50 protein-coding genes, 3 tRNA genes and 1 pseudogene (1 of these 54 only partly in view) are annotated in these 56,247 nt (G+C 70.1%); 27 read left to right on the top strand and 27 right to left on the bottom strand.

Features of this window, described 5'->3' with window-relative positions; all coding sequences use genetic code 11:
- The 3 genes from ACWD04_RS03225 to era form a co-directional block, all read left to right on the top strand.
- On the top strand, positions 1-103 hold the end of the coding sequence (locus ACWD04_RS03225; RefSeq protein WP_451127549.1) for an MmcQ/YjbR family DNA-binding protein. 251 nt of this gene lie to the left of the window's left edge; the window shows 103 of its 354 coding nt (coding positions 252-354); the start codon falls outside the window, past its left edge; the stop codon is at positions 101-103.
- A gap of 78 nt (positions 104-181) precedes the next feature.
- Positions 182-535: a cytidine deaminase gene (locus ACWD04_RS03220; protein ID WP_451127547.1), complete on the top strand. Its 354-nt coding sequence runs from the start codon at positions 182-184 to the stop codon at positions 533-535.
- A 52-nt stretch (positions 536-587) separates the two neighbouring features.
- Positions 588-1,562 carry a GTPase Era gene (gene era, locus ACWD04_RS03215; protein WP_451127545.1) on the top strand — a complete coding sequence of 325 codons (975 nt, stop codon included), beginning with the start codon at positions 588-590 and terminating at the stop codon, positions 1,560-1,562.
- A gap of 302 nt (positions 1,563-1,864) precedes the next feature.
- Here the strand turns inward: era and ACWD04_RS03210 are convergent, their stop codons facing one another.
- Together ACWD04_RS03210 and ACWD04_RS03205 are read right to left on the bottom strand one after the other, a co-directional pair.
- Positions 1,865-2,131: a protealysin inhibitor emfourin gene (locus ACWD04_RS03210; RefSeq protein WP_451127543.1), complete on the bottom strand. Its 267-nt coding sequence runs from the start codon at positions 2,129-2,131 to the stop codon at positions 1,865-1,867.
- Positions 2,132-2,185: 54 nt separating this feature from the next.
- The gene (locus ACWD04_RS03205) at positions 2,186-3,262 is read right to left on the bottom strand and encodes a M4 family metallopeptidase (RefSeq protein WP_451127541.1); all 1,077 of its coding nucleotides are present in this window, start codon (positions 3,260-3,262) and stop codon (positions 2,186-2,188) included.
- A gap of 292 nt (positions 3,263-3,554) precedes the next feature.
- Here ACWD04_RS03205 and leuA point away from each other — a divergent pair, with 292 nt between their 5' ends.
- The 4 genes from leuA to ACWD04_RS03185 all read left to right on the top strand — a co-directional run bounded on the left by leuA (position 3,555) and on the right by ACWD04_RS03185 (position 7,890).
- Positions 3,555-5,339: a 2-isopropylmalate synthase gene (gene leuA, locus ACWD04_RS03200; RefSeq protein ID WP_451127538.1), complete on the top strand. Its 1,785-nt coding sequence runs from the start codon at positions 3,555-3,557 to the stop codon at positions 5,337-5,339.
- Between the two features lie 229 nt (positions 5,340-5,568).
- The gene (locus ACWD04_RS03195; protein WP_451127536.1) at positions 5,569-6,243 is read left to right on the top strand and encodes a TerB family tellurite resistance protein; all 675 of its coding nucleotides are present in this window, start codon (positions 5,569-5,571) and stop codon (positions 6,241-6,243) included.
- A gap of 65 nt (positions 6,244-6,308) precedes the next feature.
- Positions 6,309-7,055, top strand: coding sequence for a DNA repair protein RecO (recO, locus tag ACWD04_RS03190; RefSeq protein WP_014156371.1), 747 nt, complete (start codon positions 6,309-6,311; stop codon positions 7,053-7,055).
- 22 nt (positions 7,056-7,077) lie between these two features.
- Positions 7,078-7,890: an isoprenyl transferase gene (locus ACWD04_RS03185; protein WP_451127533.1), complete on the top strand. Its 813-nt coding sequence runs from the start codon at positions 7,078-7,080 to the stop codon at positions 7,888-7,890.
- Between the two features lie 62 nt (positions 7,891-7,952).
- On the opposite strand, the gene ACWD04_RS03180 is transcribed toward ACWD04_RS03185, so the two are convergent.
- From ACWD04_RS03180 to ACWD04_RS03165, 4 genes are all read right to left on the bottom strand, one after another.
- Positions 7,953-8,387, bottom strand: a complete 435-nt coding sequence (locus ACWD04_RS03180; RefSeq protein WP_451127531.1) for a Fur family transcriptional regulator — start codon at positions 8,385-8,387, stop codon at positions 7,953-7,955.
- Positions 8,388-8,452: 65 nt separating this feature from the next.
- Positions 8,453-9,352, bottom strand: a complete 900-nt coding sequence (locus ACWD04_RS03175; RefSeq protein ID WP_451128382.1) for a metal ABC transporter permease — start codon at positions 9,350-9,352, stop codon at positions 8,453-8,455.
- Positions 9,352-10,128 (bottom strand): metal ABC transporter ATP-binding protein, encoded by a 777-nt coding sequence (locus ACWD04_RS03170; RefSeq protein ID WP_451127529.1) that lies wholly within the window; start codon positions 10,126-10,128, stop codon positions 9,352-9,354. Before ACWD04_RS03170 ends, ACWD04_RS03175 begins: the two co-directional genes overlap by 1 nt.
- A gap of 43 nt (positions 10,129-10,171) precedes the next feature.
- Complete coding sequence (locus tag ACWD04_RS03165) at positions 10,172-11,173, bottom strand: metal ABC transporter substrate-binding protein (RefSeq protein ID WP_451127527.1); 1,002 nt, start codon at positions 11,171-11,173, stop codon at positions 10,172-10,174.
- 220 nt (positions 11,174-11,393) lie between these two features.
- Here ACWD04_RS03165 and ACWD04_RS03160 point away from each other — a divergent pair, with 220 nt between their 5' ends.
- From ACWD04_RS03160 to ACWD04_RS03130, 7 genes are all read left to right on the top strand, one after another.
- Positions 11,394-12,776, top strand: coding sequence for a glycine--tRNA ligase (locus ACWD04_RS03160; RefSeq protein ID WP_451127525.1), 1,383 nt, complete (start codon positions 11,394-11,396; stop codon positions 12,774-12,776).
- 93 nt (positions 12,777-12,869) lie between these two features.
- Positions 12,870-13,073 carry a hypothetical protein gene (locus ACWD04_RS03155; RefSeq protein ID WP_073747065.1) on the top strand — a complete coding sequence of 68 codons (204 nt, stop codon included), beginning with the start codon at positions 12,870-12,872 and terminating at the stop codon, positions 13,071-13,073.
- A gap of 183 nt (positions 13,074-13,256) precedes the next feature.
- Entirely contained in the window at positions 13,257-13,469 is a 213-nt protein-coding gene (locus tag ACWD04_RS03150; protein ID WP_451127523.1) for a DUF6243 family protein, read from the top strand.
- A gap of 203 nt (positions 13,470-13,672) precedes the next feature.
- On the top strand, positions 13,673-14,821 hold the full coding sequence (gene dusB, locus ACWD04_RS03145) for a tRNA dihydrouridine synthase DusB (RefSeq protein WP_451128380.1): 1,149 nt from the start codon (positions 13,673-13,675) through the stop codon (positions 14,819-14,821).
- A gap of 576 nt (positions 14,822-15,397) precedes the next feature.
- Positions 15,398-18,109 (top strand): pyruvate, phosphate dikinase, encoded by a 2,712-nt coding sequence (ppdK, locus tag ACWD04_RS03140; protein WP_451127521.1) that lies wholly within the window; start codon positions 15,398-15,400, stop codon positions 18,107-18,109.
- A gap of 474 nt (positions 18,110-18,583) precedes the next feature.
- The gene (locus ACWD04_RS03135; RefSeq protein ID WP_451127519.1) at positions 18,584-19,597 is read left to right on the top strand and encodes a helix-turn-helix domain-containing protein; all 1,014 of its coding nucleotides are present in this window, start codon (positions 18,584-18,586) and stop codon (positions 19,595-19,597) included.
- Between the two features lie 117 nt (positions 19,598-19,714).
- Positions 19,715-20,137 carry a VOC family protein gene (locus tag ACWD04_RS03130; protein WP_451127517.1) on the top strand — a complete coding sequence of 141 codons (423 nt, stop codon included), beginning with the start codon at positions 19,715-19,717 and terminating at the stop codon, positions 20,135-20,137.
- Positions 20,138-20,182: 45 nt separating this feature from the next.
- On the opposite strand, the gene ACWD04_RS03125 is transcribed toward ACWD04_RS03130, so the two are convergent.
- From ACWD04_RS03125 to ACWD04_RS03110, 4 genes are all read right to left on the bottom strand, one after another.
- Positions 20,183-21,346, bottom strand: a complete 1,164-nt coding sequence (locus ACWD04_RS03125) for an alkaline phosphatase PhoX (RefSeq protein ID WP_451127515.1) — start codon at positions 21,344-21,346, stop codon at positions 20,183-20,185.
- Between the two features lie 116 nt (positions 21,347-21,462).
- The gene (gene nirD, locus ACWD04_RS03120; protein WP_451127513.1) at positions 21,463-21,822 is read right to left on the bottom strand and encodes a nitrite reductase small subunit NirD; all 360 of its coding nucleotides are present in this window, start codon (positions 21,820-21,822) and stop codon (positions 21,463-21,465) included.
- Entirely contained in the window at positions 21,822-24,407 is a 2,586-nt protein-coding gene (gene nirB, locus ACWD04_RS03115) for a nitrite reductase large subunit NirB (protein WP_451127511.1), read from the bottom strand. The genes nirD and nirB overlap by 1 nt, the downstream gene beginning before the upstream one ends.
- On the bottom strand, positions 24,407-25,645 hold the full coding sequence (locus tag ACWD04_RS03110; protein ID WP_451127509.1) for an NAD(P)/FAD-dependent oxidoreductase: 1,239 nt from the start codon (positions 25,643-25,645) through the stop codon (positions 24,407-24,409). Before ACWD04_RS03110 ends, nirB begins: the two co-directional genes overlap by 1 nt.
- A gap of 147 nt (positions 25,646-25,792) precedes the next feature.
- On the opposite strand from ACWD04_RS03110, the gene ACWD04_RS03105 reads away from it, so the two are divergent.
- On the top strand, positions 25,793-26,584 hold the full coding sequence (locus ACWD04_RS03105) for a sulfite exporter TauE/SafE family protein (RefSeq protein WP_451127507.1): 792 nt from the start codon (positions 25,793-25,795) through the stop codon (positions 26,582-26,584).
- Here the strand turns inward: ACWD04_RS03105 and ACWD04_RS03100 are convergent, their stop codons facing one another.
- The 4 genes from ACWD04_RS03100 to ACWD04_RS03085 form a co-directional block, all read right to left on the bottom strand.
- Positions 26,585-27,151 carry a class F sortase gene (locus ACWD04_RS03100; RefSeq protein ID WP_451128378.1) on the bottom strand — a complete coding sequence of 189 codons (567 nt, stop codon included), beginning with the start codon at positions 27,149-27,151 and terminating at the stop codon, positions 26,585-26,587. It abuts the gene before it with no gap.
- 89 nt (positions 27,152-27,240) lie between these two features.
- Positions 27,241-27,972 carry a hypothetical protein gene (locus ACWD04_RS03095; RefSeq protein WP_451127505.1) on the bottom strand — a complete coding sequence of 244 codons (732 nt, stop codon included), beginning with the start codon at positions 27,970-27,972 and terminating at the stop codon, positions 27,241-27,243.
- Positions 27,973-28,322: 350 nt separating this feature from the next.
- Complete coding sequence (locus tag ACWD04_RS03090; RefSeq protein ID WP_451127503.1) at positions 28,323-28,799, bottom strand: DUF5990 family protein; 477 nt, start codon at positions 28,797-28,799, stop codon at positions 28,323-28,325.
- 28 nt (positions 28,800-28,827) lie between these two features.
- A complete protein-coding gene (locus tag ACWD04_RS03085) occupies positions 28,828-29,622 on the bottom strand; it encodes an aminotransferase class IV (RefSeq protein WP_451127501.1) in 795 nt (264 codons plus the stop codon).
- Positions 29,623-29,691: 69 nt separating this feature from the next.
- On the opposite strand from ACWD04_RS03085, the gene ACWD04_RS03080 reads away from it, so the two are divergent.
- The 3 genes and pseudogenes from ACWD04_RS03080 (at position 29,692) to ACWD04_RS03070 (ending at position 31,159) form a co-directional block, all read left to right on the top strand.
- Positions 29,692-30,273, top strand: a complete 582-nt coding sequence (locus ACWD04_RS03080) for an NADPH-dependent FMN reductase (protein ID WP_451127499.1) — start codon at positions 29,692-29,694, stop codon at positions 30,271-30,273.
- 56 nt (positions 30,274-30,329) lie between these two features.
- On the top strand, positions 30,330-30,668 hold the full coding sequence (gene cutA, locus ACWD04_RS03075) for a divalent-cation tolerance protein CutA (protein ID WP_451127497.1): 339 nt from the start codon (positions 30,330-30,332) through the stop codon (positions 30,666-30,668).
- A pseudogene (locus ACWD04_RS03070) lies at positions 30,665-31,159 on the top strand (gamma-glutamylcyclotransferase family protein). The gene cutA and the pseudogene ACWD04_RS03070 overlap by 4 nt, the downstream one beginning before the upstream one ends.
- Here the strand turns inward: ACWD04_RS03070 and ACWD04_RS03065 are convergent.
- Both ACWD04_RS03065 and ACWD04_RS03060 read right to left on the bottom strand, forming a co-directional pair.
- Complete coding sequence (locus ACWD04_RS03065) at positions 31,122-33,197, bottom strand: molybdopterin oxidoreductase family protein (RefSeq protein ID WP_451127495.1); 2,076 nt, start codon at positions 33,195-33,197, stop codon at positions 31,122-31,124. The pseudogene ACWD04_RS03070 and the gene ACWD04_RS03065 sit on opposite strands and share 38 nt — an antisense overlap.
- A 67-nt stretch (positions 33,198-33,264) precedes the next feature.
- Positions 33,265-34,020: a SanA/YdcF family protein gene (locus tag ACWD04_RS03060; RefSeq protein WP_451127493.1), complete on the bottom strand. Its 756-nt coding sequence runs from the start codon at positions 34,018-34,020 to the stop codon at positions 33,265-33,267.
- 181 nt (positions 34,021-34,201) lie between these two features.
- Here ACWD04_RS03060 and ACWD04_RS03055 point away from each other — a divergent pair, with 181 nt between their 5' ends.
- From ACWD04_RS03055 to ACWD04_RS03035, 5 genes are all read left to right on the top strand, one after another.
- Complete coding sequence (locus ACWD04_RS03055) at positions 34,202-34,993, top strand: sirohydrochlorin chelatase (RefSeq protein ID WP_451127491.1); 792 nt, start codon at positions 34,202-34,204, stop codon at positions 34,991-34,993.
- 35 nt (positions 34,994-35,028) lie between these two features.
- Positions 35,029-36,339 (top strand): deoxyguanosinetriphosphate triphosphohydrolase, encoded by a 1,311-nt coding sequence (locus ACWD04_RS03050; RefSeq protein WP_451127489.1) that lies wholly within the window; start codon positions 35,029-35,031, stop codon positions 36,337-36,339.
- Between the two features lie 117 nt (positions 36,340-36,456).
- On the top strand, positions 36,457-37,716 hold the full coding sequence (locus tag ACWD04_RS03045; RefSeq protein WP_451127487.1) for an NAD(P)/FAD-dependent oxidoreductase: 1,260 nt from the start codon (positions 36,457-36,459) through the stop codon (positions 37,714-37,716).
- Between the two features lie 95 nt (positions 37,717-37,811).
- Entirely contained in the window at positions 37,812-39,716 is a 1,905-nt protein-coding gene (gene dnaG, locus ACWD04_RS03040) for a DNA primase (RefSeq protein ID WP_451127485.1), read from the top strand.
- A gap of 177 nt (positions 39,717-39,893) precedes the next feature.
- Positions 39,894-40,970, top strand: coding sequence for an RNA polymerase sigma factor (locus tag ACWD04_RS03035; protein ID WP_451127483.1), 1,077 nt, complete (start codon positions 39,894-39,896; stop codon positions 40,968-40,970).
- A 6-nt stretch (positions 40,971-40,976) separates the two neighbouring features.
- On the opposite strand, the gene ACWD04_RS03030 is transcribed toward ACWD04_RS03035, so the two are convergent.
- From ACWD04_RS03030 to ACWD04_RS03010, 5 genes are all read right to left on the bottom strand, one after another.
- Positions 40,977-41,186: a hypothetical protein gene (locus ACWD04_RS03030; RefSeq protein WP_451127481.1), complete on the bottom strand. Its 210-nt coding sequence runs from the start codon at positions 41,184-41,186 to the stop codon at positions 40,977-40,979.
- Between the two features lie 41 nt (positions 41,187-41,227).
- The gene (locus ACWD04_RS03025) at positions 41,228-43,153 is read right to left on the bottom strand and encodes an ABC transporter ATP-binding protein (RefSeq protein WP_451127479.1); all 1,926 of its coding nucleotides are present in this window, start codon (positions 43,151-43,153) and stop codon (positions 41,228-41,230) included.
- Complete coding sequence (locus ACWD04_RS03020) at positions 43,153-44,886, bottom strand: ABC transporter ATP-binding protein (protein ID WP_451127477.1); 1,734 nt, start codon at positions 44,884-44,886, stop codon at positions 43,153-43,155. Before ACWD04_RS03020 ends, ACWD04_RS03025 begins: the two co-directional genes overlap by 1 nt.
- Positions 44,887-44,999: 113 nt before the next feature.
- Entirely contained in the window at positions 45,000-46,445 is a 1,446-nt protein-coding gene (locus ACWD04_RS03015) for an FGGY family carbohydrate kinase (RefSeq protein ID WP_451127475.1), read from the bottom strand.
- 68 nt (positions 46,446-46,513) lie between these two features.
- Complete coding sequence (locus tag ACWD04_RS03010; RefSeq protein ID WP_451127473.1) at positions 46,514-46,816, bottom strand: YtxH domain-containing protein; 303 nt, start codon at positions 46,814-46,816, stop codon at positions 46,514-46,516.
- 192 nt (positions 46,817-47,008) lie between these two features.
- On the opposite strand from ACWD04_RS03010, the gene ACWD04_RS03005 reads away from it, so the two are divergent.
- The 3 genes from ACWD04_RS03005 (at position 47,009) to ACWD04_RS02995 (ending at position 47,446) form a co-directional block, all read left to right on the top strand.
- Positions 47,009-47,081: transfer RNA gene (locus tag ACWD04_RS03005), tRNA-Asn, on the top strand.
- A 5-nt stretch (positions 47,082-47,086) separates the two neighbouring features.
- Positions 47,087-47,159: transfer RNA gene (locus tag ACWD04_RS03000), tRNA-Asn, on the top strand.
- Positions 47,160-47,369: 210 nt separating this feature from the next.
- Positions 47,370-47,446: transfer RNA gene (locus tag ACWD04_RS02995), tRNA-Ile, on the top strand.
- 720 nt (positions 47,447-48,166) lie between these two features.
- On the opposite strand, the gene ACWD04_RS02990 is transcribed toward ACWD04_RS02995, so the two are convergent.
- The 5 genes from ACWD04_RS02990 to ACWD04_RS02970 form a co-directional block, all read right to left on the bottom strand.
- Positions 48,167-49,714, bottom strand: coding sequence for an FAD/NAD(P)-binding protein (locus ACWD04_RS02990; protein ID WP_451127471.1), 1,548 nt, complete (start codon positions 49,712-49,714; stop codon positions 48,167-48,169).
- Positions 49,698-50,522, bottom strand: a complete 825-nt coding sequence (locus ACWD04_RS02985) for a methyltransferase domain-containing protein (RefSeq protein ID WP_451127469.1) — start codon at positions 50,520-50,522, stop codon at positions 49,698-49,700. Before ACWD04_RS02985 ends, ACWD04_RS02990 begins: the two co-directional genes overlap by 17 nt.
- Positions 50,519-51,604: an ATP-grasp domain-containing protein gene (locus ACWD04_RS02980; RefSeq protein ID WP_451127467.1), complete on the bottom strand. Its 1,086-nt coding sequence runs from the start codon at positions 51,602-51,604 to the stop codon at positions 50,519-50,521. The genes ACWD04_RS02985 and ACWD04_RS02980 overlap by 4 nt, the downstream gene beginning before the upstream one ends.
- Before the next feature lie 702 nt (positions 51,605-52,306).
- Complete coding sequence (locus ACWD04_RS02975) at positions 52,307-53,311, bottom strand: TauD/TfdA family dioxygenase (protein ID WP_451127465.1); 1,005 nt, start codon at positions 53,309-53,311, stop codon at positions 52,307-52,309.
- Positions 53,312-53,354: 43 nt separating this feature from the next.
- The gene (locus ACWD04_RS02970) at positions 53,355-54,365 is read right to left on the bottom strand and encodes a hypothetical protein (protein ID WP_451128376.1); all 1,011 of its coding nucleotides are present in this window, start codon (positions 54,363-54,365) and stop codon (positions 53,355-53,357) included.
- A 541-nt stretch (positions 54,366-54,906) separates the two neighbouring features.
- Between ACWD04_RS02970 and ACWD04_RS02965 the strand changes: the two genes are divergently transcribed.
- On the top strand, positions 54,907-55,134 hold the full coding sequence (locus tag ACWD04_RS02965; RefSeq protein ID WP_451127463.1) for a hypothetical protein: 228 nt from the start codon (positions 54,907-54,909) through the stop codon (positions 55,132-55,134).
- 253 nt (positions 55,135-55,387) lie between these two features.
- Here ACWD04_RS02965 and ACWD04_RS02960 read toward each other — a convergent pair whose 3' ends face one another.
- Positions 55,388-55,759 carry a hypothetical protein gene (locus ACWD04_RS02960; protein ID WP_451127461.1) on the bottom strand — a complete coding sequence of 124 codons (372 nt, stop codon included), beginning with the start codon at positions 55,757-55,759 and terminating at the stop codon, positions 55,388-55,390.
- Between the last annotated feature and the right edge of the window lie 488 nt (positions 55,760-56,247).

Here is a 56,247-nt window from a genome sequence, read left to right as displayed (position 1 = left end):
CGAGCTCCCGGACCGGATGGTCCGGGAGCTCGTGGAGGACAGCTACGACCTGGTGGTGGCCGGGCTCCCCAAGGCGGAACGGCTGCGCCTCGACCGCCCGTAGGACCCGCACCTTCGGCGCGAGGGCGAACACGGCGGCCCCGCGCCCCGGCGACGCCGGCCCCCTTCGTATGCTCGGCACATGACCGACAGCACCGACCTCGGTACCGAGGACCGCAAGATCGTCACGCTGGCGCGCAGCGTCCGCGCCCGCAACGGAGTGCCGGAGGGTGCGGCGGTACGGGACGAGACGGGACGTACGTACGCCGCCGGCACCGTGACCCTGGAGTCGCTGAAGCTCAGCGCGCTGCAGACCGCGGTCGCGATGGCGGTGGCCAGCGGCGCCACATCCCTGGAGGCGGCCGCCGTCGTCTCCGAGGCCGTGAGCGCCTCGGACGCCGACCGCGCCGCCGTCCGTGACCTGGGCGGGCCTGACACACCCGTGCTGCTCGCGGGGCCCGACGGGACGCTCCGGTCCACGGTCGCCGCGGGCTGATCCGGGGGCGGCCACGGCCTGCTGTGCAACGCCGCTGCCCGCATCGGGGAGAATGGGCGCCATGAGCGCTCGACCGAACACAGAAGCTGCTGCGCAGCAGGCTGAGAACACCGCCCCCCACCGGGCCGGCTTCGCCTGCTTCGTGGGCCGCCCCAACGCGGGAAAGTCCACCCTCACGAACGCTCTGGTCGGTCAGAAGGTGGCGATCACCTCCAACCGCCCCCAGACCACCAGGCACACGGTGCGGGGCATCGTGCACCGCGACGACGCCCAGCTGATCCTGGTGGACACTCCCGGCCTCCACAAGCCGCGCACGCTGCTCGGTGAGCGGCTGAACGACGTCGTGCGGACCACCTGGGCCGAGGTCGACGTCATCGGCTTCTGTCTGCCCGCCGACCAGAAGCTCGGCCCGGGCGACAAGTACATCATCAAGGAACTCGCCGGGATCAAAAAGACCCCGAAGATCGCGATCATCACCAAGACCGACCTGGTCGACTCCAAGGCGCTCGCCGAGCAGCTTCTGGCTGTCTCCCGCCTCGGCGAGGAACTCGGCTTCGAGTGGGCGGAGATCATCCCGGTCTCGGCCGTCAAGGACCAGCAGGTGGGTCTGCTCGCCGACCTGATCGCCCCGCTGCTGCCCGAGAGCCCCCCGCTCTACCCGGAGGGCGACCTCACCGACGAGCCCGAGATGGTCATGGTCGCGGAGCTGATCCGCGAGGCCGCACTCGAGGGCGTACGCGACGAGCTGCCGCACTCCATCGCGGTCGTCGTCGAGGAAATGCTGCCGCGCGAGGACCGTCCGGCGGACAAGCCGCTGCTGGACATCCACGCGAACGTCTACATCGAGCGGCCCAGCCAGAAGGGCATCATCATCGGCCCGAAGGGGAAGCGGCTCAAGGACGTCGGCACGAAGTCGCGCAAGCACATCGAGGCGCTGCTGGGCACGCCGGTCTTCCTGGACCTGCACGTGAAGGTCGCCAAGGACTGGCAGCGCGACCCGAAGCAGCTGCGCAAGCTGGGGTTCTGAGGCCGGGCCCGGACGGCGGCCGGAGGCGGGCGCAGCCGTGCGAAGCCGCTGAGGCCCCTGGGGCCGAGGGGTGCGAGTGTGGCGTGGGGAAGTGGTTCCCGAAGCAGCTGCGCAAGCTGGGGTTCTGAGGCCGGGCCCGGACCGGCGGCCGGAGGCGGGCGCAGCCGTGCGAAGCCGCTGAGGCCCCTGGGGCCGAGGGGCGCGAGTGTGGCGTGGGGAAGTGGTTCCCGAAGCAGCTGCGCAAGCTGGGGTTCTGAGGCCGGTCTCCCGGGCCCAGTGATCGCCCGACCGGCGGGGAGGGCCTACGCGCCCTCTTTGAGGACCCGGGAGATCAGCGTCCGCTGTGTCTCGGTCAGACGGGGGTCCGCGCACTCGACCGTCCGGTCGCCCACCGTGATCCGGTAGCGGAAGCCGTCCGGCACCACCGCGTGCGAGCCGCCCCGGCCGGCGGTGAGCGCCGCCTCGGCCAGGGCCTCCCACTCCGCGGCGTCGGGCCGCCCCGAGGTCTCGACCTCGCCATGCCGTGCGATGCCGGCGAACCCGCCGGTCCGGCTCACCTGAATGCGCATGCGTACTGGCTCCTGCCTGACCCCGCCCGGACGGACTCGCGTTCATCTACCCGGTCAGCGGGTCGGCACGCCCACCTCCGACCATGCCTTGAGCACCGCCTCGGCCTCGTCGCCCTCACCGAACCTGTGCTGTGCCGCCGCGACGGTGAGTTTGGCGAAGTCCGTGAAGGACGCGTCCTGGGTCAGCTCACCACTCGTCAGCACGTCGACCCAGATCCGGCCGGGCCGCTCCCAGGCGTTACCGCCGAGGGCCGTGGCCAGCAGGTAGAAGGCGCGGTTGGGGATGCCGGAGTTGATGTGGACCCCGCCGTCGTCCTCGTCCGTCTCGACGTAGTCGTCCATCGATGCGGGCTGCGGGTCCTTGCCGAGCACATCGTCGTCGTACGCCGTGCCAGGGGCCTTCATCGAGCGCAGCGCGACGCCGCTGACCCGGGGGGCGAGCAGCCCCGCGCCGATCAGCCAGTCGCCCTGGTCGGCGCTCTGGCCCAGCGAGTACTGCTTGACCAGGGAGCCGAAGACGTCCGACACGGACTCGTTGAGCGCGCCCGACTGGCCCTCGTACGTCAGGTTGGCCGTGTACTGGGTGAGGCCGTGCGCCAGTTCGTGGGCGATCACGTCGATGGCGACGGTGAAGTCGAGGAAGATCTCGCCGTCACCGTCACCGAAGACCATCTGCTCGCCGTCGAAGAACGCGTTGTTGTACTTCTCGTCGTAGTGCACGGAGCCGATGAGAGGCAGTCCCTTGCCGTCGATCGAGCTGCGACCGTACTCCGTGAGCAGCAGGTCGAAGGTGGCGCCGAGTCCCGCGTACGCGCGGTTGACACTGGCGTCCTGGGTGGCTTCGTCGCCCTCGTCACGGACCTTGACGCCCGGCAGATCCGTGCCGTGCCGGCAGTCGTACAGGGTGCGGTGGGGCTTGGTGGGGACCGGGGCGGAGGTGCGGGCGGTCGTCGGGGTCCGGGCCAGCGCGGTCACCCGCCGATGGTGGCGCCGGGCACCGTCGGACTCCAGGGTGCGCCGTGCGGGGTCGGCCAGGCGTGGGTCGTCGGCCTGGGACAGTTTGTCGAGGACGTGGGGCGGCACGATGGTGCAGAAGACGGGCTGGAACCCGTTGTTCGGTCGAGGCTGCATGCAAATGACTGTGGCACTCCGTCATCGCGCTGTCACTGAATGCGTTCGTTATTGACGAAATAGAGTGATGTATCACCGTTCCGCCTTCGCCAGGGCCTGATCCCGCATACTGATACGGGCCGACGCACCAGGCGCCCCTCGGTTAGTGTTGCCGAATCATGCGTTTCGGGCTGCTCCTTCTTAGCTGCCGCGGCGAGGGCCTGTAGTCGTAGGCCGGCTCCCTCCCCGCGGAGTTCGCTGTTGCAGCGACACAGTCGGCCGCCCCTGCTGGACCTCAGAGGAGCCGTACGCCATGACTGCCGTGAATCACGCCGAGAACACCCCTTCCCCCGTCGGTGGCCCCACCCCGGTGACCAACGCGAAGCAGCTGCAGAAGCCGTCCGGGATGCCCGTCCACAAATACCGCGGTTACGAGGCCGTGGACATCTCGGACCGCACGTGGCCGGACAACCGCATCACCCGGGCGCCCCGCTGGCTGTCCACCGACCTGCGCGACGGCAACCAGGCCCTGATCGACCCCATGTCGCCGGCCCGTAAGCGCGAGATGTTCGACCTGCTCGTACGCATGGGCTACAAGGAGATCGAGGTCGGCTTCCCGTCCTCCGGCGATACCGACTTCGCGTTCGTACGCTCCATCATCGAAGAGGGCGCGATCCCCGAGGACGTGACGATCTCCGTCCTGACGCAGGCCCGCGAGGAACTGATCGAGCGGACTGTCGAATCACTGGTCGGTGCCCACCGCGCCACCGTCCACCTGTACAACGCCACCGCCCCCACCTTCCGCCGCGTGGTCTTCCGCGGATCGAAGGAAGAGGTCAAGCAGATCGCGGTGGACGGCACCCGCCTGGTCATGGAGTACGCGGACAAGATCCTGGGTGACGAGACGGTCTTCGGCTACCAGTACAGCCCGGAGATCTTCACGGACACCGAGCTGGACTTCGCCCTGGAGGTGTGCGAGGCCGTCTGCGACGTCTGGCAGCCGGAGGAGGGCCGCGAGATCATCCTCAACCTGCCCGCCACCGTGGAGCGCTCGACGCCGTCCACGCACGCGGACCGGTTCGAGTGGATGTCGCGCAACCTGTCCCGCCGTGACCACGTCTGCCTGTCGGTCCACCCGCACAACGACCGCGGCACGGCCGTCGCCGCCGCCGAGCTGGCGATCATGGCCGGCGCGGACCGTATCGAGGGCTGCCTGTTCGGCCAGGGGGAGCGCACCGGCAACGTCGACCTGGTCACCCTGGGCATGAACCTCTTCTCGCAGGGCGTCGACCCGCAGATCGACTTCTCGCAGATCGACGAGATCCGCCGCACCAGCGAGTACTGCAACCAGATGGAGGTCCACCCGCGCCACCCCTACGCGGGGGACCTGGTCTACACCGCCTTCTCCGGCTCCCACCAGGACGCCATCAAGAAGGGCTTCGACGCCATGGAGGCCGACGCCGCCGCCCAGGGGAAGACCGTCGACGAGATCGAGTGGGCGGTACCGTACCTGCCGATCGACCCGAAGGACGTCGGCCGCTCCTACGAGGCCGTCATCCGGGTCAACTCGCAGTCCGGCAAGGGCGGAATCGCCTATGTCCTGAAGAACGACCACAAGCTGGACCTGCCGCGCCGGATGCAGATCGAGTTCTCCCGGATCATTCAGGCCAAGACCGATGCCGAGGGCGGTGAAGTCACGCCCACCCAGATCTGGTCGACCTTCCGGGACGAGTACCTGCCGAGCCCGGAGAACGCCTGGGGGCGCGTCCAGATCCGTTCCGGTCAGACGACGACCGGTTCCGACGGGCAGGACACGATCACCGTCGAGGCCACCGTCGACGGCACGGACACGGTGCTGACCGGCACGGGCAACGGCCCGATCTCCGCGTTCTTCCAAGCGCTGCAGGCCATCGGCATCGACGCCCGCCTGCTGGACTACACCGAGCACACGATGAGCGAGGGCGCGAGCGCGCAGGCCGCCTCCTACATCGAGTGCGCGATCGACGGAAAGGTGCTGTGGGGCATCGGTATCGACGCCAACACCACGCGCGCCTCGCTCAAGGCGGTCGTCTCCGCGGTCAACCGCGCGACCCGCTGACACCATCGGAAGGCATTCCGGGCAAACATCCGATACGACGCAGAACCGCCCGGACCGAGAGCCCCGTCCGCCCGTCGAGGGTGGGCGGGGTTCGGCCATATCCCGGGGTTGTGACGTCCGAGATGCTGACGTCACATCACACATGTGGCTAACATCACGTGCAACGCGGCAATGTCGCCGTGGCGTTACGGAGGTGTGCGACGTGCGGACAGCCAAAGGACAACGCGCCATGAGGCTGCGCATCTACGGCATCCGTACCGTCTGGGACACCGTCGGAGACGGTGAGTTCTTCTGCCCGTGCTGCGGGGGCGACCGCAACTACCGCCGCCTCACCGGCCGCAACCGCCTCACCGTCCTCGGACTGCCGCTGCTCGCCCGGGGCAGCGCGGGGCCCGTCGTCGAATGCGCCGCCTGCGGGACACACTTCGCACCGGACACCCTCGACCACCCCACCACCACCCGCTTCTCCGCCATGCTGCGGGAGGCAGTGCACACCGTCACGCTGGCCGTGCTCGCCGCGGGCGGCACCACCTCCCGTACGGTCCTGGAGACCGCCGTGGCCACCGTCCGCGACGTGGGACTCGACGACTGCTCCCAGGAGCAGCTCTTCACCATCGTCGAGGTGCTCGCCGCCGAGACGGGGGCCGGTGACGGGACCGACCCCGCGGCCGAGGCCTGCGGCGCCGCCCTCGCCATCGAGCTCCATGAGGTCCTGGAGCCGCTCGCGCCGCACCTGGCCGAGGCCGGCCGTGAGGCGGTCCTGCTGCGGGGCGCCAGGATCGCGCTCGCCGACGGCCCGTACAGCCAGGCGGAGCGCCAGGTGCTGACCACGGTGGGCAGTGCGCTCCAGCTCTGCCCCGCCGACACCGCGAAGCTGCTCGAGGCGGCACGTACGCCCTCGTAGATCCTCCGTACGCCCTCGTAGGCCTCGTAGGACCTCCCGGTGCCCCGGTGGGCGACAATGGGCGTATGAGCTTGTTCCGGGACGACGGCGTCGTGCTGCGTACGCAGAAGCTGGGCGAGGCCGACCGGATCATCACGATCCTGACCCGCGGCCACGGGCGGGTGCGTGCCGTGGCCCGCGGGGTGCGCCGCACCAAGTCGAAATTCGGGGCGCGGCTCGAACCCTTCTCGCACGTGGACGTGCAGTTCTTCGCACGTGGCAGCGAACTGATCGGCCGTGGCCTCCCCCTGTGCACCCAGAGCGAGACGATCGCTCCGTACGGCGGCGGCATCGTCTCCGACTACGCCCGCTACACCGCGGGCACCGCGATGCTGGAGACCGCCGAGCGGTTCACCGACCACGAGGGCGAGCCCGCGGTCCAGCAGTACCTGCTGCTCGTCGGCGGGCTGCGCACCCTGGCGCGCGCCGAACACGCGCCGAACCTCATCCTGGACGCGTTCTTGCTGCGTTCCCTCGCCGTCAACGGCTACGCCCCGAGCTTCGTCGACTGCGCCAAGTGCGGAATGCCCGGACCGAACCGGTTCTTCTCCGTCGCGGCGGGCGGTGTCATCTGCGGCGACTGCCGGGTGCCCGGCAGCGTCGTACCCTCGGCGGAGGCCGTCGAACTGCTGAGCGCGTTGCTCACCGGTGACTGGGAGACGGCGGACGCGTCCGAGGCGCGTCATGTCAGGGAGGGCAGCGGACTCGTGTCCGCCTATCTGCACTGGCATCTGGAGCGCGGTCTGCGCTCGCTGCGGTACGTAGAGAAGTGACACAGGGAGACGAGAGAAGCCCATGGCAGTACGCGGGATGCTCGGCGGCCGTAACCGGCGTGAGTACAAGACCCCCGAGCCGCACCCCTCCGGCGCCACCCCGCCGAAGATCCCCGGCGAGCTCGTGCCCAAGCACGTCGCCGTCGTGATGGACGGTAACGGCCGATGGGCCAAGGAGCGGGGACTTCCACGCACGGAGGGCCACAAGGTCGGTGAGGGTGTCGTCATGGACGTCCTCAAGGGCTGCATCGAGATGGGCGTCAAGAACCTCTCGCTGTACGCGTTCTCCACGGAGAACTGGAAGCGCTCGCCGGACGAGGTGAAGTTCCTCATGGACTTCAACCGCGACGTCATCCGCCGCCGCCGTGACGAGATGGACGAGCTCGGCATCCGTATCCGCTGGGTCGGGCGCATGCCGAAGCTGTGGAAGTCCGTCGTCCAGGAGCTCCAGGTCGCCCAGGAGCAGACGAAGGACAACGACAAGATGACGCTGTACTTCTGCGTCAACTACGGCGGCCGGGCCGAGATCGCCGACGCCGCGCAGCGCATCGCGCAGGACGTCGCGGCAGGGAAGCTCGACCCCTCGAAGGTCAACGAGAAGACGTTCGCGAAGTACATCTACTACCCGGACATGCCGGACGTGGATCTCTTCGTGCGCCCCAGCGGGGAGCAGCGCACGTCCAACTACCTGATCTGGCAGAGCGCGTACGCCGAGATGGTTTTCCAGGACGTCCTGTGGCCGGACTTCGACCGCCGCGACCTGTGGAACGCCTGCCTGGAATTCGCCCGGCGCGACCGGCGCTTCGGCGGCGCCGAGGACATCACCAAGGGCTGACAGGCGCGGAGGGGGCCCCGGTGCCGGGGCCCCCTCCGGGGACGGTCGTCCTGCGCCCGCGATCAGCCCTCGGTGCCCGCGCACTCCGCACAGGTGCCGAAGATCTCGACGGTGTGGGCCACGTTCACATATCCGTGCTGCGCCGCGATGGTCTCGGCCCACTGCTCCACGGCCGGACCCTCCACCTCGACGGCCTTGCCACAGACGCGGCATACCAGGTGGTGATGGTGGTCACCCGTCGAGCAACGCCGGTAGACGGCCTCACCGTCCGTCGTGCGCAGGACGTCGACCTCGCCGGCGTCGGCGAGTGACTGGAGCGTGCGGTAGACCGTGGTCAGCCCGACCGAGTCGCCACGGTGTTTGAGTACATCGTGCAGATCCTGGGCGCTGCGGAACTCGTCGACCTCGTCGAGCGCCGCCGCGACCGCCGCCCGCTGCCGGGTGGACCGGCCGCGCACCGGAGCCGCGTTCGTGCCACTGATCGGCGCCGTCGCCACAGCTGCCTCCTCGTGTCGCCCGTACGTGTGTCGGGCCATTGTGCCAGCCCGTAACGGCGGCACGGTCACACCCGTGCGTCGTCCGGGGCCGGGCGGGCCCCCGGTACCTCAAGGGTGCACCGGTCCGCCTCACTCCCGTGGTTCTTGGCACGCCTGCGCGCCAGCGGCGTGGCGAGCGCGGTCAGCACGACGAACGCGGCGATGGCCAGCAGCACGATCGTCGCGCCGGGCGGCACGTCCTGGTAGTACGAGGTCACGGTGCCGGCCACGGTGACGGCCGTACCGATGACCACGGCCAGGACGAACGTGACCTTGAAGGACTTCGAGATCTGCTGGGCGGCGGCGACCGGCACCACCATCAGCGCGCTGACCAGCAACAGGCCCACGACCCGCATGGCCACGGTGACGGTGACCGCAGCCGTCACGGCGACCAGCAGGTTCAGTACGCGCACCGGCAGCCCGGTGACCCGGGCGAACTCCTCGTCCTGGCTGACCGCGAACAGCTGCCGCCGTAGCCCCACCGTGACCAGGACCACGAAGGCCGCCAGCACGACGATCGCGGTGACGTCCTCCTCGGAGACCGTCGACAGGGAGCCGAAGAGGTACGAGGTCAGATTGGCGTTGGAGCCGGTGTCCGAGAGGTTGATCAGCATCACCCCGCCTGCCATACCGCCGTAGAACAGCATGGCCAGGGCGATGTCGCCGCGGGTGCGCCCGTACCAGCGGATGAGTTCCATCACGACCGATCCGGCCACGGCGACGAGCGTCGCCATCCAGACCGGGTTGGTGGACAGCAGGAAGCCGAGGCCGACACCCGTCATCGCGACATGGCCGATGCCGTCGCCCATCAAAGCCTGGCGGCGCTGGACCAGATAGATGCCGATGGCCGGGGCGGTGATCCCGACGAGGACGGCAGCGATCAGGGCCCGCTGCATGAAGGGAGGGTTCAGGAATTCCAGCATGATCAGCTCAGCAGTCCCGTCCGGACGGGCTCGGAGGCCGCGTGGGGGTGTACGTGGTCGTGGCCGGGCAGGGCGTGCTGGCCCACGGCCTCGGGGGGCGGTCCGTCATGCAGGACGCAGCCGTCGCGCAGGACGATCGCCCGGTCGATCAGTGGCTCCAGCGCGCCGAGTTCGTGCAGGACGAGCAGCACCGACGCCCCGCCGCCGACCTGTTCGCGGAGTGTCGAGGCGAGGATCTCCTGGCTGGCCAGGTCGACGCCGGCCATCGGCTCGTCCATGATCAGAACCTCGGGCTCGGCGGCGAGCGCGCGGGCTATCAGGACCCGCTGGTGCTGGCCGCCGGAGAGGGCGTTCACGGAGTCCTCGGCGCGGTCGGTGAGGCCGACGAGCTCGACGGCCCGGTCCACTGCCGCCCGGTCGGCCTTGCCGAGCGGCCTGAACTTCGTGCGCGACAGCCGCCCGGAGGCCACGACCTCGCGGATCGTGGCGGGGACGCCGCCGGCCGCCGTGGTGCGCTGCGGTACGTACCCGACGCGGGCCCACTGCCGGAAGCGGCGCAGCGGAGTGCCGAACAGCTCGACGGCCCCGCCGTCGAGCGGCACCTGGCCGATGACCGAGCGCACGGCGGTGGACTTACCGGAGCCGTTTGCCCCGAGCAGGGCCACGACCTCGCCACGGTGGACGGCGAGGTCGACACCGCGCAGTACCGGTCGCGCGCCGAGCGTCGCCGTGGCTCCGCGCATGCTGATCACGGGTTCTGGCGTACTGGGCTCAGGCATGATCGCCTCCGGGTGCTGCGGCTGGGTCGGGGTGCTGCTCGGGTCACTTCGCGCCGAGGGCCTTCTGCAGCGCGGCCAGGTTGGACTCCATGACCTCGATGTAGTCAGCGCCTGCGGACTTGTCGGTAATTCCCTCCAGCGGGTCCAGGACGTCGGTCTTCAGGCTGAGGTCCTTCGCCAAGGTCTTGGCGGTCTTGTCGCTGGCGAGCGTCTCGAAGAATACGGTGGTGGCCTTGTTCTTCTCGGCGACGGTGTGGATCTCGTCGATCCGGGCCGGGCTGGGCTCGGTCTCGGGGTCGAGGCCGGCGATGCCCTCCTGGGCGAGGCCGTAGCGCTCGGCGAGGTACCCGAAAGCGGAGTGCGTGGTGATGAACGTCTTGGTCGCGGTGTTCTTCAGCCCGGCCTCGAAGGCCTTGTCCAGCTTGTTCAGCTCGGCGACCAAAGTCTCGGTGTTCTTGCGGTAGTCCGCGGCGTTGTCGGGGTCGGCCTTCTCGAGAGACTTCCCGACGCCCTCGGCGACCTCGGCGTACTTCACAGGGTCCAGCCAGATGTGCGGGTCGAGGGCGGCCTCCTCCTCGGCGTGCTCCTCGCCCTCGTGCGCCTCGTGCTCCGCGCCGTCCTCGGCGCCGTGGTCGTGACCGTGGTCGTGGCCGTCGACCTCGGAGCCATGGCTCTCGAGGGTGGTGAGGGTGGCCGCGTCCACGGTGTTCTTGACACCGGCCTGGGTGACGGCGTCGTCGACGGCGGGCTGGACGTTCTTGAGGAACAGAATGTAGTCGGCGTCGCTCAGACCGCCGATCTGCTGGGGGGAGAGCTCGAGGTCGTGCGGCTCCACGCCCGGTTTCGTCAGCGAGGTGACCGAGACGTGGGACCCGCCGATCTCCTCGGCCAGGAACTGCATCGGGTAGAAGGACGCCACCACGTTCAGCTTGCCGTCGCTCCCTCCCTCGGCCGCGTCGGAGGAGGAGCAGGCGGAAAGCGCGGTGAAGCCGAGGGCGACTGCTCCCGCGACGGCGGCGGTGGGTATGAGGCGACGTACGTTCATGACAGTCATTTTCAACAAATGTGGAAACGATTGTCAACAAGGCTGATGAGATGCCCGGAACCGAGCCCCATGACCGCGATGCGCCCCACCGATTTGATACAGGGGGTGCGCCCGCCGGTAATCTGGTGCATTCGCCCGCACGTCTGTTGAGCATCACCCCCCACCCAGGCGCTTCGCGCCGCCCCCTGTCCCATTTCGTCGTCGTAATGAAGAGAGCACCGTGGCCGCCGACAAGATCGACACCATCGTCAGCCTGAGCAAGCGCCGTGGCTTCGTCTACCCCTGTAGTGAGATCTACGGTGGCCAGAGGGCCGCCTGGGACTACGGGCCGCTGGGCGTCGAGCTGAAGGAGAACCTCAAGCGCCAGTGGTGGCGCTACATGGTCACCTCGCGCGAGGACGTGGTCGGTCTCGACTCGTCGGTCATCCTGGCCCCCGAGGTCTGGGTCGCCTCCGGTCACGTCGCCACGTTCTCCGACCCGCTCACCGAGTGCACCTCCTGTCACAAGCGCTACCGCGCCGACCACCTGGAGGAGGCGTACGAGGAGAAGCACGGCAAGCCGCCCGTGAACGGCCTGGCCGACCTCAACTGCCCCAACTGCGGTAACAAGGGCACCTTCACCGAGCCCAAGCAGTTCTCGGGCCTCCTCTCCACCCACCTCGGCCCGACGCAGGACTCCGGCTCGGTCGCCTACCTGCGACCCGAGACCGCGCAGGGCATCTTCACCAACTTCGGCCAGGTGCAGCAGACCTCGCGCAAGAAGCCGCCGTTCGGCATCGCGCAGATGGGCAAGTCCTTCCGGAACGAGATCACTCCGGGCAACTTCATCTTCCGCACGCGTGAGTTCGAGCAGATGGAGATGGAGTTCTTCGTCAAGCCGGGCGAGGACGAGGAGTGGCAGGAGTACTGGATGGAGCAGCGCTGGAACTGGTACACCGGCCTGGGCCTGCGCGAGGAGAACATGCGGTGGTTCGAGCACCCGAAGGAGAAGCTCTCCCACTACTCCAAGCGCACCGCTGACATCGAGTACCGCTTCCGCTTCGGCGGCAGCGAGTGGGGCGAGCTCGAGGGCGTCGCCAACCGCACCGACTACGACCTCAACGCGCACTCCAAGGCCTCCGGTACGGACCTCTCCTACTACGACCAGGAGAAGAGCGAGCGTTACACGCCGTACGTCATCGAGCCCGCGGCCGGTGTCGGCCGCTCGCTGCTGGCCTTCCTCCTCGACGCCTACAACGAGGACGAGGCGCCCAACGCCAAGGGCGTCATGGAGAAGCGCGCCGTGATGCGCCTCGACCCGCGCCTGGCGCCGGTCAAGGTCGCCGTCCTGCCGCTGTCCCGCAACCCGCAGCTGTCGCCGAAGGCCAAGGGCCTCGCCGCCGACCTGCGGCAGAACTGGAACATCGAGTTCGACGACGCGGGCGCCATCGGCCGCCGCTACCGCCGTCAGGACGAGATCGGTACGCCGTTCTGCGTCACCGTGGACTTCGACACCCTCGACGACAATGCGGTGACCGTGCGTGAGCGCGACACGATGAAGCAGGAGCGCGTCTCTCTGGACCAGATCCAGAGCTACCTCGGCTCCCGCCTCCTGGGCTGCTGACCGCACCCTTTCCTCACCACGAAGCCCCCGGTTCCGCCGCACGGAACCGGGGGCTTCGTGCAGACTGGGCGCACTCGTCCACAGGAGGCCACGATGCCGTCCATGACCACGAGCAAGGTCAGCAGATGGGATCAACACGGCCGTGAACACGTCGTGCACGTAAGGAAGTCGGGGATGCAGCGGCAGCTGACCTGCGACACCTGCGGATGGCGCAAGGGGGCGCAGTTCCTTCCCTGGCTGAAGGCCGAGGAGCACCTGACCGAGGCGCACCAGGCCACCGTCGACCCGACTGCCTGAGACGGCACCGGGGGTGGCCGCAAAAAGCGGATGAGGTGCCCCCTGCGGCCGGGGTACCTTTTCGCTATGTCTTCGTTCTTCCAGATCTACGAGTGAGCGCGCGACGGGCCCGGCTGCCCGTCGCCCATCGGATCGATACACCACACGTCATCCTCATTTCCTCACCACGAATGGGAGAACCCCGTGGCCAAGAGCCGCAACAGCCTTCTCGGCGTGGGCGGACAGCGCAAGAAGCTGTCCCGCGCCGAACAGCAGGGCGCGGACCCCGCACGCAACAAGGACCGCAAGGCCGCCGAGGACAAGAAGCAGGAGCTGGTGCGCAAGATGCGTGAGCGCGCCGCCGAGGCCGCACCGGCGCAGGACGCACCGGCGCAGGACGCGCCGGCCGGGAGCTGACCTCCTCGCACCACCCGTACGACCACGGGCCCGTTTCACTTCGGTGATCCGGGCCCGTGTCCTGCCGTGACGCCCGGGCGGGGCCGCTCCGCCTCGACCACACCGATCTGTGGCGGGGCCCCTGGGCCGGGCCGCGCCAGGTGACGTACGTCCCCCGCACGGGCCGCATCCGCGCCGTCGCCCGGGTGCGGGACAATGGGGCCATGACCACGCTCGCCCCTGCCCTCCCGCTGCTCCGGATCGGCCCGCACACCGTGCAGCCGCCGGTCGTGCTCGCCCCCATGGCCGGCATCACCAACGCGCCCTTCCGCACCCTGTGTCGTGAGTTCTCCGGCGGCAAGGGGCTGTTCGTCAGCGAGATGATCACCACGCGGGCGCTGGTCGAGCGCAACGAGAAAACCATGCAGCTCATCCACTTCGACGCGAGCGAGACCCCGCGCTCCATCCAGCTGTACGGTGTGGACCCGGTCACCGTCGGCAAGGCGGTCCGCATGATCGTCGACGAGAACTTCGCCGACCACATCGACCTGAACTTCGGCTGCCCGGTCCCCAAGGTCACTCGCAAGGGCGGCGGCTCCGCGCTCCCGTACAAGCGGCCCCTGCTCCGCGCGATCCTGCGTGAGGCCGTGGCACAGGCGGGCGAGCTCCCGGTCACCATCAAGATGCGCAAGGGCATCGACGACGACCACACCACCTACCTCGACGCCGGTCGCATCGCCGTCGAGGAGGGCGTCACAGCCGTCGCCCTGCACGGCAGGACCACTGCCCAGCACTACGGCGGCACCGCGGACTGGGACGCCATCGCGCGCCTCAAGGAGCACGTCCCGGAGATCCCCGTCCTCGGCAACGGGGACATCTGGAGCGCTGACGACGCCCTGCGGATGATGCGCGAGACGGGCTGCGACGGAGTCGTCGTGGGCCGCGGCTGCCTCGGGCGCCCCTGGCTCTTCGGCGACCTGGTCAGCGCCTTCGAAGGCACGGGGACGAGGCAGGCGCCCGCCCTGCGTCAGGTCGCGGACGTCATGCTGCGCCACGCGACGCTGCTGGGGGAGTGGATCGGCGACGAGAGCCGTGGCGTGATCGACTTCCGCAAGCACGTCGCCTGGTACCTCAAGGGCTTCGCCGTCGGCTCGGACATGCGCAGGAAGCTCGCGGTCACCTCGTCGCTGGAGGAGCTGGGCGGGCAGCTCCAGGAGCTCGACCTGGACCAGCCCTGGCCGGACGGCGCGGACGGCCCCCGGGGCCGTACCTCCGGCAACAACCGGGTGGCGCTGCCGGACGGCTGGCTCAAGGACCCGTACGACTGCGCGGGTGTGAGCGCCGACGCGGAGCTGGACACGTCGGGCGGCTGAGCGTCGGCCTGGCATCAGGGGGCACCGGGTGCCCCAAAGAGAAGCTCGCTCAGATGAGCGGGCTTTTCTCATGGAATCCGGTGCGTTCCCTGGCGTTTTCCTCGGTCGACGCGCGCAACCGCCGTCTCCTCGAGTCACGTCATCACGTTCCGTCAGTGTGTGGTGGCTGCGAGGTGATTCATTGCAGACGTGCAGGCGTCCGGATGGTGACATCTGAGCGCGGGTATGGGCGTGATTCTCGCCACCCCTGAGGGGTGCATGGCTCAGATGAGCGTCCTTGTGGATGCTGTACTTCTCAAATGGTGGCACTGGGTGCCAGGCGAGTTTACTTTGATCGATCAAACCATCCCTTACTCAGCGTGTGCGAGCTGCATGTTTCTGCCTACCTTTCGTGATAATGGCTTCAAGGGGTGAATGATCCCTCTCGTCATGGAGTGCCGGCGCGTTACTTTCGATCTGCTGGCGGATGGGTGGTTGAGGCCTCACGACGCGCAGGTGGCCGTACCCAGACACCTTCGATCTGGGTATGTTCCTCGCCGTCAGGGCAGCCACCGCGTCCTCGAGGAGTCGAGACCCGTGTCGGAAAACAAAGATCCCCAGAAGTTCGTCTACGACTTCACCGAGGGCAACAAGGATCTGAAAGATCTTCTGGGCGGCAAGGGTGCCAACCTCGCCGAGATGACCAACCTCGGGCTGCCCGTCCCTCCGGGCTTCACCATCACCACCGAGGCCTGCAAGGTCTACCTCGACAGCGGTGACGAACCGGCCGAGCTGCGCGAAGAGGTCGGTGCACACCTCGAGGCGCTCGAGAAGCGGATGGGCAAGAACCTCGGCCAGGCCGACGACCCGCTGCTGGTCTCGGTCCGGTCCGGTGCGAAGTTCTCGATGCCCGGCATGATGGACACGGTCCTCAACATCGGCCTCTCCGACGCCTCGGTCGTGGGCCTCGCCGCCCAGGCCGGGGACGAGCGCTTCGCCTGGGACTCGTACCGCCGCCTCATCCAGATGTTCGGCAAGACCGTGCTCGGGGTCGACGGTGACCTCTTCGAGGAGGCGCTGGAGGCCGCGAAGCAGGCCAAGGGCGTCACGGTCGACGTGGATCTCGACGCGGCCGACCTGAAAAAGCTGGTCAAGCGGTTCAAGGAGATCGTCACCCGGGACGCCGGGCGGGACTTCCCGCAGGACCCGCGCGACCAGATGGACCTGGCCATAAAGGCGGTCTTCGACTCGTGGAACACCGACCGGGCCAAGCTCTACCGCCGTCAGGAGCGCATCCCCGGCGACCTCGGCACGGCCGTCAACATCTGTTCGATGGTCTTCGGCAACCTCGGCCCCGACTCCGGTACGGGCGTCGCCTTCACCCGTGACCCGGCCAGTGGCCACCAGGGCGTCTACGGCGACTACCTGCAGAACGCGCAGGGCGAGGATGTCGTCGCGGGTATCCGCAACACGGTGCCGCTCGCCGAGCTCGAGTCGATCGACAAGGCGTCGTACGACCAGCTGATGAAGATCATGGAGACGCTGGAGACCCACTACAAGGATCTCTGTGACATCGAGTTCACGATCGAGCGCGGTCAGCTCTGGATGCTCCAGACCCGGGTCGGCAAACGCACCGCCGGTGCCGCCTTCAGGATCGCCACCCAGCTCGTCGACCAGGGCCTCATCGGCGAGGCCGAGGCGCTCCAGCGGGTCAACGGGGCCCAGCTCGCCCAGCTGATGTTCCCCCGCTTCGACGACGAGGCCAGGACGGTGCTCCTGGGCCGCGGCATCGCCGCGTCGCCGGGGGCGGCGGTCGGCAAGGCCGTCTTCGACTCGTACACAGCCGTCAAGTGGTCGCGGTCGGGCGAGAAGGTCATCCTCATCCGCCGCGAGACCAACCCCGACGACCTCGACGGGATGATCGCCGCCGAGGGCATCCTGACCTCACGCGGAGGCAAGACCTCTCACGCCGCCGTCGTCGCCCGCGGCATGGGCAAGACCTGTGTCTGCGGCGCGGAGGAGATCGAGGTCGACACCAAGCGCCGCCGGCTCACGGTCGGGGACACCGTCGTGGAGGAGGGCGACCTCGTCTCCGTCGACGGTTCCACCGGCAAGGTGTACCTCGGTGAGGTGCCCGTCGTGCCGTCCCCGGTCGTCGAGTACTTCGAGGGCCGCATGCACGCGGGTGCCGACGACGCCGACGAGCTGGTCGCCGCCGTGCACCGGATCATGGCGTACGCCGACCGGGTGCGCCGTCTCCGGGTACGGGCGAACGCGGACAACGCCGAGGACGCCGCACGGGCCCGCCGCTTCGGCGCCCAGGGCATCGGCCTGTGCCGCACCGAGCACATGTTCCTCGGCGAGCGCCGCGAGATGGTCGAGAAACTGATCCTCGCGGACACCGACGACGAGCGTGAGGCCGCGCTGGCCGCGCTCCTGCCGCTCCAGAAGGCCGACTTCATCGAGCTGTTCGAGTCGATGGACGGGCTGCCCGTCACCGTCCGGCTGCTCGACCCGCCGCTGCACGAGTTCCTGCCCGACATCACCGAGCTCTCCGTACGGGTCGCGCTCGCCGAGTCCCGCAAGGACGCCAACGAGAACGATCTGCGCCTGCTGCAGGCCGTGCACAAGCTGCACGAGCAGAACCCGATGCTGGGCCTGCGCGGTGTCCGTCTGGGGCTGGTCATCCCGGGGCTGTTCGCGATGCAGGTCCGTGCGATCGCGGAAGCGGCCGCCCACCGCAAGAACGCCAAGGGCGACCCGCGCCCCGAGATCATGATCCCGCTCGTCGGCACGGTCCAGGAGCTGGAGATCGTCCGCGAGGAGGCCGACCGGGTCATCGCGGAGGTCGAGGCGTCCACCGGTACCCAGCTGAAGCTGACCATCGGCACGATGATCGAGCTGCCCCGCGCCGCGCTGACCGCCGGTCAGATCGCCGAGGCCGCGCAGTTCTTCTCCTTCGGCACGAACGACCTCACCCAGACGGTGTGGGGCTTCTCCCGCGACGACGTGGAGGCCTCGTTCTTCACCGCGTACCTGGAGAAGGGCATCTTCGGGGTGTCGCCGTTCGAGACGATCGACAAGGACGGCGTCGGCTCACTCGTACGCAGCGCCGTGGAAGCCGGCCGGGCCACCCGCCCGGACCTCAAGCTCGGCATCTGCGGTGAGCACGGCGGGGACCCCGAGTCGGTCCACTTCTTCCACGAAGTGGGTCTGGACTACGTCTCCTGCTCACCGTTCCGCATTCCGGTCGCCCGGCTGGAAGCGGGCCGGGCCGCCGCCGGATCGCGGGGCAGCGACAGCCGCTGAACGAGGGCGGCCGGCGCCCGGCACGACTCCGGATACCGCCGGCGGATCACAAGGACCCTCATCGGTCCGACGGCGGAACCGGATTACCCGGAAGCGGCGGCACCCTGTGCGGGGGTGTCGTCGCTTCGTCAATTGCAGGGCGAACCCGCGGGTGGTTGGCTTTTCACCGTCCGCTGAGTAAATCGGGTACGGCCCGGGTGCGGCCCGGGGATCCCCACCCCGGGCCGCACCCGCTTACCGCTGCCGGGTACGGAGCCGCACCGTCGCTCACCGCCGCCGAACGGGTAAAGCCCCCCACGGCCCTCACCCGCTCTTCCGGTGTCGCCGGATGCGTACCCGACGTCGTACAGCTTTTCGGGTGGCGGGGATACGGGCGAGACATTTCAACTGTGGCCGAAACCCCCTGGTGACCTCCTGTGACGCTGTGTATACCCTTCGGCGGGGGGAATTGCGGGTGTAACAGGTGGGGGATCGGTGCTGCGTATCCATGTGTCCGGAGTGGACCTTTCGCGTGTGCGGATGGCCACGAGGCCTGACGCGATGTGGGAGACCATTCTCAGTTTTCACCGGTTGAGAGACCGGCGGGGTTCCACGGTGTTCGGGAAATGGCGGAAGGAATCCCGCGCCCGGTTGAATGGCGAAGCACGTCTGCTGTCCGCGGTCGTTCCGCAACGCGGCTATTTCCCCGACTTCCTGACGCCGTCCGGGGGAGGCGCCGAGTCATTCGGACTCGATGCCGGAATGGAGGTGCTGCGCGACACACCCGTGGACCGTATCCGCGAGGAACTCGGACTGCTGGCAGGGAGCGCCCCCCTCGCGCGGCAGCCGTCCGGCGGACACACGCCCGATGCCCTGCCGGAGGCGCTGGCGGAGGGGCGTACGGAGCCGTTGGGGCGGCTCATCTCCTCCCTGCGGGCCTATCACCGCGCCGCGGTCGAGCCGTACTGGCCGCACATCCGGGCGAGCGTCGAGGCCGACCGGGCCGTCCGGGGCCGCGCGCTGCTGGACGGCGGCACGGACGAGCTCCTGGCCACCCTGCCGCCGATGATCCGCTGGCGGGCTCCCGTGCTGGAGGCGGATTACCCCGTCGACAGGGAACTGCGCCTCGGCGGGCGAGGGCTGGTCCTTCAGCCGTCATACTTCTGCCGGGGCACCCCCGTCGTCTACCGCGACCCTGGCCTCCCGCCGGTCCTCGTCTACCCGGTCACCCACCCCGGAGCCCCGGCCGTCACCGCCCCCGGCCCCTGGCTCGGCCGGCTCGTGGGGCACACCCGCTCCGCGGTCCTGCGGGCCATCGGCAACGGCTGTACGACGAGTGAGCTGGCCCGCAGGACCGGGGTCTCCCTGGCGTCGGCGAGTCAGCACGCCTGTGTGCTCCGCGAGGCCGGCCTGGTCCGCACCCTGCGCCACGGCGGCTCGGTCCTGCACACCCTCACCCCGCTCGGCGCCGCCCTGATCAGGGGCGGAGCCCCGCTCGCGGTGCCCTGAGGAACTGCTCGCGTCCGGAGCGATGAGTTCTGCCCGCCGGCGTCGTCTACCTCTCGTAAGCGCGCGGACAGAGCGCGCGGGAGCACCGCAGAGTGCCGACGGAAGAGTGGAACGATCATGTCTCAGCCTCAGATGATCTTTGTGAACCTGCCGGTCAAGGACCTCGAGACGACGAAGAACTTCTTCTCGAAGCTCGGCTTCGGCTTCAACCCGCAGTTCAGCGACGAGACGACGGCGTGTCTGGTCATCAGCGACACGATCTTCTCGATGCTCATCAGCGAGCCGCGCTTCAAGGAGTTCACCAAGAAGGAGATCGCCGACGCCTCGAAGACGACCGAGGTCCTCCTCGCCCTCAGCGCGGACAGCCGCGAGAAGGTCGACGAGATGGCCGACGCGGCGCTGGCCAACGGTGGGTCGCCCGCCAACGACCCGATGGACGAGGGCTTCATGTACGGCCGTTCGTTCCAGGACCCGGACGGCCACATCTGGGAGGTCGTATGGATGTCCCCCGAGGCCGTGGCCGACGGTGGTCAGGCCTGAGGGCGGTACGGGGCAGCGGCGTCGCCGCCGCCCCGGGACGCGGGCTCAGCCGCGGAACGGCCCCGTGACCTCGTAGGTGACGCCGCCGGACGAGCTCCCGCTCGTCCCGCGCTGCGAGGAGAAGTAGAGCCGCCTGCCGTCCGGCGAGAAGGCCGGACCGGTGATCTCCGAACCCGACTGACCGGCGATCCGCAGGAACGGGGCGACGGTGTCGTCCGGGGTGATCAGGCAGATCTCCATGTTCCCGCCGTCCTCCGCGACGTACAGGTCACCGGAGGCGGCGCGGGTGACGTTGTCGACGCCGCTCAGCGGCGCGCCGCCGCCCGTGACGAGCGAGTCGTCGTAGACGAGTGAGAGGGACGAGGCGTTCGCGTCGTACGCCCACACGCGGTTGTCGCCCTTGGTGGTGAACCAGCAGGTGCCCGCCGCGTAGAAGCAGCCCTCGCCGCCCTTGAACACCTTGGCGCCGGAGACCTGGTAGCGGGTCTGGGTGGGTGATCCGTCCGGGTCGGGAACCGTCGTCCAGGTCACCGGGCCCGAGGTGCCGGTGCCCGCCACCAGCACCTGGAGCGTGCCGGACGACAGCGTGCCCCAGGTGGTGGGCCGGAAGCGGTAGAAGCGGCCGTCCGTCTCGTCCTCGGTCAGATAGACGTAGCCGTGGTCGGGGTCGGCGGCCGCCGCCTCGTGCTTGAACCGGCCCATCGCGGGGCGCTGCACGGCGGCGTTCACGCCCCACGGGTCGGTCTCGTACACGAAGCCGCGGGTGACCTCCTCACAGGAGAGCCACGTGTTCCAGGGGGTGCGGCCGCCCGCGCAGTTGGTGTTCGTACCGGACAGGATCCGGTAGGCGGAGGTGACGGCCCCCGAGGAGTTGAAGCGCACCGCGCTCGCCCCGCCGCCGCTGCTCGCGGACACCTCCGCGTTGGAGACGTAGATCCAGCCGTCGCCGTCGGTGAAGGTGGCACCGCCGTCCGGTGCGCTGTGCCAGGTGTACGAGGTACCGGGGACGGTCTGCCCCGAGCGGGCGATGATCCTGCTGGTGAAACCACTCGGCAGCTGGATGCCGTTGCTGTTGGCCGCCTGCAGCGCACCGTAGGGGCCCGCGGCCGGCTGGGCCGGGTCCGCGAAGGCGGCACCCCGCCACAGGGTGCCGCCGAAAGCCGCCGAGCTGCCGATCACCGCTGTGCGCAAGAAGGTCCGACGTTCCACGATCACTCCACGGGTGACGGGCTGGCCCGCCGGGCCGGTCGGCCCGGCGGGTCGAACGTCAGGACAGTAGAGGTACGCAGTTGACGGAGCGTCAACGATCGATGAACGGAGCGGAGTCAGTCCGTGCGGACCGGGAAGACCGGCACGGTGACGTCGTCGTCGTCCAGGCAGGCGCCCGTCTCCAGGTCGAAGCGCTGCTTCAGCAGCGGCGAGGCGACGAACGGCCGCCCTTCCGCGGAGCCGACCAGGCCACGGGAGAGGACGTACGCACCGGTGAACGGGTCGCGGTTGTCGATCGCGTACGCCCGGCCCGCCCGGTCCACGAACAACGCGACCTGCCGGCCGTCCGGGAGGAGCGCCGCCACACCACGCCCCGGGGTCAGCAGCTCACGGTCGCAGACGGTGAGCCAGCCGTCCCCGTCCCCGAGCTGGATCGTCCGGGTGTCCTGCGCCGTTTCCATCGTCTGGGTCGTCATCAGGAGGAAGTCCCTTCAAGAGTGCGGATGGCGAGCACCGGGCCCGCGAGGATGTCCAGGTCCGGCTTGACCTGGTCGCGTTCCGGGACGAACTTGACCGAGGGGTCGGGGGAGTCGGGGGCGTTCACGAAGGTGACGAAGCGCCGCAGCCGCTCCGGGTCGTTGATGGTCTCGGCCCACTCGTCGCGGTAGCCGGTGACGTGGTCGGCCATCAGCCGCTCCAGCTCGTCGCAGAGGCCCAGCGAGTCGTGGACGACGACGTCGCGGACGTGGTCCAGGCCGCCCTCGATCCGGTCCAGCCAGGTCGAGGTGCGCTCCAGACGGTCCGCCGTGCGGATGTAGAACATCAGGAACCGGTCGATGAGCCGGACCAGTTCGGCATCGGAGAGGTCCTGCGCCAGCAGGTCCGCGTGGCGCGGGGTCGCGCCGCCGTTGCCGCCCACATAGAGATTCCAGCCCTGCGCCGTGGCGATGATCCCGAAGTCCTTGCCACGGGCCTCCGCGCACTCCCGGGCGCAGCCGGACACCGCCGACTTCAGCTTGTGCGGGGAACGCAGCCCCCGGTAGCGCAGCTCCAGGTCGATGGCCATCTTCACGGAGTCCTGCACGCCGTAGCGGCACCACGTCTGCCCCACGCAGGACTTGACCGTGCGCAGCGACTTCCCGTACGCGTGCCCGGACTCGAAGCCGGCGTCCACCAGACGGGTCCAGATCAGCGGCAGCTGGTCGACGCGGGCGCCGAACAGGTCGATGCGCTGGCCACCCGTGATCTTCGTGTAGAGGCCGAAGTCCCGGGCCACCTCGCCGATCACGATCAGCTTCTCCGGGGTGATCTCCCCACCGGGGATGCGTGGCACGATCGAGTACGAGCCGTTGCGCTGGAGGTTGGCCAGGAAGTGGTCGTTGGTGTCCTGCAGGGCCGCCTGCTCGCCGTCCAGGACATAGCCGCTCGCACCCACCGTCGGCGCCAGCGACGCGATGACCGAGCCGACCGTGGGCTTGCAGACCTCGCAGCCGTCACCGCCCCGGGCGGCCTCCCGGCCGTGCGAGTCGAGGAGGTCGGCGTACGTCGTGATACCCAGGGTGCGGACGATCTCGTACAGCTCGCTGCGGGTGTACGCGAAGCAGCCGCACAGCCCCTGGTCCTCGGGCTGCGGCAGCAGCTGTCCGATGACCTTGAGGCAACTGCCGCAGCCCGTACCCGCCTTGGTGCACTTCTTCACCTCGGGGAGCGTGGTGTGCTCGCAGATCGCGCCCTTGGTGACGTTGTGGCAGGAGCAGATCACTGCCTCGTCCGGAAGTGAGGACGGGCCGAGCGTGACCGGGCCGCCGGCACCGGCCGGCAGCACCAGCTGCTCCGGGGCGACGGGCAGGACCGTGCCTGTCATCGGGCGCAGCGTGCCGTACTGGTCGGCGTCACCGACCAGGACTCCGCCGAGCAGCGTGCCGTCCTGGCCTATCACCAGTTTCTTGTAGACACCCGAGCGGGAGTCCGAGTACACGACGTCGAGGCAGCCCTCGGCCGCGCCGTGCGCGTCACCGAAGGAGGCGACGTCCACACCGAGCAGCTTCAGCTTCGTCGAGAGGTCGGCGCCGGTGAAGGAGGCCGCGTTGCCCGCGATCACCTCGGCGACCGCCTGCGCCATCTCGTAACCGGGTGCCACCAGTCCGTACACCCGGCCGTCCGAGGCCAGCGCGCACTCGCCGATCGCGAAGACGTCGCGGTCGGAGGTGCGGCACTCCTCGTCGACGACGATGCCACCGCGCGGGCCGACCTCCAGGCCGCAGTCCCGGGCCAGCTGGTCCCGGGGACGTACGCCGGCGGAGAAGACGACGAGGTCCGTCTCGAGCGAGGAACCGTCCGACAGCGCCATGCCGTCGACCCGGCCGTCCTCGCCCGCGGTGACTTCCTGGGTGCCGACACCCGTGTGGACGGAGAGGCCCATGTTCGCGATGGTTCGCAGCAGCGCGGCGCCGCCGCCGTCGTCGACCTGGACCGGCATCAGGCGGGGCGCGAACTCCACGACGTGCGTGTCGAGCCCGAGACCCTTCAGCGCGCCCGCGGCCTCCAGGCCGAGGAGCCCGCCGCCGACGACCGCGCCGGTCTTCGCGGTCTTCGCGTACTCCTCGATCGCGAGGAGGTCCTCGATGGTGCGGTAGACGAAGCAGCCCTCGGCGTCCTTGCCGGGAACGGGCGGGACGAAGGGGTACGAGCCGGTGGCCAGCACCAGCGTGTCGTAGGAGAAGGTCTCCCCGGAGCGCGCGGTGACGGTGCGCGCCTCACGGTCGACGCTCTCCGCCGGGTTGCCGACGTACAGCTCGATGCGGTGCCGCTCCATGAAGTCCGGCTCGACGAGCGAGAGGTCCTCGGGCGTCTTCCCGGAGAAGTACGAGGTCAGCTGCACCCGGTCGTATGCGGGACGGGGCTCCTCACAGAGCACGACGACCCTGGCGGTGCCCGCGGCGGCGGTCAGGCCGCGGTCGGCGAGCGCTTCCAGGAACCGCTGTCCGACCATGCCGTGCCCGACGACCACGATGGTCGGCACGCCCGCGGTGGGGGAGGTCGGGGGAGTGGACACCGGCATCAGAAGCCTCCGTCGTTGGTGAGCAGGTGGAGCAGGGACATGTCGGCGGGGAGGGGGTCGTCGTCCTGCCAGGTCCGGGCCAGGGTGCCGACCGCGGCGAGGTCGCCGAACAGCACCCCGCCGGCCAGTCGGTCACCCCGGACGACGACCGTGCGATAGGCACCCCGGGTGGCGTCGGCGAGCCGGATCACGTCGTCGCCGGGCATCGGGCGGGAGTCGCCGAAGGCCGCCAGGTCGAGTCCGCCGGGGGCCCCGGCGGCGACGGGAGCGGCGGAGGGGGAGCGCAGGGTCAGCCGGGTGAGGGCCCGGGTGCCCCCGTAGCGGGCGGGGCGTCCGGCCAGCACCTCGGCCAGTACGTCGGCCTGTTCGAGCGCGGCTCCCGCCAGCCCGTAGACCGTCCCGTCGTGTTCGGCGCAATCGCCGACGGCGTGGATGTACGGGTCCGAGGTGCGCAGCTCGTCGTCCACGACGACGCCCTTGCGGACCTCGAGCCCGGCCGCCTGGGCCAGGCCCGCCCTGGGACGGACCCCGCAGGCCAGGACCGTGATCGCGGCCTCCAGCTCGTAGCCGTCGGCCAGTTCCACGGCCCGCACCGCAGGCGTGTTGCCGTCGGTGCAGCGCAGCCCGCGCACCCGGCACTCGGTGTGCACCTCGACGCCGAGGGCCTCCAGGTGACGGCGCAGAAGCCCGGCCGCCTCGGGGTCCAGCTGCCGTTCCATGAGGTGCTCGCCCTGCTGGGCCAGCACCACCTGGGCGCCGCCCTCGGCCAGAGCGCGTGCGGCCGACACCCCGAGGAGGCCGCCGCCGATGACGACGGCGCGCACGCCGGGGCGTACCGCGCCGCGCAGGGCCAGGCAGTCGTCGAGGGTGCGGAAGGGATGCACCCCGTCCGGCAGCAGGTGGCCGAGCCCGCGCAGCGGCGGCAGCACCGGGTTGGAGCCGGTGGCCAGCACCAGGCGCTCGTACCCGACGGCGCTGCCGTCGTCGCAGTGCACCAGCCGGTCCGCCCGGTCGATCCGCACGACCCGCACCCCGCGCCGCACCTCGGCGGGCGGCAGGGCGATCACGTCCGGCTCGTACCGGCCGGCGAGCACCTCGGCCAGCAGCACCCTGTTGTACGGTGCGTGCGCCTCCTCGCCGATGACGGTGACACCGGGGATCCGGGCGGCGAGCCGCGCGCCCGCCATCCCGGCGCCGATCACCACCACCCGTGCCGCGTTCTCCGTCTGTGTCCTCATGTCCAAGAGAGTGCGCGGCGGGTGTTACCCGACCGCATCTCCCCTGTTTCCCGGGAGGAACCTTGCGCTCAGCGCGTCATATCGCCCTCTGTGAGGCCGGGGCAACCGGATGGACGGTGGCCCCACCCCCTGCTTAGGGTCGTGCTCATGCCCGATATAACGCTCACCACCCTGATCTTCCTCTGTCTGGCCGCAGCGGCGGCCGGCTGGATCGACGCGGTGGTGGGCGGCGGCGGGCTGCTTCTTCTGCCCGCCCTGCTGCTGGGCCTGCCCAACGTCCCGGCCGCCCACATCCTCGGCACCAACAAGGCCGTCGCCATCGTCGGCACCTCGGGCGCCGCCGTCACCTACGTGCGCAAAGCGCCCGTCCAGGTGGGGACCGCCGTACGCATCGGCCTCATGGCGCTCGTGGGATCGATGACCGGCGCCTTCTTCGCCGCGGGCATCAGCAGCGACGTGCTGCGCCCGGTGATCATGGTGGTGCTGCTCGCCGTCGCGGCCTTCGTGATGCTGCGGCCGTCCTTCGGCACGGCGGTGGCAGGTGACGGCACGGACAAGAAGGTCACCCGGGCGCGTGCGGTCACCGCGATCGTGCTGGTCGGCGGCGGTATCGGCTTCTACGACGGACTGTTCGGGCCCGGCACGGGCACGTTCCTGGTGCTGGCGCTGACCGCTGTGCTCCACCTCGACCTGGTCACCGCGTCCGCCACCGCCAAGATCGTGAACGTCTGCACCAACGGCGGTGCGCTGGCGATGTTCGCCTACCAGGGCACCGTCCTGTGGCAGCTGGCCGCGCTGATGGCCGTATTCAATCTGGCGGGCGGCATGCTCGGGGCGCGGATGGCTCTGAGGAAGGGCAGCGACTTCGTCCGCGGGGTCCTGCTCGTCGTGGTGTTCTCGCTGGTCGCCAAGCTCGGCTACGACCAGTGGACCTCCTGATCACCGCACTTCGGTGAGGTGGGCGTACGCCACCACGTTGCCCAGGTAGCCCGTCTCACGGGTGAAACCGCCGCCGCAGGTGATCAGCCGTAGCGAGGCCCGCGCCGTGGTGCCGTAGACCCGCTGGTCCGGGAACCGGTCCTTCTCGTACACCTCGACGGCGTCGACCGAGAAGACGGCGGTGCGGCCGTCCCCGCGGTCGATCTCGACCCCGGCCCCCTTCTTCAGGGATCCGAGGGCGTAGAAGACGGCCGGCCCCTTCACGTTGTCGACATGACCGGCGACGATCGCGGTGCCCTTGGCGCCGGGCGGCGTGCCGTCCTCGAACCAGCCCGCGAGGTTGCGGTTCTCAGCAGGCGGTGCGTCGAGGCTGCCGTCCGCGCCCAGCCCGAGCCCCGTCATGGGCGCGTCCACACCGATGGCCGGGATGCGGATCCTGACCGGTTCGGAGGGACGCAGCGGTGCGGCGACCCGTGTACCGGGCCGTGGCGCGGAGCCCGCGGCGAAGGCCTCGGCGGCGGACGGCTGGGGGGCGACGGTCCAGGTGGCCGCACCGTTGTGGACCATCCATATGCCGCACAGCGCGGCGATGGCCGCCAGCCAGGCCCTTGCTTCCAGTGCCGTCCTGTCCACGTCTCGTCCCCTGCCGGTCGCCCTCAGCGATACATTCCGCGCGTGCGGCGGCGGCGCAGGAGCAGGGCACCCGCGACGGCCGCCGCCCCGACGAGGCCGGCGCCCGCGGCGATCTGGGCGGTGTCGGGGGCGGCGCTGCCGCCGACACCCGTCCCGACGTGCCCGGAGGGCCGGCTGGGGCTGGGTGCGGTGGTGGGCCGGTGCCTCGGGGGCACGGGTGGCTTCGCGGATCCGGGGTCGGTCCCGGGAGGGGGCTCCGGGTGGGTCCCCGGCTTCGTACCGGGGGCTCTGCCCGCGCCGGACTCGTCCCCGGTCCCCGCGTCGCCCTCCTCCGTGTCCGGCCGGGAGGGCCCGGAAGCCGCTGCGGGATCCTCGGCCGGGTCCAGGCCGTCGGCCGGGGCCAGGTCGTCAACCGGATCCAAGGCGGTGGCCGGGTCCGAGGCGTTGGCCGGAGCCAGGTCGTCAACCGGGTCCGGGCCCTCGGCCGGCTCCCAGCCCTCGACCGCGGCCAGGCCCTCCTCCTGAGCTGCCGCCTCGCCGCTGTAGCAGAAGGCCGCCGGGTCCACGGCGGCCGTGCCCTCGGGCCCGCAGTCCGCCGTCCCGGGTGCGGCCGTCGCGGCGGTGAGCTCCGGTCTGCCGATGCCGTGCGAAAGCGCGGACGAAAACGCTGACGCGGACGGGGCGACGAGGCCGAGTGCGGCGGCGGTGAGGGCCGCGGCGGCGGTACCGGTCACGAGACGGGCGGGGCTGCGCATGAAAATCCTCCGGGCAGACGGATGTGTCCTGCCTTCGAGGTAAAGGGCCGGGCCCCTCGGCCGCATGCTGACGCATGGTCAGCTTTCATCCGTACGGACCTGTGTAGTGCGCCCGTACGTCCGGCCCGGTGCAGGTCGCGGCGCTGACGCAGGTCGCAGGGCCCGTCCGGTGCCGATCGGGTGACCGCCCCTCCACGTGGGCGTGATGCAGGTCACCTGAATGGGATCGCGTCGGCCGGGCACACGGTCTGTACCCCCCATGGGACGGCAGCCCCCCGCCGGCCCCCGGCAACCGCCCTCACCGGCCCACCCCCCGGGACCGCTGAGGGCGGTGTCATGCCTTCTGCGCCTCAGGCCCCGCGAGGGTCGCTCCCCTCCGTCGCGGACCAGGCGATGTCCGGCGGGCGTACGCGGGCGCACCGCGGACGGCCCCTGTCGTCGCTGAGACGCAGTCGCGCGGTGAGGTGTCCCGTCCGCGAGGCGGCCTCCAGGACCTCCGGGGCGATGTCGCTCATCATCAGTTTGGCCCGGCGGAACATGGTGAAGGCGCCGGTGCCGTCCACGGTGCCCCAGGACAGGTAGACGAAGCGCCCTCCCAGCCGGTCCTGGACGTACGGTCCCGAGACCTCGATGCCCTCCGCGGTGGATACGGCGGTGCAGTCCAGGTCCCAGGAGGCGCGTGCCGCGTCGCCGGGATGCAGGCCGAGCAGCTCGCCGGGCCGGTCCTTGCGCTGCACGCCGACGTGGATGTTGTCGAAACCGGCGAAGTCGGTGTCAGGACCGCAGGTGCGGCCCGGGAGTTCTGAGGCTTCGATATGGATCTGCATGGCCCCATGGTCCCGCATGCCGAGGAGGTCAGACGGCCTCGCGAGGGACGTCCTCGTACACCTGTCCGAGTAGCTTCATCAGGTCCCCGTCGACGGCGAAGGGTGTGTCGTCGATCCGGCGGACCGACGCGATGCCCTGTGAATTGGTGACGAACGCCGCCCTGTACGCGCCCAGTCCGTCCAGGGTCACTCCGCGCCGCACGGAGGGCCGGTCCGTCCGTGCGAGCCCGGTCTCCAGCAGCGCCATGGTGATGCCGGTCAGTGCCGGTGCGTCCGGCCAGACCACCGAAGTGCCGTCCCAGAAACCGATGTTGGTGAACGCCCCCTCGGTCACCATCCCGCCGGGCGAGGTCAGCAGCGCCTCGTCGAAGCCCGCCCGCCGGGCCTGCTGCCCGTAGTAGGTCTGGCCGAAGTCCCCGGGGCGCTTGATGTGCGGCACGGAGCGCGCGAACGGGACCGACATCAGGCTCCGCGGCGCACCGTCCGCCCGGGCCGGCTCCCGCACCGTCACCATCGGTACCGTCGCCGCGCTGTCCGGCGGCAGGAAACCGTGCACCCGGACGGACGCGTCCCGGGCCCCGGCGCCGTCGAGCGCGTGCCCGATCAGTTCCCGCACGCGTGCCCCGTCCAGGGGCAGTCCGAAGAGTTCCCGGTTCGCGGAGTCCAGCCGGTCCAGATGCAGGGCGAGTCCGCGCACCGTACGATCCCTGACCTGCATCGCGGTGAAATGGCCGTAACCGGCGAAGGCGGGAATCCGCAGGTCCTCCGCGGTCGCGGGGCGACCGTCGAACTCGACGTGGAGGTCCGTCGCGGAAGTGGTCATGGCTTCCAGCGTAGACGTCCGGAAGCGGAGCTTGACCTCAACCATGATTGAGGGGTGAGGCTGCGGCGCATGGAACTCGACACACCCGATCCCACCCTGTCGGACGCCGCCCCGCTGAAGGTGGCCGTCATCCTCGGCAGCAACCGCGAGGGCCGCTTCGGGCCCGTCGTCGCCGCATGGTTCCTCGGGCGGACGGCCGGCCACCCGGACGTCGAGGCAGAGCTGATCGATGTCGCCGATACCGAACCGCCCGCCACCGGAGCCGCGGACGCGACCCCGCGGCTGGCAGGCGCCGACGCCTTCGTCGTACTGACTCCCGAGTACAACCACTCCTACCCGGCTCCGCTGAAGAGCCTCATCGACCGGCACTTCGCCGAATGGCAGGCCAAGCCCGTCGCGTTCGTGTCCTACGGCGGAGTTTCCGGCGGTTTGAGGGCCGTCGAGCACCTGCGCCAGGTCTTCGCCGAACTGCACGCCGTCTCCGTACGCGACACCGTCTCCTTCCACAACGCGGGCGCCCTCTTCGACGACCGGGGTGTGCCCAAGGACCCGGCCCAGGCCGACGGGGCGGCCGAGCGGATGCTCGATCAGCTGGTCTGGTGGGGCCGCGCCCTGCGCGAGGCCAGGACCCGGCACCCGTACGGCGTCTGATGCCGCGGGGGCGACAATCGAGGGGCCACGGACGCCGAGAACGAGGAGAACCGGGGATGACCGAGCCCGCATGGCTGGCCGTACTGACCACGACGGACAGCGAGGAGAAGGCCCACGCCCTGGCCCGGGGCGCCGTGGACGCGCGGCTCGCCGCGTGCGCACAGATCCCGGGCCCCGTCACCTCCGTCTACCGGTGGCAGGACGCTGTCGAGACCGGCGAGGAGTGGCAGGTGCTGTTCAAGACCACGGCCGAGCGGTACGACGAGCTGGAGGCCCACCTCGCCGCGGCCCACGACTACGAGACGCCGGAGATCATCGCGATGCCCGTCGTACGCGGCAGCGACCGCTACCTCGCCTGGGTGTCCACGGAAACGGCGCCTGTCGCCTCGCTGTGACGGACCTCCGGCTGCCCTTCTTCGTGCCGGCACGCTGCTCCCCGGAGAGCCCGAGCACGACCGGTTCCTCCGGGGCCGCACCCACGAGGAACGGCCGGCCGTCCTCCTCTGCGAGGGCCCCGGGCCGCCCGTACGTGATCGGGGGCCACGGCACCGTCCACGGCGCGCTGGTCACCGCCCTGCCCGGGGCGTACGCGGAACTGCCCGGGGTGTACGCGGAAACCGCCCGGGCTCCTGGACGACCTGGAGCAGTACCTGGGGCCGGACACCCGCGCGAGCTGTACGAGCGGGTGACCCGCCGGGCGGTACCCGGGCCGTTGCCGGACACACCCGGCGGCGGTTCCGGCGAGCCCGGGTCCGGTGAGCCCGTCCGCGCCTGGGTCCACCTCGCCGCCACCGCCGTGACCCGATCCCTGCGCACCGGCGGCACACCCGTGCCGGGCGGTGACCGGCTCAGCCGGCGGCCTCCACCCGCACGGCGCACACCTTGAACTCCGGCATGCGCGACACGGGGTCCAGCGCCGGGTTCGTCAGGGAGTTGGCCCGGCCCTCGCCCGGCCAGTGGAACGGCATGAACACGGTGTCCTGTCGGATCGCCATGGTGATCCGGGCCGGTGCCACCGCCCGCCCACGCCGCGAGGTGACCGCGACGCTCTCGCCCTCGGCCACCCCGATCCGCTCGGCGAGCCGCGGATGCAGCTCCACGAACGGGCCCGGCGCGGCGGCGTTCAGCTCGGCCACCCGGCGGGTCTGCGCCCCCGACTGGTACTGGGACACGACCCGTCCGGTCGTCAGCACCACCGGGTACTCCGCGTCCGTCTCCTCCGCGGCGGGCCGGTGCGTGACCGGGACGAACCGGGCCCGTCCGTCGTCCGTCGCGAACCGTTCCAGGAACAGCCGCGGCGTTCCCGCGTGCTCCTCGTCCGGGCAGGGCCAGAACACCCCGTCCTCCGCGGCGATCCGGGCGTAGGTGATGCCCGCGTAGTCGGCCGGACCGCCCGCCGACGCACGCCGCAGCTCGTCGAAGACCTTCTCCGGGTCGGCCGGGAAGCCCTCGCCGTGCCCCAGGAGCCCGGCCAGCCCGTGCAGCACCTCCAGGTCGCTGCGCACCCCCTCCGGCGGTGTGACCGCACGCTGCCGCAGCAGCACCCGGCCCTCCAGGCTGGTTGTCGTCCCGCTCTCCTCCGCCCACTGCGTCACCGGCAGCACCACATCGGCCAGCGCCGCCGTCTCCGACAGCACCACATCCGCGACCGCCAGGAAGTCCAGCGACCGCAGCCGCTCCTCGACGTGTCCCGCGTGCGGCGCCGACACGACCGGATTCGACCCCATGACCAGCAGCGACCGCACATCCCGCCCCAGCGCGTCCAGCAGCTCGTAGGCGCTGCGGCCCGGCCCCGGCAGCGAGTCCGGGTCCACGCCCCAGACCCCGGCCACATGGCGACGGGCCGCCGGGTCCGTGAGCTTGCGGTAGCCGGGCAGCTGGTCGGCCTTCTGGCCGTGCTCCCGGCCGCCCTGGCCGTTGCCCTGACCGGTCAGGCAGCCGTACCCGGACAGCGGGCGGCCCGCCCGGCCGGTGGCCAGGCAGAAGTTGATCCACGCTCCCACCGTGTCCGTGCCCTTGGCCTGCTGCTCGGGCCCCCGTGCGGTCAGCACCATCCCGCTCTCCGCTCCGCAGAACATTTCCACCGCCTCGCGCAACTGCGGCACGGACACCCCGGTGAGGCGCTCCACCAGCTCCGGCCAGTGCGCCATCGCACCCGCCCTGGCCTCGTCCCAGCCGTTCGTCCGGGTGCGGACGAAGTCCTCGTCGACCCGTCCGTCGGCCACGACCAGATGCAGCATGCCGAGCGCGAGGGCCAGATCCGTGCCCGGCCGGGGTGCCAGGTGCAGATCCGCCTGCTCGGCGGTCCTGGTCCGGCGCGGATCGATGACGATCAGCCGGCCGCCGTTCTCCCTCAGCTCGGTCAGGTAGCGCAGTGCGGGCGGCATCGTCTCCGCGAGATTCGAGCCGACCAGGATCACGCATCCCGTCCGGGGGATGTCCTCCAGCGGGAACGGCAGCCCCCGGTCGAGTCCGAACGCACGCTGGTGCGCGGCGGCCGCCGACGACATGCAGAAGCGGCCGTTGTAGTCGATCTGCGAGGTGCCGAGCACCACCCGGGCGAACTTCCCGAGTGCGTACGCCTTCTCGTTCGTGAGCCCGCCCCCGCCGAACACACCCACGGCGTCCGCGCCGTGCTCCGCCCGTGTCCCGCGCAGCCCGCCCGCGATGCGCTCCAGCGCCTCGTCCCAGCTCGCCGGCGCCAGCTCACCACCCGCGTCGCGCACGAGGGGCCCCGTCAGCCGCACACCGGCGGCGAGCACGGCGGGCGCGGTGCGTCCCTTGCCGCACAGGGCTCCCCGGTTGACAGGGAACTCGGTACGCTCCACGACCTCGACCACCCCGCCGTCGGTGACCGGTCGCAGCTTCATCCCGCACTGGAGCGCGCAGTACGGGCAGTGGGTGGACGTTTCGGTGCGGGCCATACACCCAGCGTGCGAGGCCGGTATTACGAGCACCGGTGCCTCCGGTTACGCCCCCGGTACGCGCACCTCAGCCCGCCCCGTCGGCCGCCGTGAGGTCACCCGTGAGCGCCTCCGCCACCCCTGGCTCCGGCGGCCCAAGGAAATGCGGGTCCGGCTCGAAGACCACGTCCAGGAGCGCCTTGCCCGCCGCGAACACCTCCCGCGTTCCGCCGTAGTACCAGGTGACATCGTGTACGTCGTCGGCTCCCACCCCGTACGCGTCGATCCCGGCGGAGCGGCACAGGGCGATCGCCCGCCGTATGTGGAAGCCCTGGCTCACCAGGACGGCCCGGTCGACCCCGAATATCCTCTTGGCCCGGACGCAGGAGTCCCAGGTGTCGAACCCCGCGTAGTCGCTGACGATCCGCCCGTCCGGCACCCCCCGCGCCGTGAGATACGTGCGCATGGCATCCGGTTCGTCGTACTCCACCCGGCTGTTGTCCCCGGTGACCAGCACGACCCGGACCTTGCCGGCCCTGTACAGCTCGGCCGCCGCGTCCAGCCGGTGCGCGAGATACGGCGACGGCCGGCCTTCCCACAGCCCTGCCCCGAACACCACCGCGACCTGCTGCGCAGGGGCGTCGGCCGTCGTTCGCACCCGGGCGTCGGCTGTGGTGTGCAGCCAGGCCGCGGGCGCCAGCGCGACCGCACAGGCCACCATCAGCGCCTGCACCAGCCGCCGCTGCCCCCGCCGGGTCCGCGGCAGCCGCGGCCGCGTGGCGGCGAGCCGTCTCAGGGCCCCGCGCCCCACATGGCGGAACCCCCTCTGTGTCCTCAGCCGCATGCGGCGCCCCCCGCCCTCGTACCCGATCCCTCGGAGAAGGGGACGAACGACGCACACGAAAGGTTCGCGGGCCCGGTGTGAACAGGTACTGACACCGCACGCCCCTCTCCGGTGAGACAGAGGCAAACGCCCGTCACCGGTGCGAAACGGCCCGGCAACGTGCGCCCGGCACCATCGGTTCATGACCCGCAGGCCTGTGCAGCGCATCCGGAGATCCGCCCCCACTCTCGTCGCCGTCGCGCACGGCAGCCGGGACCCGCGAGCCCTGCGCACCGTGCTGGAGCTCCTGGACCGGGTACGGGAGCTGCGGCCCGCCCTCGACGTCCGGCTCGGCCACATCGAGCTGAACGAGCCCCTGCTGCCGGACACCCTGGACGGCATCGGGCAGCAGGACGAGGCCGTGCTCGTGCCGCTGCTGCTCGGCCGCGGTCACCACGTCCGGCACGACCTGCCCCTCGCCGCTGCGGCCGCGACCCGCCTCCGGACCCGTGTGGCGGCCCCGCTCGGACCGCACCCGCTGCTCGTCGAGGCCCTGTACGAGCGTCTCCTCGAGGCCGGCTGGCGGGACGAGGACGGTGCGAGCCGCGACGCAGCCGTCGTACTCGCCGCCGCCGGGTCACGGGACCCCGACTCGGACGTCGACGCCCGCCGCACCGCCGCCATGCTCAGCGACCGCCTCGGCGGCGTGCCTGTCGTCCCCGCCTACGCCTCGGCGGCCACGCCCGACGTCCCGGCCGCCCTGCGCGCACTCGCCGCCCGGGGCCGCCACCGCGTGGCCCTCGCCTCGTACTTCACGGCCCCCGGCCGCTTCGCGACCGTCTCGGCCGCCGCCGCACCGGGCGTCGCCGCCGCACCGCTCGGCGCCCACCCGGCGATGGCACGCCTCCTGCTGCACCGCTACGACCAGGCCCTGACCGGGGCCGTGCCCGTCTTCGGCGCCCTGACGCACCCGCCCCTCCTGGCCTCAGCCTGACCCTTCCCGTCGGCCCCCGGTCTACTGTCGGGGACATGGACGGTACGCACGACCCCAGGGACACGCCCTACGGCACCGCTGACACCGAGCGCTGGGACACCGAGCCCGACAAGCGGCCCGGCCGCACCGCGTTCCAGCGCGACCGCGCACGCGTGCTGCACTCCGCCGCCCTGCGCAGGCTCGCCGGCAAGACCCAGGTCGTCACGCCCGGAACCCGCGGCCGGGTCTGGGACGCCAGCCCCCGCACCCGCCTCACCCACTCCCTGGAGTGCGCCCAGGTCGGGCGGGAGCTCGGCGCCGCGCTCGGCTGTGATCCCGACCTCGTGGAGGCGGCCTGCCTCTCCCACGACATGGGGCACCCGCCCTTCGGCCACAACGGTGAACAGGCGCTCGACGACTTCGCGTCGGACTGCGGGGGCTTCGAGGGCAACGCTCAGTCACTGCGCCTGCTGACCCGCCTCGAACCCAAGCGTTTCGTCCGCGACCCCCGCAGCGGTGAGCTCGTCAGCGTCGGGCTCAACCTGACCCGGGCCGCCCTGGACGCCGCCACCAAATACCCCTGGCCCCGGGGCGCGCACCCCGCCGACCCCGGCTCACCCAAATTCGGGGTGTACGAGGACGACCTGCCGGTCTTCGCCTGGGTCCGCGAAGGCGCGCCGCAGGACGGCAGATGTTTCGAGGCCCAGGTCATGGACTGGTCCGACGACGTCGCCTACTCCGTGCACGACTTCGAGGACGGACTGCACGCCGGACACATCGACCCCGGCTGCCTCTTCGCCGAGCCGGAGCGCGCGGATATCTGGGACGTCGCCATCGGCCGGTACGTCCCCGCGGACACCGATCCCCAGGAGCTCGCCGACGCCCTCGACCGGCTCACCGCCCAGGAGTGGTGGCCGCACGGTTACGACGGCACCGCGGTCGCCCAGGCCCGGCTGAAGGACGCGACGAGTCAGCTCATCGGCAGGTTCTGCCTGGCCGCCGAAACCGCGACCCACGCCGCGTACGGGCCGGGACGGCTCGGCAGATACGGCGCCGAGCTCATCGTCCCCCGAGAGGCACGCAACGAGTGCGCCGTCCTCAAGGCCGTCGCGGACCGTTACGTCATGCAGCGCGCCGAGCAGGAGGTGATCCGCGCCCGGCAGCGGATCGTCATCGCCGAGCTCGCAGCCGCCCTGACCGCCCGCGCACCCGAAGGACTGGAGCCCCAGTTCCGCGCCCTGTACACGACGGCACCCGACGACAGGGCCCGCAAGAGGGTTCTCGTCGACCAGATCGCCGCATTGACGGACGCCTCCGCGCGGTCCCTTCACGGAACACTCACGGGCACTGGGCAGACTGGACCTTGACGGGGCCACATGCCAGTGGCCGTGACCTGATCGGGGCACACCTCTTTCGTCATCACGCTGCGTGCGGGACGCTCGCAGATAACGGCGCCGCGCAGCCAAGCTTTGAGGAGGCATCAAGTGGTCGACGCACATCGGACGTTCGTCATCATCGGCGGAGGGCTCGCCGGAGCGAAGGCCGCCGAGACACTCCGGACGGAGGGCTTCAGCGGCCGGGTGATCCTCATCGGCGACGAGCGCGACCATCCGTACGAGCGGCCTCCCCTGTCCAAGGGCTATCTGCTGGGCAAGGACGAACGGGACTCCGTCTTCGTCCATGAGACCGCGTGGTACGCGGGCGCCGACATCGAGCTCCACCTCGGCCAGGTGGTCACCTCCATCGACCGGGCCGGCCGGTCCGTGCAGCTCGGCGACAACACGGTCGTCCACTACGACAAGCTGCTGCTCGCCACCGGCGCCGAGCCCCGTCGGCTCGACGTCCCGGGCACCGGCCTGGTCGGCGTCCACCATCTGCGCCGTCTCGCCCATTCCGACCGGCTGCGCAACGTCCTCGCCGCCCTCGGCCGGGACAACGGCCACCTGGTGATCGCCGGAGCCGGATGGATCGGCCTGGAGGTCGCCGCGGCGGCCCGCGAGTACGGCGCCGAGGTCACCGTCGTCGCCTCCTCGGCGACCCCGCTGCACCACGTCGTCGGCCCGGAGGTAGGCCAGATCTTCACGGATCTGCACGCCGGGCACGGTGTCCGTTTCCACTTCGGCGCCCGACTCACGGAGATCACCGGACAGGACGGCCTGGTCCTCGCCGTCCTGACCGACGACGGCGAGGAGCACCCCGCCCACGACGTGCTGGCAGCGATCGGCGCGGCCCCGCGTACCTCACTCGCCGAAGCCGCCGGGCTCGACATCGCGAGCAGGGCCCAGGGCGGCGGTGTGGTCGTCGACGCCTCCCTGCGCACCTCCGACCCGCACATCTTCGCCGCCGGGGACATCGCGTCCGTCGACCATCCGCTCTTCGGCGTCCGGCTGCGGGTGGAGCACTGGGCGAACGCCCTGAACAGCGGACCCGCCGCCGCGAAGGCCATGCTCGGCCAGGACGTGACGTACGACCGGGTGCCGTACTTCTTCTCCGACCAGTACGACGTCGGACTGGAGTACTCCGGCTGGGCTCCGCCCGGCTCGTACGACCAGGTCGTCATCCGGGGAGACGCCGGCAAGCGCGAGTTCATCGCCTTCTGGCTGAAGGACCGCCGGGTCCTCGCCGGGATGAACGTCAATGTGTGGGACGTCACCGAGAGCATCCAGAAGCTGATCAAGGCCGCCCGGCCGGTGGACCCGGACGCCCTCGGCGACCCGTCCGTGCCCCTGGAATCCGTGCTCTGACCGGTGGCCGGGCATTCGGGACCAGCCGGCGCCCGGGGCGGGACCCCCGCTGCCGGCCGGTCCCGGATGCCCGGCCCCACCCGTAGACTTCACGCGTGGCAGGCAGGATCAATGACGACGACGTGAAGGCGGTCCGGGACGCGGTCCCGATCGACGCCGTCGTGTCCGAATACCTCCAGCTGCGCAACGCGGGCGGCGGAAACCTCAAGGGCCTCTGCCCCTTCCACGACGAGAAGTCCCCCTCCTTCCAGGTGAGCCCGGGCAAGGGCCTTTTCCACTGCTTCGGCTGCCAGGAGGGCGGCGACACGATCGCCTTCGTGATGAAGATCGATCACCTCACCTTCTCCGAGACGGTCGAGCGCCTGGCCGCCAAGGCGGGCATCACCCTGCGCTACGAGGAGGGTGGCTACAACCCCTCCCACCAGCGCGGCGAGCGCATCCGGCTGGTCGAGGCGCACAAGATCGCCGCCGATTTCTACCGCGAGCAGCTGAACGGCCCCGAAGCGGAGATCGGCCGGAAGTTCCTCGCCGCACGCGGCTTCGACCAGGACGCCGCAGCCCACTTCGGCGTCGGCTACAGCCCCGCCGGCTGGGACCACCTCACCCGCTATCTGCGCGGCAAGGGCTTCAGCGACAAGGAGCTCATCAGCTCCGGTCTCTCCCAGGACGGCCGCCGGGGCCCCATCGACCGTTTCCGCGGCAGGCTGATGTGGCCGATCAGCGACACCTCGGGCGAGATCGTCGGCTTCGGCGCCCGCAGACTACGCGACGACGACAACGGCCCGAAGTACCTCAACACCCCCGAGACCTCGATCTACAAGAAGTCCCAGGTGCTGTACGGCATCGACCTGGCGAAGAAGGACATCGCGAAGTCCAGCCGGGCCGTCGTGGTCGAGGGCTACACCGATGTGATGGCTTGCCACCTCGCGGGGATCACCACTGCCATCGCCACCTGCGGGACGGCGTTCGGCAGTGACCACATCAAGATCCTCCGCAGGCTCCTGATGGACAACGGCAGCGCACGGGTGATCTTCACTTTCGACGGTGACGCGGCCGGCCAGAAGGCCGCTCTGCGCGCCTTCGAGGACGACCAGAAGTTCGCCGCCGAGACCTACATCGCGATCGCCCCGGACAACATGGACCCGTGCGACCTGCGGCTCGCCAAGGGCGACGACGCCGTCCGCGATCTGGTCGAACCCCGCACCCCGCTCTTCGAATTCGCGCTCCGTCAGATCGTCGGACGGTACGACCTGGAGACCCCGGCCGGCCGCGCCGCCGCCCTGGACGAGGCCGCGCCCGTCGTCGCCAAGATCAAGACCAGCAGCGTGCAGCGCGAGGTGGCCGTGCAGCTCGCCGGCTTCGTCGGCATCCTCGACCAGGAATTCGTCGTCCACCGGGTCAACCAGCTCGCCCAGTGGGCCCGCGGGCGGGGAGAGCAGCGAGGACCCGCGCCGGCCTCACGTACCGGCGCGCAGCACCAGCAGGCCCAGGCTCCCGCCGCCCCGTCCGGCCCCGCGCTCAACCTCCGCAGCCCCGCCCACCGCACGGAGCGAGAGCTGCTCAAGCTCGCTCTGCAGAAGCCCGCCCTGGTCTCCCCGGCTTTCGACGCCTACGGCATCGACGAGTTCACCGCCCCGCCGTACGCGGCGGTGCGCCAGTGCATCGCGGAGGCGGGCGGCGCGGAGCTGGGCGTCGCGGAGACCCGCGAGTACCTGGTCCAGGTGCTCGACGCGACCCCCAACGACACGGTGCGCAAGCTCGTCACGGAGCTCGCGGTCGAGGTCTTCCACGGCAAGTCCATCGACGAGTCGTACGCCGGCGAACATCTGGTCAAGGTCCGCCTCCGCGCCGTCGACCGCAGGATCGACGACGTCCAGGGCAGCCTCGCCCGCCTCGGCAGCAATGTCGCCCCGGACCATCTGGCCGCCGCGCAGAACGAGGTCTGGGTCCTCCAGCAGTACGCCCAGTCGTTGCGGAACCACGGCGCCGCCGCCCTCTGAGCCGTATCAGCACCCCGTCACGCTCCGGGCGCAAAAAGTCACCGCACGCCCCTCGTGGCAGCGATGTGTCGTACCCCACACTGGGTGGCGGTGCCTGAGTCATCGGAGCGCGGCGGTCCGCCCGGGGGCGGACCTCCATCCCCGCGATCCGGCAGCGATCACCTGGAGGTCGCCCCCGTGCAGACCCGGACCGTGCCGACCACGACCGAGCATGTCCCGGCGATTCCCGCGCAGAGCCGGGGCACACGTCACCCGGAGACGGCGGGCACGCCCGAGCCGGTGCTGGAGGAGCCGGCGGAGCCCCCGGTGTCCCAGGTGCCACGGCGCCGGCCGGAGGCAGGCGGCCCGACGTCCGACCTCTTCCGCCAGTACTTACGGGAGATCGGGCGGATCCCGCTGCTCAGCGCCGCCGAAGAGGTGGACCTCGCCCGCCGCGTCGAGGCGGGACTCTTCGCCGAGGAACGGCTCGCCGGCACGCCCGACCCCGACTCCCGGCTCGCCGTCGACCTGGACCGGCTCGTGGTCATGGGGCGGATGGCGAAACGCCGGCTCATCGAGGCCAATCTCCGTCTCGTGGTCTCCGTGGCCAAGCGCTACGTGGGCAGGGGTCTGACCATGCTGGACCTGGTCCAGGAGGGGAACCTCGGACTGATCAGGGCGGTCGAGAAGTTCGACTACGCCCGGGGCTACAAATTCTCCACGTACGCCACCTGGTGGATCCGCCAGGCGATGTCCCGCGCACTCGCCGATCAGGCCAGAACCATAAGAGTTCCGGTCCATGTCGTCGAGCTGATCAACCGGGTCGTACGCGTCCAGCGCCGCATGCTCCAGGAGCGCGGCTACGAGCCCACCGCCGCAGAGGTCGCGGCCCAGCTCGACCTGACGCCCGAGCGTGTCGTCGAGGTCCGGCGCCTCGCCCAGGAACCCGTCTCCCTGCACGCGCCCGTCGGGGAGGAGGACGACGTCGCCTTCGGTGACCTCATCGAGGACGGCGACGCCGCCTCACCCGTGGAGTCCGCGGCCTTCCTGCTGCTGCGCGAACACCTGGAGGCGGTGCTCTCCACCCTTGGGGAGCGGGAGCGGAAGGTCGTCCAGCTGCGCTACGGGCTGGACGACGGGCGGCCCCGCACGCTCGAGGAGATCGGACGGATCTTCGGCGTGACACGCGAACGCATCCGCCAGATCGAGGCCAAGACTCTCGCCAAGCTGCGGGACCACGCCTTCGCCGACCAGCTCCGCGGCTACCTGGACTGAGCGGCCCTAAGGCCTTGCGCCCCGTCTCTCCCCGGAAGCGGACCCCAGCACGGCACCGACGGCCACGCCCAGGGCCATCCCGACGCCGACGCCCAGCGCCAGATCGCCGGTCAGCGCACCGAACGCGGACCCGAGACCCGCACCCACCCCGATGCCGAGCGCCACACCTGTTCCGGCCTTGCGGCCGGCCTGCTGTTCCTCGCCGCTCTCCGCCATCACGCGCCCCGTTCTTCGTGTTCCGCCGTCGGCCGAGGCCGTCAGTCGACCTCGGCCGGCGCCTGCGCGAACTGCGCCGCGTACAGCCGGGCGTAGGCCCCCTCGGCCGACAACAGGTCGTCGTGCGTTCCCTGTTCGACGATCGAGCCGTTCTCCATCACCAGGATCACGTCCGCGTCCCGGATGGTGGAGAGCCGGTGCGCGATCACGAAGCTCGTACGACCGTGGGCCAGCCGCGCCATCGCCTTCTGGATCAGCACCTCGGTCCGGGTGTCCACCGAGCTGGTGGCCTCGTCGAGTACCAGGATCACCGGGTCGGACAGGAACGCCCGCGCGATCGTGATCAGTTGCTTCTCGCCCGCACTGACTCCGGCCCCGTCGTCGTCGATCACCGTGTCGTAACCCTCGGGCAGCGTACGGACGAATCGGTCGGCGTGAGCCGCCCGCGCCGCCTCCTCGATCTCCTCCCGGGTCACCTCGCGCGAGGAACCGTAGGCGATGTTCTCCGCGATCGTCCCGCCGAACAGCCAGGTGTCCTGGAGCACCATCCCTATGCCCGACCGGAGTTCGTCACGTGACATCTTCGCCGCGTCGACCCCGTCGAGGGTGACCCGGCCGCCCGTCACCTCGTAGAACCGCATCAGCAGGTTGACCAGCGTCGTCTTGCCGGCACCCGTCGGGCCGACGATCGCGACCGTGTGGCCGGGCTCCACGCTCAGCGAGAGATCCTCGATGAGTGGCTTCTCCGGGTCGTACCGGAAGGACACGTTCTCCAGCGAGACGCTGCCGCGCAGCTCCTCCGGCCGTTCGGCCGGATCGGGGTCGGGCGCCTGCTCCTCGGCGTCCAGCAGGCCGAAGACCCGCTCGGCCGACGCGATGCCCGACTGCACCAGGTTGGCCATCGAGGCGACCTGCGTCAGCGGCATCGAGAACTGCCGCGAGTACTGGATGAACGCCTGCACATCACCGATCGACAGTGCACCCGAAGCGACCCGCAGCCCACCGACGACCGCGACCAGCACATAGTTCAGGTTCGACACGAACATCATCAGCGGCTGCATGATCCCGCTGTTGAACTGGGCCTTGAAGCCCGCCTCGTACAGCGCGTCGTTCTGCTCCGCGAAGTCCCGCGCGGACTCCTCCTGACGCCCGAAGACCTTCACCAGCGTGTGGCCGGTGTACATCTCCTCGATGTGGGCGTTGAGCTTGCCCGTCACCTTCCACTGCGCCACGAAGTGCGGCTGCGACCGCTTGCCCACCCTCGCCGCGACGAGAACCGACAGCGGGATCGTGATCAGCGCGACCAGGGCGAGCAGCGGCGAGATCCAGAACATCATGATCAGCACACCGACGATGGTCAGAGCTGAGTTGATGAGCTGGCCCATCGTCTGCTGCATCGTCTGCGAGATGTTGTCGATGTCGTTCGTCGCCCGGCTCAGGACCTCGCCGCGCTGCTGCCGGTCGAAGTAGGACAGCGGGAGCCGCGACAGCTTCGTCTGCAGGTCCTCGCGCAGCTGGAAGACGACCCGGTTGATCACGCGGATCGACAGCCGGGTCGACACCAGCATCAGCAGCCCCGCGCCGACGTACACCACCAGCGCCGCCAGCAGGACCTGGCCCACCGCACCGAAGTCGATGCCGACACCGGGGACGAAGTCCACGCCGGTCAGCATGTCGGCGAGCCCGCCGTCGCCCTGCTCGCGCAGGCCGTCGACGGCCTGCTCCTTCGTTGTGCCGTCCGGCATCTGCCGTCCGACGACACCCGCGAAAATCAGGTCCGTGGCCCCGCCGAGGATCTTGGGCCCCGCCACGGAGAGCGCCACGCTCAGCGTTCCGGCGCCCAGCATCAGCCACAGCGAGGACTTCTCCTCGCTGAACCTTCCCAGCAGCCGCTTCCCGGACCCCTTGAAGTCCATGGACCGCTCGGTGGGCCCTCCGGCCATCATCCGTCCGCCCGGTCCTGCCATCAGGCGGCCTCCGCTTCCGTCAGCTGGGAGAGCACGATCTCCCGGTAGGTTTCGTTGCCGTCCATCAGCTCGTGGTGGCTGCCCGTCCCGACGACCCGGCCCTCGTCCAGGACCAGGATCCGGTCGGCGTCACGGATCGTGGACACCCTCTGCGCCACGATCACCACGGTCGCCCCCGCGGTCTCGCGGGACAGCGCACCGCGCAGTGCGGCGTCCGTCGCGTAGTCCAGGGCTGAGAACGAGTCGTCGAAGAGATAGATCTCCGGCTGCTGCACCAGCGTCCGCGCGATCGCGAGCCGCTGCCGCTGACCACCGGAGACATTGGTGCCGCCCTGCGCGATCGGCGCGTCGAGACCGTGCTCCAGCCCTTGAACGAAGCCCTTCGCCTGCGCCACGTCCAGCGCGTGCCACAGCTCCTCGTCGGTCGCCTCCGGATTGCCGTAGCGCAGATTCGTCGCGACCGTCCCCGAGAACAGATACGGCTTCTGGGGGACCAGGCTCACGGTCTTGGCCAGCAGGACCGGATCCAGCGTGCGCACGTCCGTACCGTCGACGAGCACCTCGCCGTCCGTCGCGTCGAAGAGCCGCGGCACGAGACCGAGCAGCGTCGACTTCCCGCTGCCCGTCGACCCGATGATCGCGGTCGTCTCCCCGGGCCGCGCGACGAGATCGACCGAGCGCAGCACCGGCTCCTCGGCCCCCGGGTAACGGAACTCCGCGCCCCGTACCTCCAGATGGCCGTGCTTGAGCAGCTTCGTGACCGGAGCGAGGGGCGGCACCACGCTCGAGTCGGTCTCCAGCACCTCCTGGATGCGCTCCGCACAGACCTCGGCGCGGGGCACCATGATGAACATGAAGGTCGCCATCATCACCGACATGACGATCTGCATCAGATACGCGAGGAACGCGGTCAGTGCCCCGATCTGCATCCCGCCGCTGTCGATACGGTGTGCTCCGAACCAGACCACGGCGATCGACGACAGGTTCACCACCGTCATCACCGTCGGGAACATGAGGGCCATCAGCCGGCCCGTCGACACCGCCACGCCCGTCAGCTCCCTGTTGGCACCGCGGAAGCGCTCCTCCTCGTAGCTGTCACGGGTGAAGGCGCGGATGACGCGGTTGCCGGTGATCTGCTCGCGCAGCACACGGTTCACCGTGTCCAGCCGCTCCTGCATCGTGCGGAACAGCGGCCGCATCCTCCGGACGATGAGGCTCACCGAGATGCCGAGCACGGGCAGCACGGCCAGCAGCACCGCCGACAGCGGGACGTCCTGGCCGAGCGCCATGACGACGCCGCCGACACACATGATGGGCGCCGAAACCATCAGGGTGAACGCCATCAGGACGAGCATCTGGACCTGTTGCACGTCATTGGTCGTACGGGTGATGAGGGAAGGAGCCCCGAACCGTCCCACCTCGCGGGCGGAGAACGACTGCACCCGGCCGAAGACCGAGGCCCGCACATCGCGTCCGAGAGCGGAGGCCGTGCGGGCGCCGTAGTAGACCGCCCCGATGTTGCAGACGATCTGGATGATGCTGACGACGATCATGACGCCGCCGAATTCCAGGATGTACCCCGTGTCACCCCGTACGACACCGTTGTCGATGATGTCCGCGTTGAGGCTGGGCAGATAGAGGCTGGCGCAGGTCTGCAGAAGCTGGAGCAGCACCAGCAGCACGATCGGGCGTCTGTACGGACCGAGGTGGGTCCGCAGGAGTTTTATGAGCACACGAGTCTCTCGGAGTCGGCGGAGGGCAGAGGCCGGTCCATACTCCGGTACTCCGAACCGCTCCTGCCAACGCTTTTCCTCAAGCCTCGGTCAAAACTCCCGGAGCGCGCTTCTCAGTCGGTTCCGCCGAACGCCCCGGGGTGGATCTGGTCCCGGGTCGCTCCGTACTGCTGGCGCACCGCGCGGCCCACCGCGAGCTCCTCACCGGGCTCCAGCACCTGCGCCTCCGCACCCTGCCAGGCCGGGGGAGTACGCGCAACGAGCGTCCCCTGCGAGACCCCGAGGGCCCACGCCGCCTGCCGGGCCGCACCCAGCGCCGCGTACTCGGCGGGCTGCGGCACGACGACCTGGGTGCCGAACACCGCGGGCGCCAGCGCCTGTACGGCGGGCAGCTCTGCGGCCGCGCCCAGCAGGAAGACCCGCCGCACCTCCACGCCACGGTCCCGCAGCACGTCCAGCGCGTCGGCCAGCGAACACAGCATCCCCTCGAAGGCGGCCCGCGCCAGATGCTCGGGCTTCATCGACTCACGCCGCAGTCCGCTGAGGGTGCCTGCGGTGTGCGGCAGCCGGGGGGTGCGCTCGCCCTCCAGATAAGGAAGCAGGACGAGCCCCGAGGCCCCGGGTGTCGACTTCAGCGCCAGCGCGGACAGTTCGTCCAGACCTTCCAGCCCCAGCATCTCGGCCGTGCCACGCAGCGCGCGTACGGCATTCGAGGTGTGGACCACCGGCAGATGCATCCCCGTCGCGTCGGCGAAGGAGGTGATCATCCCCGACGGGTCGGCCAGCGCCTCGTGGTGCACGGCCATCACCGAGCCCGAGGCCCCCAGCGACACGACGGCGTCCCCGACGGCGACACCCAGCCCGAAGGCCGCAGCCATCGTCTCGCCGGTGCCCGCCGAGATCAGCAGCCCCTCCGGCGTCATCCCGGCGGAATCGGCCGGGCCGAGAACCTCGGGCAACGTGGCCTGATGGCCGAGCGCGAGCTCCACGAGATCGGGCCGGTAGGACTCGGAGCCCGCCGACCAGTAACCGGTGCCGGACGCGGCACCGCGGTCCGTCGTCCGTCGGGCGGGCCGACCGAGGAGCTGCCACACCAGCCAGTCGTGCGGCTGCAGGACGGCGGCGACCCGCTGCGCGTTCTCCGGCTCGCTCCGCACCAGCCAGCGCAGCTTCGCCACGGGCTGCGCGGCCTGCGGAACGGCGCCGACGGCCTCGGCCCAGGCTTGCCGCCCTCCGAGCCCGTCGACCAGATCGGCCGCGGCGGCCTGCGCCCGCCGGTCGTTGCCGAGCAGCGCCGGCCGTACGAGGTTGCCCTGGTGGTCCAGCGGCACCAGCCCGTGCTGCTGCGCGGACACGCCGATGGCCTGCACGCCTTCGAGCAGCCCTCCGGAGGCCGCCTCACCGAGTGAGAGCAGCCACGCCTGCGGATCCGCCTCGGAGGCCTTGGCCTCGATGGGATGCGCGGCGTACCCCTGCCGCAGCACCGCACCGGTGTCCGTGTCGCAGACGACGATGTGCGTGAAGGCGGATGAACTGTCCAAGCCGGCCACTATGCCCATGGCCTAGATTCTGCCGCACCCACGGACCGTTCCCGTACCGGGCGGTGAGCCCGGTACGGGAACGGGCCTCAGGTGTTCGTCGTACCCCAGTCGTCACTGCCGTTGTGGCCGCTACGCTCCCGCAGCGAGCGCACCCGGTCGGAAACGGACATGGGGACCTTGTCCCCGACTTTCTCGCTCACCGAGTGGTACGCCTTGCCGGCGAAGTCCCGGCTGCCGTGCGCCGCGGACTCCGCCGCGTTCCGTACAGCGGGATTCTCGGCCAGCGTCTGCGCGGCCTTCTTCAGCTGCTCGTAACGCTCGCGCCCGGCTCGCGTGCCGAGCACGTAACCGAGGGCCACTCCGGCGATGAACGTGAGCCGGTACCGCATGGCTTCCACCCTTCCTTCGCTCCGTGCGACGTGTGCTGAACCTGCGCTGCCCGCCTACCCGCACACGCCCGAGATCACCCCGGGAGATACCGATTGGCGAAGCACCCCCCTGCTTGCGCTAATGTATGTGTCGCAGCGAACGCGCGCCGCTCGGCAGTAGCCAGGCAGGTACGATTCGAGGCAACGGAACAATCCCCTGTAGCTCAATTGGCAGAGCAGCCGGCTGTTAACCGGCAGGTTACTGGTTCGAGTCCAGTCGGGGGAGCGCGATCCCCTGTAGCTCAATTGGCAGAGCATTCGGCTGTTAACCGGAGGGTTACTGGTTCGAGTCCAGTCGGGGGAGCGATACGGAAGAGGGCCCTTCGGGGTCCTTTTTCGTGTGCCCGTACAGGGGCGGCGCGACTCTTTCGGGGTGATTCCGCCCGGCCTGGAACCGGGCAGCACGCAGCGCGGTCTTCATGGTCATGCGAAGCCGACCATCCGAAGCAGGAGATCGTATGACCGGCTATGCTGCGGCAGACGGCGCGCACACTTGTACGCGCCACGCCGAGACGGGGCGGTAGCTCAGCCGGTTAGAGCAGCGGACTCATAATCCGTCGGCCGTGGGTTCGAGTCCCACCCGCCCCACCAGTCTTGCCCTGCGGAAACGTTCTGACCTGCGGAAACGTGAATTCCGCGGCGGTTTTCCGTGCGGTACTAACCGCGCGCCGTGCGGTACAGACCCGCTGTCGCAGCGTGTCAGTGCACTTCAGATGCGTCTGACCTGGCCTTTTACGGGCGGTTGCCTGAGGGAGCGTCGTGGCGCGGTCCCACGGCTGCCGACGGAGGCGCCGCGCTCTGCCGACCTCACCGCACCCGACGCGAAGTTGCCCCCTGCGCGTGCGATCCACCTCGTGCGCAAGTTGTCGTGGTGGTGACGGCCATCAGCGACCGGCCGTCGAAGGGATCGAGGTCGAGGGCGGACCCACTCGAAGATGTGGTCGAGATATCTGGTCTCGGAGGGAACGCGCGACCGGTCGCGAGTCGGGGAGTTCCCGGCTCAGGTTCGTAGCGTGCGGATTCCCGCCACCGCGGCCAGCCGGCGCGGTGGCGGGAACCGCTGGGGAGCCGGGTTGCTCACCGCACGGCGGGGTTGCCTGCGGGATCTCCCCTGGTGCCGTTCAGGGCTGCCCTTTGAGAGATCCGGCCCCGATGGCGGCGGTAGCGGCCCTGCCGCGCCGCGTCCTACCTGAGCGGGCGCCAAGGACGCTCGACCTGAAGGCTCAGGACTGGACCGTGCACCCGGCCGGGATTGCCGCGGTGTGTCGGACAGTTGCGGTGGCTGGCTCGGGCTGTGTCCGGTCGGTGTGGTCAGGGGGCGAGCAGGTTGGGTGATGCCGGTGTCGCGCTGGCTGGCGAGGTGGCGGCGAGGGCCGTGGCGATGGCTTCGCTGCGCCATACGAGCATCGGTATGCCGGAGATGTAGTAGTGGGTGCCGCTCGTGAGGTAGCCCAGGGCGAGGAGTGATTGCTGGGGTCTGCCGACCCGGTCGAGGAGCCGTCCCGTTTCCGGCTCCACTCGCAGTCCACCGTCGGGGTGGCGCTGTGCGCACCCGTTGCCGGTCAGTGAGTCCATGAGCTCATGCGCGCCTGCGGGCGCGGCCGGACGGGCCGCCGGTGCTGCCGTCGCAGCACAGACCACGACGTCGGCTTCCATCGTGCGGTGGTGTGCCGTGACGGTGAATCCTTGGCTCGCGGGCGTGACGTCCTCCAGTCCACGCAGGATGTGCAGCTGGCCGCTGTCGGCCATCTCCAGGAGCGTGCCGCCGGTCGAGGCGGGCATGGGAGAAGTGAAGCTGGCCCACAGCCGGTGGTAGCGGTGGAAGAACTCCCTTCGGTCGCCGGGGGACAGAGCGGGCCACCAGTCGTGCACGGTGGTGATCAGGGCCCAAGTGGTGACCTGGAGCCAGTCGATGTCTTGTACGTGTTCCCGGTCGGCGAGTTGCCGGCGCAGCCGTCCCACACCCCAGTCCGCCATGGACAACTCAGCGGTGATCTGACCCGCGGTGGCCCCGGCGAGAAATGCTTCTTCCCGTGCCAGAGCGGCCACCATCGACCAGCTCAGGGGCGGGGACGAGCGCTCAAGCCGCTTTCGGACAGCCTGAGGGGTCAGCACCAAGGGCCGCCCGGTCTGAAGCGGACGGCGCACGGCGGCCAGTATGCCGTCCCGGGAAAGCAGCGTGATGCGCCCCTGGTGTCCTTGGGCCCGCAATCCCAGAACGGCGTCGACGGCGGTGAGCCCGCAGCCGATGACGGCCACGGACGCCGAGGGGTGAACGCTGCCCAGAGCTGCACCTACGGGATAGGGGCGGGAAATGCAGGACGGGTGGCCGGCGAGATCATAGGGGTCGTAGCCGGAGGGGTTTCCGACGCACAGCACCGCGTAGTCGCACCGGATGCTGCCCCCGTCGTCCAGCCCCACCACCGCCTTGTCACCGTCGGACACGGCACTCACCGCCCGCCGGCGTACCCATGACACGCGCCAGCCGGCGGCCGTCAGACCGTCCAGGGTCTGGGAGAGGCTCTCCTCGAGATAGCGCCCGTAAGCGTGCCGCGGTGGGAAGACCTCCTGCGTCCACGCGCGGGGAGCACCACTGCCGTCCTCGCGGGCCAGCCACCGCTGCGCGTGCCCGGGATCGTCGGGGACCAGCGTCATCATGCCGGCCGGGGCGTTCACCACGATGTCGTCACGGTCCATCCGGTAGGCACTGCCCCGCCAGAGCCGGTCCGAGGGCTCCACGATCACGAGGTCGACGTCGCGTGAGCCGAGTGCGCGGGCGAGGGCCATGACGAGACAGGCCGCAGCCGTGCCCCCGCCCACCAGGCAGATACGCATCACAGCCCTACGCCCGTAGCGCATTGCGGGCCGATGGGTGCTTGCGGGCCAGCGCGAAGCGGTAGGTGATGCTGCCCACGAAGCCCTCCTCGTGTGCTCTGCGACGTGCCTCGTCCTTCAGCGAGCGGGCGAGGTCCTTGCCGATCGTCCCGCTGTTGAGCATGGTGTCCACGCCGCGGTCGATGATGGTGTACCCGTAGGCCGAGTGCGCGGCGGTGTAGGTGTGGGCACCGGACTGCGTGAGGTGGAATCCTTCCGCCTGCAGCAGCCGCGGCAGGGACCGCAGTGCGTGAGTGTTGAGGACGTAGTGCGCGCGCCAGGCGGCCACGCAGGCGTTCAGCGGATCGTTCTCGCCCAGCGAGAAGTCCGCCGATGCGTAGTCGCCGTCCAGTACGGCGACCTGCCCTCCCTGGCGGCACACCCGGTGAGCCTCGCGGAGCACCGACGGTATGTCCGGCGTGTGGCTGAGCAACGTGTACATGAGGACCGTCTGGAACGTCTCGCCGTCGAACGGCAGCCGATGTGCGTCGGCCGCCAGGAGTCTGAGGTTCCCCGATGCCGGCTGGGCCTGGCGGGCTGTCTTCAACAGGTCGAGGCTGTGGTCGATGCCGACGACTGCGGCGGTGAGCGCCCGGTCGCAGAGGTCAGCGAGGAGTTCACCGGAACCACAGCCGATCTCCAGCAGCGGTCCGCCGGTGACATCGAGGGCCTGGAGGAAACGCTGCAGCATCCGGTGCTGCTCCGGGTCCTGCTTGCGGGAGTGCAGCACCGACGCGATCTGCTGCGTGGTCTCGCGGCCGCTCGTGGCCAGTGAGGAGAACACGTCACTCATGGGCGGCCGCTTCCCGTGGCTGGTGCAGCAGCGACACGGAAGAGGGCCCCTTGGTCCTCAAGCCTGTTGAGTTCCTTCAAGGACTCCTGGACCACGGCCTCCAGGGGGTGGACGAAGTAGACGATCCCCGTCCTGCCTTTGGTCAGGGTGTTCTTGCGGACTGGTTGTCCGACGTGCGGCAGTCCCCGCACGCTGTGGAAGCCCGGGAGTCGGCGCACCGACGCAAGGCCGGGCACCGCGGTGAGGACACCGGAATCCCAGCAGCGCACGAATGCCTTGCCCATCACCTGCGGCGGGGCATAGGGCTCACGGACGCGGGCGGCGAACGCCGCGGGGTCGTCGAGGCTCTCCGCCAGTACGTGCTGCTGGCTGTCGCCGAACGCGGCGAAGTACGGATCGGGGTGGAGCACCGGCCCCAGGATGCGCGCATTGACCTCGATGAGGCGCGGGCCTTCACCGGTGAGGCGTACATCCGCGTTGGCCGCGCCGTGACGCACCCCCAGAGCGTTCAGGCAGTCCAGGGTGTAGGACACCACTTCTTGCTCGGCTGCTCCAAGGCTCGGGCAGCTGACGTTGTACCGGCGCACCGGAAGGCCGTCGAGCTCCTCGATGACCGTTCGCGCCACTTCGCACACCACATGCCGGCCCTCCAGGCTCACCGTCGTCACGACGTACTGCTCACCGTGGAGGTACTCCTGCACGTAAATCTCGTCGTTCGGCAGGCCCACAAGGTTCATCTGCCGGTGAATGTCCACAAAGTGATTGACCGCCGCCGCTTCCGACCAACAGACCCTGCAGCCGTCACTGCCGGAGCTCTGGCCGGGCTTCACGACGACCGGAAGCCCAAGACGCCGCACCGCCCTGGTCAGCTCCTCCACCGTTGCCACCGAAGCCTGCCCCGCACAGGGCACACCAGCATTCCGCAGGACTTCCCCCATCAGCGCCTTGTCCCGTCGGGCGGCCGCCGTCTCGTCCTCATTACGCGCCAGGCCCAGGGCCGCTGCAAGCTCATGGGCCAACGCGACCCCGAACTCGCTGCCGGGAACCACGTGCCGGACCCTCCTTCGGCGCAGCGCGGCCACCGTCTCCGCCGTATCGCCGCTGACGATCAGCACAGGCGCACTCGCGTCACTCCTGGCCGCACCCGAGAAGCGTTCCTCGTACACATGGAGACGGTCCTGGCCGCATTCCCTGAGGGCGGAGGAGAGGAACACGCCACTGGAAAGAGGGTCGACCAAAGCGATCATGATGGTCCTCCAGCTCACAAGGGCAATGGAAGCTCCGTCTTGCACTTGCCCAGACGGGGTGCGCGGATACGCCGTGAGGAGTCGGTCGGCAGCGCGGATACGGGACCTCAGCCCCCCGGTGGAAATCGCGAAGCGCACCGGGCACCCACCACACGCCCGACGCCAGATCCCGCCCCATCCGCTCTCACCAGTTCAGTGCAGCCACCCCGACCTTCCCCGACTATAACGCTCCGTGACCGATCGACATCAGATGGCCACAGGCTAGGCGCGGGTGAAGCAGGAAATTCGGCAAAGCTTCCAACAGGCCATGGAGAAGCTGAAAATGCTGCCTTGACTTCCGAGCCTGGTCCTGGCGGCACAGGCCCCAACCGGGAGGCAGCCGGACGGCTAGTGACAAGTGCGCTGCAAGGCAGCCAGCCGGGGGTGACGATCTCGCACCTGCCCGCCAGGCCTGCTGGATGTTCCGTGCGAGCCGTGGGAGGGGAAGAAGGAGGCCCTGAGACCGCGGCAGCGGATCCAGCTCTTCTCGCGGGTTGGTCAGCGGGTCAGTATGTGGCCGTCGTGGGGGCGGTGGTCGCGGGAGCGGCGCAGGTCGGTGGTGACGTAGGTGCGTTGGAGCCAGCGGTCCGCTCCGTCGTATCGGGGGTGGAAGGCGGTGCGGCCGTGGACGGTGACGCGGTTGTCGATGATGACGAGGTCGCCGGGTGTCAGGCGCAGGGTGCGGGCACTCGCCTCGCAGGCGCGGCCGAATTCGGCAAGGGCGGTGGTGGCCCGGGGGGTGAGCGGGGTGGTGACGAGCTGGGCCATGCGTATGTCGGGATCCTCGACCGCGCCGGACAGCACCGGCCGGGGCTCGATGTCCGGCTGGCTCACGTCGGCCTTGGAGGCGAAGGAGGGGGGTGGTGTGGTGATGAACTCCGGCGCGAACAGGGCCTGGCGGCTCTCCGGGGCGAGGTGGGGCAGTGCTTGGCGGAGGCCGGCGACGCGCATGCCGGCGCGTCGGTCGTGGTCGGCGCGCAGGCACAGGAAGACGACGTAGTCGGGCGGGTGGGGGTGGAAGCCGTTCTCGGTGTGGAAGGACAGCCGTACTGATCCTGCGTTGCCGTGGAAGGTCTCCTGCCCGGGTACGGGCACGACGTCCTGCACGAGGGCGCCGGATTTCTCCGCCAGGTAGGCGAGCGGCTCCCCGAGCCCGCAGGCCACCATAGTGAGCACCGCGGCCGGGATGGTGGCCTGGCGCTGGACCGAGCCGGGGACGGCCGGCGTCCGGGGCAGGGCCGCCCGGTCGACTGGCAGTCCGCCGATCACCAACGAGCCGTGCGGGCCGGAATGCCTACGAAACCGGCGGATCTCGCGGCGCAGCAGGAGCGGAAGGTCTTCCCAGGCATCCCGGGCCCGTGCCACCCATTCGGGGCTGTCGACCTGGTCGTCCCTGCCGGTGCACAGGGCGCGGGCCACCCGCTCACACGCGGCGCCGTCGGCCGGACCCAGTTCCCGGCCGACGAAGGCGCTCCGGGTGGTGTCGGGCGTCGTTTCGGGCATCAGGGTCTCCTGCCGGTGTGGTGGGGGCGAAGGTCGCACGGCTTCACGAGTGGCGCAGGCCGGCCACGGCATCGGCGATGTAGTGGTCCCCGAAGCGGATCAGAGGGGCGTACTGGGCAGCCCGGCGGTGGCGCATGAGGCGCAGTTCGGCGACGGCGTTGTCAGGGCCTTCGGGTTTTTGGGCGATGGAGCGATGCAGATGCACCATCGAGTACGCGAGGGTGACGTGGCGTTCACCGTCGATGATGTCGGCTTCCAGGAGAGCGCCCCGCGCCTTGGCCAGCTCCGGGGCGCGGGCCGCCAAGTGCTCGTAGGTTTCGGGAACGACGGCCAGGAGGTCTTTCATCGCCGCCCGGAACAGCTTGTACCCACGGTGCTGGCGCCCGCTCAACGGGACGTCCACCGACGGAGGCGCCATGGTCTGGCGTATCGCCGCCATGTAGTAATCGGCCGGGATCGTACTGGCATGCGTCATGGCCGCCGGGAAGCCCCGCACATACGCCGTCGCATCCGCCAGCCGCACCAGTGCAGCATCGCTGTCACCATGACGCAGGTGGCCAACAGCATCGGCCACGGCGACCGCGGCGCAGACGTTGAACAGGACATGGACCTGGTGACCGATGAGCCACCGAGCAGTCCACACGTCCTCCAACGAAGCCCCCGCCCCCGCCCCCGCCCCAGGCTCGGGCACCGCCACCGACCCGACCGTGTCACGGTCGGTGCCCGGTGCTGCACCGATGAGGTCGAGCACCGACTGACGCATGCCGGCCACCTCCAAGGCCAGGTCGGCGCCCGACAACGGAGCCTCACACAGGTCGTCCAGGCCGCGCTGGATGACCAGGAGGCCGTGCAGGGCAGCCTGCTGATCAGACAGCTCGCACTCACGGACCCGGAAGAAGGACTGGCTGGCCGACTCGGCCCGCAGCCCCTCGCCGACCACAGCCGGCGCCTGATCCGCCAACGCCGCTGTCAATTCCCTGGCAGCAGATGCGGCGTCTTGCAGAGTGAGGGTCCGCTCGGCAGGGCTGGCATGGGTCACAACCCCAGCCAGCATGCGCACGGTTCGCTGCGCCTCAGCCTCGACCCGAGGGCCCAGCACCGGGACGGAGCGGCCGCCTCGGGGCTCGCGGAAAACAGCGACAGCGGGATGATCGGAAACCGGCGATAAGCCCATAGTCACAATCCTTCGCCATGGGCACTTGGCTCCAAACGCTGTTCTGCGCCATTCCTGGGCAGTGCACCGGAGTGAGGCCTATCGCGGCCAGCCGGGCGAGGGCGCATGAACCGTTCCGGGTCGGTAGAAACTTCAGATGCTGGTTGTAGCCAGGGGTTTGGTGATGCTCAGGTAGTGGTTGCTTTCGTACTCGACGGGCGGGATGTGCCCCCTCGCACCGTGCGGGGGGCTGGTACCAGTCGGACCATTCGGCGGCCCTCGAGCACAGGCCGCCCGACAGGAGGAACAGCGCCGCGACCTGGCCTCCTTCGTCAGAGGCTGGGGCGCGGCGGGCGGGAAGCGTGACGTCGGTCTGACGCTGCACCGGCGGCCGGGCGGCAGCGCCGGGGGTCAGCTGGGCTGGTCGCCGGTATAGCGGTAGATGGCACCGCTGCTGTTGATGTGCCAGACGGTGCCGTCCGCGCCGGCGGCGATGTCGATGGCGTTGCCGGGGACGTTGATCCAGGGGGCGCTCGACCGCGTACTTGTCCGTGGCGCGCAGCGTGCGGGCGGCCAGGATGTTGCAGCCGATCTCGTCCTGGGCCGGGACGATCTGGTGGTTCTTGTCGGGGCGCCGTGGTCGGAGGTGACCATCTCCGGGGCTCGGTGAGAACGATCACGGGCAGGGCCTGAGTGCTGACCCGGTTCTCGTACTCGCGACGGGCCTTGAGTTGAGCCGGGAGTGAGGGGGCACCCTGGCTTGCTGTCCAGTGGGTGGCAGAGGGCGAGGACCTGGCGGAGCGCGGGCTCCTCGATGGCGGTGTGGTCGGCCATGGGGTCCGGGTGTGAAACTGGACGAACGGCGAAGGCGCTCTGATCCGGCGTATGCCGGATCAGAGCGCCAGGGACCGTCCGCCAGTCGGCTACAGGTATTCGAGCAGCCAGCCGACCGGAGCGTTGTCGACCATGTCGCCGGCGTTCTTCTTGACCCGCCCGATGCTGACCTTCTGGGTGCCCGCGGGAAGTTTCTCCGCGAGCCGGGCGTCGCCCGCGATGATGTCCCAGTTCTTGACCACGGACCATGTCGTGCCGTTGTGGAGGGCCACCCGCAGGCGCACGTCGGCCCAGTCGGAGCCGAAGCTCAGGTAGCCGTCCCCCCAGACCGTGCCGTTGCCCTGGTTGGGGTTCGGGACGGCCAGGACGATGGCGTGCTTGTAGTGGATGAGCCCGCCCGACTCGTTGATCACGAAGCCGTGAGGGATTTCACCGGTCTGGAAGTGGGACTGGGTGGCCACCGGCACTCCTTGTCTGTCCGGCCGCAGGCCCCGGGAAGGGCCCTGCGGCCGGGCGGTCGAATATTGCGCCTGTGATCAGCGCGCCCCCAATATGCGGCCCGTACACGCCGATGCGGAACGCTTTACGATATTCAGGACGAATGTATGACTCATAACCTATGAGCTATTTTATGTTCGAATCAGTCACACTGGAGTGGTACCTCATGGCCGCCGTCGCCCGCTCCACAGCCGTTGACGGTGAGATCGAGAGGGCCGTCCAGAAGGAACCGGCCGATAGGGGGGAGTTCGGCCTTGGGGGCCAACGGAACAGCCATTAGCCTCGCGCTTTCGTCAGCGCGCTCGTCCATGCCATGACCGAATAAGCGAATAGTGTTCCTGACCAGCAATGCCGGTGATTTAGTACGTTCTTGCAGGTCAGGCGGGGTGTTTGGTGACTCTCAGCGTGTAGTGGACGTTACTGAGAGTGCGGGGCTGGTCCCGTTTTCTGA

It is taken from the genome of Streptomyces sp. NPDC002911, from assembly GCF_053591835.1.
This window is presented reverse-complemented; position numbering and strand designations above follow the sequence as displayed.

Excerpts from the sequence above, each read along its gene's own strand:
- ACWD04_RS03220 (WP_451127547.1), top strand. The coding sequence starts at position 182 with ATGACCGACAGCACCGACCTCGGTACCGAGGACCGCAAGATCGTCACG.
- era (WP_451127545.1), top strand. The coding sequence starts at position 588 with ATGGGCGCCATGAGCGCTCGACCGAACACAGAAGCTGCTGCGCAGCAG.
- ACWD04_RS03210 (WP_451127543.1), bottom strand. The coding sequence starts at position 2,131 with ATGCGCATTCAGGTGAGCCGGACCGGCGGGTTCGCCGGCATCGCACGG.
- ACWD04_RS03205 (WP_451127541.1), bottom strand. The coding sequence starts at position 3,262 with ATGCAGCCTCGACCGAACAACGGGTTCCAGCCCGTCTTCTGCACCATC.
- leuA (WP_451127538.1), top strand. The coding sequence starts at position 3,555 with ATGACTGCCGTGAATCACGCCGAGAACACCCCTTCCCCCGTCGGTGGC.
- ACWD04_RS03195 (WP_451127536.1), top strand. The coding sequence starts at position 5,569 with ATGAGGCTGCGCATCTACGGCATCCGTACCGTCTGGGACACCGTCGGA.
- recO (WP_014156371.1), top strand. The coding sequence starts at position 6,309 with ATGAGCTTGTTCCGGGACGACGGCGTCGTGCTGCGTACGCAGAAGCTG.
- ACWD04_RS03185 (WP_451127533.1), top strand. The coding sequence starts at position 7,078 with ATGGCAGTACGCGGGATGCTCGGCGGCCGTAACCGGCGTGAGTACAAG.
- ACWD04_RS03170 (WP_451127529.1), bottom strand. The coding sequence starts at position 10,128 with ATGCCTGAGCCCAGTACGCCAGAACCCGTGATCAGCATGCGCGGAGCC.
- ACWD04_RS03165 (WP_451127527.1), bottom strand. The coding sequence starts at position 11,173 with ATGAACGTACGTCGCCTCATACCCACCGCCGCCGTCGCGGGAGCAGTC.
- ACWD04_RS03155 (WP_073747065.1), top strand. The coding sequence starts at position 12,870 with ATGCCGTCCATGACCACGAGCAAGGTCAGCAGATGGGATCAACACGGC.
- dusB (WP_451128380.1), top strand. The coding sequence starts at position 13,673 with ATGACCACGCTCGCCCCTGCCCTCCCGCTGCTCCGGATCGGCCCGCAC.
- ACWD04_RS03130 (WP_451127517.1), top strand. The coding sequence starts at position 19,715 with ATGTCTCAGCCTCAGATGATCTTTGTGAACCTGCCGGTCAAGGACCTC.
- nirD (WP_451127513.1), bottom strand. The coding sequence starts at position 21,822 with ATGACGACCCAGACGATGGAAACGGCGCAGGACACCCGGACGATCCAG.
- nirB (WP_451127511.1), bottom strand. The coding sequence starts at position 24,407 with ATGCCGGTGTCCACTCCCCCGACCTCCCCCACCGCGGGCGTGCCGACC.
- ACWD04_RS03110 (WP_451127509.1), bottom strand. The coding sequence starts at position 25,645 with ATGAGGACACAGACGGAGAACGCGGCACGGGTGGTGGTGATCGGCGCC.
- ACWD04_RS03105 (WP_451127507.1), top strand. The coding sequence starts at position 25,793 with ATGCCCGATATAACGCTCACCACCCTGATCTTCCTCTGTCTGGCCGCA.
- ACWD04_RS03100 (WP_451128378.1), bottom strand. The coding sequence starts at position 27,151 with ATGGTCCACAACGGTGCGGCCACCTGGACCGTCGCCCCCCAGCCGTCC.
- ACWD04_RS03095 (WP_451127505.1), bottom strand. The coding sequence starts at position 27,972 with ATGCGCAGCCCCGCCCGTCTCGTGACCGGTACCGCCGCCGCGGCCCTC.
- ACWD04_RS03090 (WP_451127503.1), bottom strand. The coding sequence starts at position 28,799 with ATGCAGATCCATATCGAAGCCTCAGAACTCCCGGGCCGCACCTGCGGT.
- ACWD04_RS03085 (WP_451127501.1), bottom strand. The coding sequence starts at position 29,622 with ATGACCACTTCCGCGACGGACCTCCACGTCGAGTTCGACGGTCGCCCC.
- ACWD04_RS03080 (WP_451127499.1), top strand. The coding sequence starts at position 29,692 with ATGGAACTCGACACACCCGATCCCACCCTGTCGGACGCCGCCCCGCTG.
- cutA (WP_451127497.1), top strand. The coding sequence starts at position 30,330 with ATGACCGAGCCCGCATGGCTGGCCGTACTGACCACGACGGACAGCGAG.
- ACWD04_RS03065 (WP_451127495.1), bottom strand. The coding sequence starts at position 33,197 with ATGGCCCGCACCGAAACGTCCACCCACTGCCCGTACTGCGCGCTCCAG.
- ACWD04_RS03060 (WP_451127493.1), bottom strand. The coding sequence starts at position 34,020 with ATGCGGCTGAGGACACAGAGGGGGTTCCGCCATGTGGGGCGCGGGGCC.
- ACWD04_RS03055 (WP_451127491.1), top strand. The coding sequence starts at position 34,202 with ATGACCCGCAGGCCTGTGCAGCGCATCCGGAGATCCGCCCCCACTCTC.
- ACWD04_RS03050 (WP_451127489.1), top strand. The coding sequence starts at position 35,029 with ATGGACGGTACGCACGACCCCAGGGACACGCCCTACGGCACCGCTGAC.
- ACWD04_RS03030 (WP_451127481.1), bottom strand. The coding sequence starts at position 41,186 with ATGGCGGAGAGCGGCGAGGAACAGCAGGCCGGCCGCAAGGCCGGAACA.
- ACWD04_RS03025 (WP_451127479.1), bottom strand. The coding sequence starts at position 43,153 with ATGGCAGGACCGGGCGGACGGATGATGGCCGGAGGGCCCACCGAGCGG.
- ACWD04_RS03015 (WP_451127475.1), bottom strand. The coding sequence starts at position 46,445 with ATGGGCATAGTGGCCGGCTTGGACAGTTCATCCGCCTTCACGCACATC.
- ACWD04_RS03010 (WP_451127473.1), bottom strand. The coding sequence starts at position 46,816 with ATGCGGTACCGGCTCACGTTCATCGCCGGAGTGGCCCTCGGTTACGTG.
- ACWD04_RS02990 (WP_451127471.1), bottom strand. The coding sequence starts at position 49,714 with ATGCGCTACGGGCGTAGGGCTGTGATGCGTATCTGCCTGGTGGGCGGG.
- ACWD04_RS02985 (WP_451127469.1), bottom strand. The coding sequence starts at position 50,522 with ATGAGTGACGTGTTCTCCTCACTGGCCACGAGCGGCCGCGAGACCACG.
- ACWD04_RS02975 (WP_451127465.1), bottom strand. The coding sequence starts at position 53,311 with ATGCCCGAAACGACGCCCGACACCACCCGGAGCGCCTTCGTCGGCCGG.
- ACWD04_RS02970 (WP_451128376.1), bottom strand. The coding sequence starts at position 54,365 with ATGCTGGCTGGGGTTGTGACCCATGCCAGCCCTGCCGAGCGGACCCTC.
- ACWD04_RS02965 (WP_451127463.1), top strand. The coding sequence starts at position 54,907 with ATGGCACCGCTGCTGTTGATGTGCCAGACGGTGCCGTCCGCGCCGGCG.